Origin of the sequence: Streptomyces sp. NPDC059003 (assembly GCF_042740445.1) — a bacterium.
GTDB lineage: Bacteria > Actinomycetota > Actinomycetes > Streptomycetales > Streptomycetaceae > Streptomyces.
Window position 1 is genome coordinate 1 of sequence record NZ_JBHYJH010000085.1, and the last position, 42,261, is coordinate 42,261.

Here is a 42,261-nt window from a genome sequence, read left to right on the forward strand (position 1 = left end):
TCAGGTCTTCGCTTTCGCGCTTCCCTTTCCGGCGGTTCCGACTTTATCAGAAGTTCTGAGTCGGAATTTCCGCCCCGCTCGGATCGACCCCGGCACGTTGCCGTGCGCGGCGCTTCCCCGTCTGGCGGAGCCGTAAACGTACTGGAGCGGGGCGCCCCGATGCAAATCGAGGCGCCCCGCTCCAGGGCTGCCGCCGTCAGGGCGGTCGGGACGTGTCAGACCTCGACCACGACGGGCAGGATCATCGGGCGCCGGCGGTAGTTGTCCGAGACCCACTTGCCCAGCGTGCGGCGGATGAGCTGCTGCAGCTGGTGCGGTTCCACGACGCCGTCCTGGGCCGACTTCTCCAGGACTTCCTGGATCCTCGGGATGACGTCGCCGAAGGCCGCGTCCTCGATGCCCGAGCCGCGCGCCTGGACGTGCGGGCCGCCGGTGATCTTGCCGGTGGTCGAGTCGACCACGACGAACACCGAGATGATGCCCTCGTCGCCGAGGATCCGGCGGTCCTTGAGCGACGACTCCGTGACATCGCCGACCGAGAGGCCGTCGACGTACACGTAACCCGCCTGGACCTTGCCGACGATCTTCGCCTTGCCCTCGACGAGGTCGACGACGACGCCGTCCTCGGCGATGACGATGCGGTCGTGCGGGACGCCGGTGAGGGCGCCGAGCTCGGCGTTGGCGCGCAGGTGGCGCCATTCGCCGTGGACCGGCATGAGGTTCTTGGGCTTGCAGATGTTGTAGAAGTACAGGAGCTCGCCCGCGGACGCGTGGCCCGAGACGTGCACCTTGGCGTTGCCCTTGTGGACGACGTTCGCGCCCCAGCGGGTCAGGCCGTTGATCACGCGGTAGACCGCGTTCTCGTTGCCCGGGATCAGGGACGAGGCCAGGATGACCGTGTCGCCCTGGACGATGCGGATCTGGTGGTCCCGGTTGGCCATGCGCGACAGGGCCGCCATCGGCTCGCCCTGCGAACCCGTGCAGACCAGGACGACCTCGTGGTCCGGCAGGTCGTCGAGCGTCTTGACGTCCACGACCAGGCCCGGCGGCACCCGCAGATAGCCGAGGTCACGGGCGATGCCCATGTTGCGGACCATCGAACGGCCGACGAAGGCGACCCGGCGGCCGTACTCGTGCGCCGCGTCCAGGATCTGCTGGATGCGGTGCACATGGCTGGCGAAGCTCGCCACGATGATGCGCTTGCGGGCGCCCGCGAAGACCTGCCGCAGGACGTTGGAGATGTCGCGCTCCGGCGGGACGAAGCCCGGGACCTCGGCGTTCGTGGAGTCGGAGAGAAGAAGGTCGATGCCCTCCTCGCTCAGACGCGCGAACGCGTGCAGGTCGGTCAGGCGCCGGTCCAGCGGGAGCTGGTCCATCTTGAAGTCGCCCGTGTGCACGGCCATGCCCGCGGGGGTGCGGATGGCGACCGCGAGGGCGTCCGGGATGGAGTGGTTGACGGCGACGAACTCGCAGTCGAAGGGGCCGAGGCGCTCGCGGTCGCCCTCGGCGACCTCGAGCGTGTACGGCCGGATGCGGTGCTCCTGGAGCTTCGCCTCGATGAGCGCGAGCGTCAGCTTGGAGCCGATCAGCGGGATGTCCGGCTTCTCGCGCAGGAGGTAGGGGACACCGCCGATGTGGTCCTCGTGGCCGTGCGTGAGCACGATGCCGTCGATGTCGTCGAGGCGGTCCCTGATGGACGTGAAGTCCGGCAGGATCAGGTCGATTCCGGGCTGCTCCTCCTCGGGGAAGAGCACTCCGCAGTCGACGATCAACAGACGCCCGTCGTACTCGAAGACCGTCATGTTCCGGCCGATCTCGCCGAGGCCGCCGAGCGGGGTGACCCGCAGGCCGCCCTTCGGGAGCTTCGGCGGAGCGCCGAGTTCAGGATGCGGATGACTCAAAAGACTCTCCTCACCACACGCGCCACGTACCTCCGGGGCACGTGGCGCGCGTGACGTTCGTGCAGTAGCAGTTGTGTGGGTGCAGGCAGAGGGCCTGCGGCATTACGTATGTAGTTGTGAAGTCTGTGGTTAGAGCTGTACCCCGCCGGCGGCAAGATCGATCTTGAGCTGGGCCGTCTCCTCGGGCGAGAGCTCGACCAGGGGCAGGCGCAGCGGTCCGGCGGGGCGGCCCTGGAGGGCGAGCGCCGCCTTGGTGGTGATGACGCCCTGCGTACGGAACATGCCCGTGAAGACCGGAAGCAGCTTCTGGTGGATCTCCGTCGCCTTCTGCACGTCGCCGTTCAGATGCGCCTCGAGCATCGCGCGCAGCTCGGGCGTGACGACATGGCCGACCACGGACACGAAGCCGCACGCGCCGACCGAGAGCAGCGGCAGGTTGAGCATGTCGTCACCGGAGTACCAGGCGAGGCCGGAGCGGGCGATGGCCCAGCTGGCGCGGCCGAGGTCGCCCTTGGCGTCCTTGTTGGCGACGATACGCGGGTGCTCGGCGAGACGCACGATCGTTTCGGTGTTGATCGGTACGCCGCTGCGGCCCGGGATGTCGTACAGCATCACCGGCAGGTCCGTGGCGTCGGCGATCGCGGTGAAGTGCCGGAGCAGGCCCTCCTGCGGGGGCTTGTTGTAGTACGGCGTGACGGTCAGCAGGCCGTGCGCGCCGGCGTCCTGGGCGGCGCGGGCGAGCTCGATGCTGTGGCGGGTGTCGTTGGTGCCGACGCCCGCGACAACGTGGGCGCGGTCGCCGACCGCGTCGAGGACCGCCCGTACGAGCTCGTTTTTCTCCGCGTCGCTGGTGGTCGGGGACTCGCCGGTGGTGCCGTTGACGATCAGGCCGTCGTTGCCTGCGTCCACCAGGTGGGCGGCGAGCTGCTGCGCGCCGTCGAGGTCGAGTGCGCCGTCCGCCGTGAACGGCGTGACCATGGCGGTGAGGACCCGCCCGAAGGGGGTCTGCGGAGTGGAGGTCGGAGCCATGGGTAACACGCTACTCGCTGCTCAGCGCGGGGTCGCCCCTCGGGTGACGTGGGGCACCTGACACAGAGGGAGCCCGGCACTGCCTGCTCGGGGGTTCAAGCAGTGCCGGGTCCGTTTGATCAGGCTAGATGAACTTCTTGAAGTGCCGCAATACGGACACTTCACTCGGTTCGTCCGCGCGCTCGGTCAGGAGCGCGTCGGCCGGTGGGTCAGGGGGCCACGCGGCCGTTGGCGTTGAACGCCGCGTGCGTCAGCGGCATGAGGCCCGCCCAGTGCTGCTCCATCTTCTCGCCGACCATCTCGATCTCCCGCTGCGGGAAGGACGGCACCTTGGCGAGCTCGTGCTGCGTGCGCAGGCCGAGGAAGTGCATGAGGGAGCGGGCGTTGCACGTCGCGTACATCGAGGAGAAGAGGCCTACCGGAAGGACCGCGCGGGCCACTTCGCGGGCGACGCCGGCGGCGAGCATCTCCTGGTACGACTCGTACGCCTGGCGGTAGGAGTCCTCCATGACACGGCCCGTGAGCTCCTGCTGGGCCTGGGTGCCCTCCACGAAGACGTACTTGCCCGGGCGGCCCTCCTGGACCAGCTTGCGGGACTCGTCCGGGACGTAGAAGACGGGCTGGAGCTCCCTGTACCGGCCCGACTCCTCGTTGTACGACCAGCCCACGCGGTGGCGCATGAACTCGCGGAAGACGAAGATCGGGGCGCTGATGAAGAACGTCATCGAGTTGTGCTCGAAGGGGCTGCCGTGGCGGTCCCGCATCAGGTAGTTGATCAGGCCCTTGGAGCGCTCCGGGTCCTTCTTCAGCTCGTCCAGGGACTGCTCGCCCGCGGTCGAGACCCGCGCCGCCCACAGGACGTCCTGGTCGGTCGCGGCGTGCTTCACCAGCTCGACCGTGACATCGCTGCGGAAGCTGGGCTTGAGGTCTTCGGCTGGGGTCTCGCTCACTGGCGGGGTCCTTCCATGTGCATCTTCGGGCGCCGCCCACTCTAGGCCCCGCCACTGACAGCCACCGTCCTGCGGCCGTCCGACGCCCCGGCGCCCCTCTCATGACAATCTTCGGCGAATTTGCCGAAACTGGGCACCTTTTGGCCGTTTCGAGCGTCTGTCCTGTTGACAGCGTTCCGTTCGATAACCGTGAGGAGAAGCGCGCCCCATGTTCCGTCGGCGAGAGCCCGTTCCGTTCGCCTTCATCGCCGAAGCCGACAAGTTCCGCAGCAATGTCACTCCCCCGCCCCGTGAGCGCGCCACGGCCAGTCAGATCGTGGGCCGTACGCTCATCGGGCTCACCGTGGTGGCCGGTCTCGTGGGATCCCTGCTCTTCGGGATGCCCGCGATGTCGGCCGATCAGTCACCGGCCAAGACCCAGCAGTCCGAGGCGTCCGACGGCCGCTGACGGCCGCGCGCGACACGGACGGGCGCCGAGGTACCCCCTTGGCCCCCCAACGCTGGTAGCAGGGGACACGGCTCGATAGCCTCACCGGGCACAACCCGTGCGTGGAGTGAGTGAGGACCAGCCGTGCCCCTGCCCTTCTTGACCGCGGACCGCGCCTTCGACGACGCGGCGGCCGACGCCGCGCTCCCGTTCGACGACCGCGACCGCTGGCGGCGGCCCTACCGCCCCGGGCCCTGGCGCGTGGCGGCCGCCGCCGTGCTGCTGCTCCTCGCCTCGTACGTCCTCGTGGCCGCCGTGATCATCGCCTTCGCGGGCGCCCTGGCGGGTGCGGGGGTCTGCGCGGGGCTCGCCGTGCTCATCATCTGCGCCGCGATCCGGCTCCTCCGCGTGGGCACGTGGGTGAGCGCCCACGGACTGCGCCGCGTCGCCTTCTTCCGCACCCAGACCGTGCCGTGGGCCCGGGTCGCCTCGGTGCGCACGACCCAGCAGCCGGTGCGGTGGCTCGGCCTGCCGCGCACGGTCCAGGGGCAGGCCCTCGTTCTCGTACGGCACGACCGTCCCGCGGCGGAGCGGGCGGCGCTGCTCACGGACCGCGGGGCGGACTTCCTCGCCCGGCGCACCGCCTTCGACCGGGCCGCCGACTCCATCGAGGTATGGGCCGAGGAGTACGGCCGTACGGCCTAGGGCCTGCCCTCGTGCAGGGCGATGGCCCGCTGCATGGCCTTCCGCGCGCGGGGGGTGTCCCGGGCGTCGTGGTAGGCGACGGCGAGGCGGAACCAGCAGCGCCAGTCGTCCGGGGTGTCCTCCGTCTCGGCCTTGCGCCGGGCGAAGACCTCGTCGGCCGAGTCCCGGTCGATGCGGCCGCTGGGCGTGCGCTTCAACTCGTCGACGGGCAGGCCGCCTTCGGCTTCGAGGTCGGCGGCGAGCCGGTTGGCGCGCTGGACGAAGCGGGTGTTCTGCCACAGGAACCACAGGCCGATGACCGGCAGGATGAGCACCGCGACGCCGAAGGCGACGGTGAGCACGGTGCCGTGCTTTATCAGGAGCACGCCGCGGCTGCCGACCAGGACGAAATAGACGACCAGGACGGCAGCCGTGACGGCGTAGGTGATCTTTGCGCGCATGGGGTCAGCTCTCGGGTCAGCCGAGGTCGAGGAAGTTTTCCAGGCCGAAGGTGAGGCCCGGGGTCGTCACGACGCGGCGGGCGCCGAGGAGGATGCCCGGCATGAAGCTGCTGTGGTGCAGCGAGTCGTGCCGGACCGTGAGGGTCTCGCCCTCGCCGCCGAGCAGGACCTCCTGGTGGGCAAGGAGGCCGCGCAGCCGCACCGCGTGCACGGGCACGCCGTCGACGTTCGCGCCGCGGGCGCCGTCCAGGGCCGTCTCCGTGGCGTCCGGCTGCGGGGCGCTGCCGGCCTGCTCGCGGGCGGCGGCGATGAGCTGGGCGGTGCGCGTGGCGGTGCCGCTCGGGGCGTCCGCCTTGTTCGGGTGGTGCAGCTCGACGACCTCGACCGACTCGAAGTACGGCGCGGCGATCTGCGCGAACTTCATGGTGAGGACCGCGCCGATGGAGAAGTTCGGCGCGATGAGCACACCGGTCTCCGGGGACGCGTCGAGCCAGGTCCGCAGCTGGGCGAGGCGGTCATCGGTCCAGCCCGTCGTGCCGACGACGGCGTGGATGCCGTGCCGTACGCAGAAGTCGAGGTTGCCCATCACCGAGCCGGGGGTGGTCAGCTCGACCGCGACCTGGGCGCCGGTCTCCACCAGCGTCTCCAGCTTGTCGCCCCGGCTCAGCGCGGCGACCAGTTCCATGTCGTCGGCGGCTTCGACGGCCCGGACGGCCTCGGAGCCGATGCGGCCCTTGGCGCCGATGACCGCCACGCGCAGCTTGCTCATGTCCTTCATTCCTTACGGGAGTTGGGTCCCAGGGGGATCTACGCGACCGCTTCGTGCAGGCGCGCGGCCTGCTTGTCCTTCAGTGGGCCGATGGCCGAGAGCGACGGGCGGCGGCCCAGGACGTCGCGGGCGACCGCGCGCACCTCGTCGGGCGTGACCGCCGTTATCTTCGTGAGCAGGTCGTCGACCGACATCTGCTCGCCCCAGCACAGCTCGCTCTTGCCGATGCGGTTCATCAGCGCGCCGGTGTCCTCCAGGCCGAGGACGGTGGAGCCCGCGAGCTGGCCGATGGCGCGGCCGATCTCGTCGTCCGTGAGGCCGTGCTGCGCGACGTGGTCCAGTTCGTCGCGGCAGATCTTCAGGACGTCGTGCACCTGGCTCGGGCGGCAGCCCGCGTACACCCCGAAGAGGCCGGTGTCGGCGAAGCCCGACGTGTACGAGTACACGCTGTACGCCAGGCCGCGCTTCTCCCTGACCTCCTGGAAGAGGCGGGAGGACATGCCGCCGCCGAGGGCGGTGTTCAGGACGCCGAGGGCCCAGCGGCGCTCGTCGGTCCTGGCCAGGCCGGGCATGCCGAGGACGATGTGGGCCTGCTCCGTCTTGCGGTCGATGACCTCGACGCGGCCCGCGGTGGTGAGGCGGCGCGCACCGGCGCGCGGCGCGATGGGGGTCGCGTCGGTGCGCGTGAGGGCGCCCGCCTTCTCGAAGGCCGCGCGGACCTGGCGGACGACCTTCTGGTGGTCCACGTTGCCCGCGGCCGCGACCACCAGGTGGGTGGGGTCGTAGTGCTTCTTGTAGAAGCGGCGGATGCGGTCGGCCGTGAGGGCGTTGATCGTGTCGACGGTGCCGAGGACCGGGCGGCCGAGCGGGGTGTCGCCGAGCATCGTGTGCGCGAACAGGTCGTGCACGCAGTCGCCCGGGTCGTCCTCCGTCATCGCGATCTCTTCGAGGATGACGCCGCGCTCGGCGTCCACGTCCTGCTGCTCGATGAGCGAGCCGGTCAGCATGTCGCAGACGACGTCGATGGCGAGCGGCAGGTCCGTGTCGAGCACGCGCGCGTAGTAGCACGTGTACTCCTTGGCCGTGAACGCGTTCATCTCGCCGCCGACCGCGTCGATCGCGGAGGAGATGTCCAGGGCGCTGCGCTTCCTGGTGCCCTTGAAGAGCAGGTGCTCCAGGTAGTGGGTCGCGCCGTTCAGGGACGGCGTCTCGTCGCGGGAGCCGACGTGGGCCCAGATGCCGAAGGTGGCCGAGCGGACGGACGGCAGGGTCTCCGTGACGACGCGCAGGCCCCCGGGGAGGGTGGTCTTGCGGACCGTGCCGATGCCGTTCCGGCCCTTGATCAAGGTTTGGGTACGGGCGACGGCCCGCGCCTCCGAAGAGGTGCGGGCCGTCGCCTTGGAGCTACGGGACGTCACTTGGCGGCGTCGTCCTTCGCCTCGTCGGCCTTCTCGGCGCCGTCCTCGTCCTCGATCACGGGGATCAGGGAGAGCTTGCCGCGGGAGTCGATCTCGGCGATCTCGACCTGGACCTTCTGGCCCACGCCGAGGACGTCCTCGACGTTCTCCACGCGCTTGCCGCCGGCGAGCTTGCGGATCTGCGAGATGTGCAGCAGACCGTCCTTGCCCGGGAGCAGCGAGACGAACGCGCCGAAGGTGGTCGTCTTCACGACCGTGCCCAGGTAGCGCTCGCCGACCTCCGGCATGGTCGGGTTGGCGATGCCGTTGATCGTGGCGCGGGCGGCCTCGGCGGCCGGGCCGTCGGCGGCACCGATGTAGATGGTGCCGTCGTCCTCGATCGTGATGTCGGCGCCGGTGTCCTCCTGGATCTGGTTGATCATCTTGCCCTTCGGGCCGATGACCTCACCGATCTTGTCCACCGGGATCTTGACGGTGATGATCCGCGGGGCGTTCGGGGACATCTCGTCCGGAACGTCGATCGCTTCCATCATCACGTCGAGGATGTGCAGGCGGGCGTCGCGGGCCTGCTTGAGGGCCGCGGCCAGGACGGAGGCGGGGATGCCGTCCAGCTTGGTGTCGAGCTGGAGGGCGGTCACGAACTCCTTGGTGCCGGCGACCTTGAAGTCCATGTCGCCGAAGGCGTCCTCCGCACCGAGGATGTCGGTGAGGGTGACGTAGTGCGTCTCGCCGTCGATCTCCTGGGAGATCAGGCCCATGGCGATGCCGGCGACCGGGGCCTTCAGGGGCACACCGGCGTTCAGCAGCGACATGGTGGAGGCGCAGACGGAGCCCATGGACGTCGAGCCGTTGGAGCCGAGGGCCTCGGACACCTGACGGATCGCGTACGGGAACTCCTCGCGCGTCGGCAGGACCGGGACGAGGGCGCGCTCGGCGAGGGCGCCGTGGCCGATCTCGCGGCGCTTCGGGGAGCCGACGCGGCCGGTCTCGCCGGTGGAGTACGGCGGGAAGTTGTAGTTGTGCATGTAGCGCTTGCGCGTCACCGGGGACAGCGTGTCGAGCTGCTGCTCCATGCGGAGCATGTTCAGCGTGGTGACGCCCAGGATCTGGGTCTCGCCGCGCTCGAACAGGGCGGAGCCGTGCACGCGCGGGATGGCCTCGACCTCGGCGGCGAGCGTACGGATGTCCGTGACGCCGCGGCCGTCGATGCGCTTCTTCTCCTTGATGACGCGCTCACGGACCAGAGCCTTGGTCAGCGAGCGGTACGCGGCGGAGATCTCCTTCTCGCGGCCCTCGAACTCCGGGAGGAGCTTCTCGCCGGCCAGGACCTTGACGCGGTCCAGCTCGGTCTCGCGCTCCTGCTTGCCCGCGATGGTCAGCGCCTGGGCCAGCTCCGGCTTGACGGCGGCCGTGAGGGCCTCCAGGACGTCGTCCTCGTAGTCGAGGAAGATCGGGAACTCGCCGACCGGCTTGGCGGCCTTGGCGGCGAGGTCGGCCTGGGCCTTGCACAGGACCTTGATGAAGGGCTTCGCGGCCTCAAGACCGGCGGCGACGACCTCCTCGGTCGGCGCCTCGGCGCCGCCCTTGACGAGCTCGATGGTCTTCTCGGTGGCCTCGGCCTCGACCATCATGATCGCGACGTCGCCGTCCTCCAGGACGCGACCGGCGACGACCATGTCGAAGACGGCGTCCTCGAGCTCGGTGTGCGTCGGGAAGGCGACCCACTGGCCCTTGATGAGGGCCACGCGGGTGCCGCCGATCGGGCCCGAGAAGGGCAGGCCGGCCAGCTGCGTGGAGCAGGAGGCGGCGTTGATCGCGACCACGTCGTACAGGTGGTCGGGGTTGAGCGCCATGATCGTCTCGACGACCTGGATCTCGTTGCGCAGGCCCTTCTTGAAGGACGGGCGCAGCGGGCGGTCGATCAGGCGGCAGGTGAGGATGGCGTCCTCGGAGGGGCGGCCCTCACGGCGGAAGAAGGAGCCGGGGATCTTGCCGGCCGCGTACATCCGCTCCTCGACGTCGACCGTCAGGGGGAAGAAGTCGAGCTGGTCCTTGGGCTTCTTGGACGCGGTGGTGGCCGAGAGGACCATCGTGTCGTCGTCCAGGTACGCCACGGCGGAGCCGGCGGCCTGCTTGGCCAGGCGGCCCGTCTCGAAGCGGATGGTGCGGGTGCCGAACGTGCCGTTGTCGATCACGGCCTCGGCGTAGTGGGTCTCGTTCTCCACTAGCGGTTTCTCCGTTACATGTCGTCTTTTCACCCCTGGGCCCGTGTGGCCCGGGGTCCGCCCCTGCCCGTGTGGCGTCGGAGCGGTGCGGAGAAGCGCGCCTTGGGTGCGGGCCGGTCTTCGATCGAAGCCCCCGGGACTCGTACTCGCGTATCCCGGAGACCACTACCGAGGACCGGCGGCGGCTGGGTGCGCCTCTCCGTTATGCGGTTGTGCCGCTTTGTGCGGTTGTGCCGCTCATTGCTGCGGCTGTGCCGCTCACGCGGCTGTGTCGGACGTCACCAGACTACAAAGCACCGGTGACACCGCGCACGTACAGCAAAGGGAGCGGCCCCCTTCGAGTGCTTCGAGTGGGAACCGCTCCCTTCACGGCGTCTTACTTGGCGCCCGCCGCACCGCGGCGGATGCCGAGGCGGTCGACCAGGGCGCGGAAGCGCTGGATGTCCTTCTTGGCCAGGTACTGCAGCAGGCGGCGGCGCTGGCCGACGAGGATCAGCAGACCACGGCGGGAGTGGTGGTCGTGCTTGTGCGTCTTCAGGTGCTCGGTCAGGTCCGAGATGCGGCGCGACAGGAGCGCCACCTGGACCTCGGGGGAGCCGGTGTCGCCCTCCTTCTGGCCGAACTCGGACATGATCTGCTTCTTCGTGGCGGCGTCGAGCGACACGCGTACTCCTTGTGATGTCTTCGGTGCCTTCGAGTGCCCCTGGTCTTCTTCTCAGGGGGGCTTACGGGACTCGACAGGCCGGGTCCACCCTGATGGGTGGTGGGGTCACCTCTGACGAGGTGCGTCCGCAGGGGCGCGGTCCTCGGGCCGGGGGCCTGGGGGTGCGCAGACAAGCGGGCAGTACACACAGTACCAGGGTGGGTGCGCGCGGATTGCGGGCCGGGCCAGGTGGGCGTCACTCACGGTCGGCCCGTCGTCGCCCGCGGTCAGCTCGTCATCGCTCGTGCTGACGCGTACACATCGAAGACCGCGAGGGCGAGCGGCACCAGGGTGAGCAGGACGAAGACCTCCGCGATCTCCAGGAAGCGGCCCCAGAAGGGGGTCACGGCGCTGCGCGCGGTGATCAGGCCGATGGCCGTGGTCAGCGCCGCGGCGGCCGCGATGGCGGCGACGAGCCAGATGGTGCGCAGGTCGAGCGCCGCGGTGTCGCCGTGCAGGGCGTCCCGCATCAGGGCGTCCGGAGGGTTCAGGCACAGCCCCGCGCCGAGCAGGACCAGGCACGCGAGGCCCGCCGCCAGGGCGGCCGCGACCTGGGCGGTGTAGCGGAAGAGCTGGGCCCGCATCAGCATCGCGACGCCGGTGGCGAGGGCGAGGAGCTGGCCCCACACGTCGCCGGAGAAGCCGAGGACCGCCGCGGCGCCGACGGAGAGGAGGGCGCAGCCGCCGACGAGGCCGATGAGCAGCTCGTGGCCGCGCCGGGCCTGGGCCGCGACGCGTTCGGCGTCGACCGGGTCCTGGGGTGCCGGGTCGGGGTCGGGGTCGTAGGTGCGGCGCGAGGCGTGCGGCGGTTCGTAGCCGATGGGCAGCCGGGCGAAGCGCATCGAGAGGCCCGGCAGGAAGGCGAGCGCGCCGACGGCGAGCGGGGCGCAGAGCGCGGCCGTCTCGGCGGGCGTCAGGTCGCTGACGCTCGCCGCGAAGGTGGCGAGGAGGCCGACGGCGGCGGCGAAGGCGCACGCCACGAAGGGGCCGTCCGCGCGCGGCGACACCAGGACGAGGACCACCGAAGCGATCAGTACGGCCGCGCAGGCGAGCAGGAACTGGAGCTTGCCGATCCCCTGCCCGTCGGTCAGCGGCAGCAGCCCCGAGCCCGCCACCGCCACGTTCGGCAGCGCGCCGATGCCGAGCCCGACAGCGGCGGCCCGGTCGTCGTAGATCCGCGCCCGCACGGCGGCGAAGGTGAGCAGGAGCAGGCCCGCGACGGCGGCGAGGATGCCGGGGAGGCTGTGCATGTCGTGCCGGGGCCCCGCGGTCCAGGTCACGAAGGCGAGGAGGAACGGCAGGACCGCGCCGCCGGTCAGGCCCGCGAGCCGCGTCAGCTCGCCGCTCCACAGCGCCCGGTCGCGGGTCACCGCGGAGGCGATGGCGTCGGACACGTCGTCGAAGACGGCGGGCGGCAGCGACGCGGAGAAGGGGCGCAGGGTGAGGAGCTCGCCGTCGAGGATGTTCTGGGCGGCGAAGGAGCGGGCGCTGTCGAGGACCGCGCCGTCGCGGCGTACGAGGTGGTAGCCGACCGGGGCGCCTTCGGCGGGGCGCTGCCGTGACAGGCGCAGGATCTCCGGGTAGAGGTCGGCGACGGGGACGTCGTCGGGCAGCGCCACGTCGATCCGGCTGTCGGGGGCGACGATGGTGACGCGGCAGAAGCCGAGCCCCTCCCCCGGCCTGACCGTCGTCGTGGCAGGGCCGCCGGCCGCCGGGTCCGGCCTGCCGGACGCCCGCCCCGCTGAGCCGGACGCCCGCCCCGGCCCGCCGGCCCCGGCGGCAGCCGCAGATGCTGTCACGCTCACCCGCTGTTCCCCCTTGCCATCGGCCCGCGCCCGCCGGCCGTCCACCCAGCGGCTCTCCGTGGCCGAAACCCGAACATGACCGTTCCCGAGGCCGCCGGAACGGCCTGATTTCTTCGCTGAGTTCGCAAGTGCTCACGCGAACCAGTGGAACACTATCGCTCCACGGCCTGACCGGGCTCAGTAGGATCACGACTCGGCCGACATTCGCCCGCGCAAGGGCGCAAGGGACACTTCCGCACTCCGGCAAGGGAATTGGTGGGCAGTGAGCCACATCATCGTCAAGCGACAGGCACGGGCGCTGCCGTCCGCGGTGCCCACCGACGAGGTGGTGCTGCAACCCCCTCCTGAGCTGCCGCGCGGGGAACAGGAGGGCGCGCTCCTGCAGTTGCTGCCGATGCTGGGCATGGGCGGCTCCGTGGTGTTCTTCTTCATGCCGACGGCGCATCCGTTCATGCGGATCATGGGCATGGTGATGATCGCGTCGACCGTGGCGATGGCGGTGGCGATGCTCATCCGTCACCGGCGCGGGACCCAGGGTCAGTTGGCCGATATGCGCCGGGACTATCTTCGATATCTGTCGCAAACACGACGTACCGTCATCGCGGCGGCGCGGGCGCAGCGGGACGCCCAGTACTACCTCCACCCTTCGCCCGAGCAGCTGTGGGCGCTGGTGGCCGAGGGCAGCCGGGTGTGGGAACGGCGGGCGGGCGACGAGGACTTCGGGCAGGTGCGGGTGGGGCTCGGGCCGCAGGCGCTCGCGACCCCGCTGCGCGCGCCGGAGACCGCTCCGGTCGACGACCTGGAGCCGCTGACGGCCGGGGCGATGCAACGCTTCCTCGCCGCGCACGCCACGGTCGACGACCTGCCGATGGCGGTGTCGCTGCGGGCCTTCTACCACCTGACGCTCAGCGGCGAGCCGGAGTCGGTCCGCGCCACGGCCCGCGCCCTCACGGCCTCGCTCGCCTCCCTGCACTCCCCGCAGGACCTGGTCGTCGCCGTCGCGGCGGGACGGGACGCGGCCGACCAGTGGGAGTGGGCGAAGTGGCTGCCGCACTGCCAGGCGGCGGGCGCCGCGGACGGCGCGGGCTCACGACGGCTGATCAGCACCGATCCGCAGGAGCTCGAGGAGCTGCTCGCCGCCCGGCTCTCCGGCCGCCCGCGCTTCCACCCCTCCGGCACGCCGGTGCCCGACGAGCCGCACATCGTGGTCGTCCTCGACGGCGTCTCGCTCTCGCCGGACTCCGCGCTCGCCACGGCGGAGGGGCTGCAGGGCGTCACGGTCGTCGAGGTCGTGCCGGGCGAGCCGACCGGCGCGCGCGGTGACCTGTCCGTCGTCGTACAGCCGAAGTCCCTGCGCATGGAGTCCGGGCACGGCCTGGTGTACGAGGGCACTCCCGACCCGCTGTCGTACGAGGCCGCCGAGGCCCTCGCCCGGCAGCTGGCCCCGCTGCGCGTCGCGTCGGGCGGTGACGACGACCAGCCGCTGCTCGCCAACCTGGACTTCACCGACCTGCTGGGCCTCGGCGACGCGGCGTCGGTGGACACCGACCGGACCTGGCGGCCCCGCTCCCTGGCCGAGCGCCTGCGCGTCCCGATCGGCCTCGGCGAGGACGGCCGCCCCGTGATGCTCGACCTGAAGGAGGCGGCCCAGGAAGGCATGGGGCCGCACGGCCTGTGCGTGGGCGCGACCGGCTCCGGCAAGTCGGAGCTGCTGCGCACCCTGGTGCTCGGCCTGGCCGTGACCCACTCGTCGGAGACCCTGAACTTCGTCCTCGCCGACTTCAAGGGCGGCGCGACCTTCGCGGGGATGGCGCAGATGCCGCACGTCGCCGCCATGATCACCAACCTCGCGGACGACCTGGCCCTGGTGGACCGCATGGGCGACTCCATCCGCAGCGAGCTGAACCGGCGCCAGGAGCTGCTGCGGGACGCCGGCAACTACGCGAACATCCACGACTACGAGAAGGCGCGGGCCGCGGGCGCGCCCCTGCAGCCGATCCCGTCGCTCGTCCTCGTCATCGACGAGTTCAGCGAACTGCTGACCGCCAAGCCGGACTTCATCGAGATGTTCGTGCAGATCGGCCGCATCGGCCGCTCGCTCGGCGTGCATCTGCTGCTCGCGTCGCAGCGCCTGGAGGAGGGGCGCCTGCGCGGCCTGGAGACGTATCTCTCGTACCGCGTGGGCCTGCGCACGTTCTCCGCGGCGGAGTCCCGCGCGGCGCTCGGCGTGCCCGACGCCTACCACCTGCCGAACGTCCCCGGCTCCGGCTACCTCAAGTTCGGCACGGACGAGATGGTGCGCTTCAAGGCCGCGTACGTGTCCGGTGCCTACCGCTCCGGTGCGGCGCGCAGTGCCGCGCTCGGCGGGCCGCTGCCGGTGGACCGGCGTCCGGTGCTCTTCACGGCGGCGGAGGTGCCGGTGCGCTACGCGCCGCCCACGGTTCCGGAGCCGCGGGCCGCCGCGGATCCCGACGAGGTGGACGACGCCCTGGCCGACACCGTGCTCGATGTGATCGTGCGCCGCATCGAGGCCCGCGGGCCCGCGGCGCACCAGGTGTGGCTGCCCCCGCTGGACAGCCCGCCGTCGCTGGACGCCCTGCTTCCGGGGCTCGCGCCGGTGCCGGACCGCGGTCTGACGCAGCCGGGCTACGAGGGCGCGGGCCGCCTCGTCGTGCCGCTCGGCCTGGTCGACAAGCCCTACGAGCAGCGCCGTGACCCGCTCCGGTGCGACTTCGCGGGCGCGGCGGGCCACATGCAGGTCCTGGGCGGACCGCAGTCCGGCAAGTCGACGCTGCTCCGCTCCCTCATCGCGTCGTTCGCGCTCACCCACACGCCCCACGAAGTGCAGTTCTACGGACTGGACTTCGGCGGTGGCGGCATGTCGGCCGTGGCCGGGCTCCCCCACGTCGGCGGCGTCGCGTCCCGCCTGGATCCGGAGCGGGTGCGGCGCACGGTCGCCGAGGTGTACGGGGTCATGGCGCGGCGCGAGGAGTACTTCCGTACGGCGGGCGTCGCGTCGATCGCCGACTTCCGGGCGCGGCGGGCGCGCGGCGAGATCGCGGTGGCGGACCAGCCGTGGGGGGACGTCTTCCTCGTCATCGACGGGTGGGGCAACTTCAAGTCCGAGTACGAGGCCTTGGAGGAGTACGTCCTCGACATCGCGGCCCGTGGCCTCGGCTACGGCATCCATCTGGTCCTCAGCGCGTCGCGGTCGATGGAGGTCCGCGCCAACCTCAAGGACCACCTGGGCAACCGTCTGGAGCTGCGGCTCGGCGACACGATGGACTCCGAGTTCGACCGCAAGGTGGCCGCCAACGTGCCCGCGGGCGTGCCCGGCCGCGGCCAGTCCCCGCAGAAGCAGCACTTCATGGCGGCCGTGCCGCGCCTCGACGGCGTCCCGTCGGACACGGACCTCGCGGGCGCGACGGCCGCGCTCGCCGCCGAGGTCTCCCGCCACTGGACGCTGCCGGGCGCGCCGCAGGTCCGGCTGCTCCCCCGCGAGCTCCCCGCCGGACAGCTGCCCCCGGGCCGGGCCTTCCCCGAGCGCGGGGTGGCCTTCGCCCTCGACGAGAACAATCTGGAACCCGTCTTCGTCGACTTCGAACAGGACCCGTTCTTCCTGGTCTTCGGCGAGAGCGAGGCGGGCAAGTCCAATCTGCTGCGGCTCCTGATCCACCGCCTGGCGGAGCGCTACAGCGGCGAAAGCTGCAAGCTCTTCGTGGTGGACAACCGCCGCTCGCTCCTGGACGTCACCCCGGCCTCGCACCTGGCGGAGTACGTGCCGATGTCCAACGCCATGGACCACCACGTCGACGCCCTGGCCGACCTGATGCGGCGCCGCACGCCCACGGCCGACGTCACCGCGCAGCAGCTGCGGGACCGCACCTGGTGGTCGGGCCCGACGGTGTACGTGATCGTGGACGACTACGACCTCGTGTCCACGTCGAGCGGCAACCCGCTCGGCAAGCTCGCCGAACTGCTTCCCTTCGCCCGGGACGTGGGCGTCCGCTTCATCATCGCGCGCTCGACCGCGGGGGCGGGGCGGGCGGCGTACGAGCCCTTCATGCAGCGCATGCTGGAGCTCGGCGCGCAGGGCATCGTCATGGCGGGCGACCCGAACGAGGGCGAGGTCCTCGGCGGGGTGCGGCCGCGGCCGATGCCGCCCGGGCGGGGCGTCTTCGTCTCGCGCAAGCGCGGGAAGCCGTTGGTGCAGACGGGGTTGGTGGTGGAGCGGCACTGAGTCACAGCGTGCGAAGTAGGGTGTGCGCACAGTTCATCCGTAGGTTGGGAAGGGGCCGCTTCACCATGGCCGAGGCACAGGAAAACGAGCAGGGCCAGGAGTCGGAGCAGGACGTCAAGGCGCGCAAGGAGCGGGAGAAGAACGAGCTGTACGCGCTCGACATCTCGGGCGTCGAGTGGCACAGCGCGCCGGGCACCGAGGCGCACGAGGAGCGCGTCGAGATCGCGTACCTGCCGGAGGGCGCCGTGGCCATGCGGTCGTCCCTCGAACCCGACACCGTGCTGCGCTACACCGCGGCGGAGTGGCGGGCGTTCGTGCTCGGCGCGCGGGACGGGGAGTTCGACCTGGAGCCTTCGCCGCGCAATGGCGGGGCGCCGACGGAGTAGGCCCGGCACAGGCCGGTCCGGGAGGGGGAATCCGCGCATGGGTGGTGACGGGCATGGGTGGTGACGAGGAGGACATACCGAGGGGGCCGGTGCGGCGGTCGCGGCTCGCGGATCTGGCGGACCTGACGGTTCCGTCGGTGCCGCGGTCCGCGCCGCCGCTTTCTCGTTCTCCGCTGACGCCGTCCGCGCCAACACCGGCCGCCCCCGAGCCCTCCGGTGTCGATGTCGCCCGCCGACGCCGGGAGTTCGCCGCGCTGCTCGGTGAGTTCCGGCGTACGGCGGTGCTGCTTCCGCTGGGTGCCGACGCGTGCCCGCTGGTGTCGGACTTCAACGGCGTGCGGTGGCTGTACGCGTTCTCCGACGAGGCGGCTCTGGCCCGCTTCGCGCGTGCTCGGGGCGCGGCGGATCGCGCCTGGGACTACCAACGCGTCCTGGGCGCACGGCTGTTGGACGCGGTGGTGCCGGCCGCGGGCGTGCCGTGCGGGGTGGCGCTCGACGTGGGCAGCGAGGGGCACGAGGTGCTGTTCCCGCCGGTCCTGGGGATCGTCCCGGAGGCGGTGGCGGTGGACGCGAACGGGGAGGAACCGCGGTGACCGAGGGACTGCCGGACTTACAGACGGGTGGCCTCGACCAGATCGCCCGGGGCATCACGCTGGCCCTGGACGAGCTCGGCGAACTCGGCATGGTGGGCGTGGCCGGCGCCGGGCGCGGCTTCGGGGACATCGAGCTGACGGGCCTGGAGCTGGGGCACGGCGGCCTGACGTCCGTGTTCAAGACGTTCTGCGAGCGCTGGGAGTGGGGGGTGCGGTCCCTCGTCAACGAGGGGAACGCCTTCGCCAAAGGAGTGGGGCTCTCCGCGGGGACGTTCTACGAGACGGACAAGTACGTCGAGGGCTCCCTGAAGATCTTTGTGAACGCGGCGAACAGCGGGGGCAACCCCTACGCCAGTGAGGACGAGATCACGCGCAAGAGCTGGGGCGAGCTGATCGGGCAGAGACCGTTCACCGACTCCGACTACAGCCCCGAGTCCTTCGAGAAGGCCAAGGACAACATCGCCAAGGCCTGGAAGGACGTGGACTGATGGGCATCGGCGACAGCATCGGCGACGCCTTCGGCAAGGGCGTCGACATCGCCAAGGACGGCCTGGGCGACGCGAAGGACGCCGTGGGCGACGTCGTCAACGAGGGCCTGGGAGAGGTGGAGGACGGCTGGGACGTCGCCAAGAAGTACGCGGGCGAGGGCATCGAGTGGGGCGGACACCGGCTCGGGGACGGCCTCGACCACGTCGGCGCGGACGGCGCCGCGGACGCGGTCGAGGACTACACGGACGGCCTCGCCTCCAAGCTCGGCGCGGACGTCGACGAACAGCAGCTCGGCGAGACCGAGGAAGCCAATGAGCTGGTGCACGGCAACCCGGGCGCGATCCGCGCGAGCGCCGGGCACCTCAAGGACTTCGCCAAGGCCTTCGACAAGGTCGGCGGCGGCATGCGCAGCCTGGACTCGTCGCACTGGCGGGGCGAGGCGGCGCGCACCTTCCGGGAGAAGTTCGCCGTGCACCCCGCCAAGTGGCTGCACGCGGCGGACGCCTGCGAAGAGGCGGGGCAGGCCCTTTCGACGTACGCGGACACGGTCAAGTGGGCCCAGGGGCAGGCGAAGGACGCCGTCGACCTCTACAAGAAGGGCAAGCAGAGCTCCGACAGGGCGGTGGAGGCGTACAACAAGCGCGTCCACGCGTACAACGCGGCGATCATGCTGGACAAGGACCCCGGCCCGCGCCCGGAGGCCTTCGAGGACCCGGGCACGGCCGACATGGAGCGCGCCCAGGAGATCCTCGCCGAGGCGCGTCGCCAGCGCGACGAGGCGGGCCGGGTCGCCGCGGCCGTCGTCAGGGCGGCGCTCACGCACGCACCGGCCGAGCCGCCGCCCCTGGCGCGCATCAAGTCCCATGTGGTCGACGGCATCAAAGTGGCGGACACCGAGCTCACCCACGTCGGCGGCGGCATCGTGAAGGGCACGGCAGGGCTGGTCAACTTCGCGCGCGGCCTGAACCCGATGGACCCGTACAACATCACGCACCCCGCCGAGTACGCGCAGAACGTGCACATGACCCTTGCGGGCCTCGCCTCCACGATCGCGCACCGGACCAGGCCGCGAAGAACGCCTACGACAGCTTCAAGAAGGACCCGTCCGAGTTCGTGGGCCGGATGGTGCCGGAGCTGATCGGGACCAAGGGGTCGGGCCTCGCGCGGGGCGGCGTCCGGGCGGGTGCGGGCCGCGGGCTGCGGGAGGCGGCGGAGTCGGGCGGGCGGCGCGGTGCGCGGGATCACGTCGGCGGCGGCTCCGATCGGCACGGGCGGCCCGACGAGTCCCGCGTGAGCACGGGCACGGACCCGATCGACCTCGCGACCGGCCGGATGTATCTGCCGCAGACCGATGTCACGCTGCCGGGCGCGCTCCCCCTGGTCTTCAAGCGGCGGGTCGAATCGGGCTACGCGCTGGGCCGCTGGTTCGGCCCGTCCTGGTCGTCCACGGTCGACCAGCGCCTGGAGATCGACTCCGAGGGCGTCGTCTTCGTCACCGAGGACGGCCTGCTGCTCGCCTACCCGCACCCGGCGCCGGGCCTGCCGACGCTGCCGGGCCACGGTCCGCGCTGGCCGCTCGACCGCGAGGACGGCGGCTACACGATCACCGATCCGGCGACGTCACGCGTGTGGCACTTCGCCGATCGCGGGGACGGGCTTGCCGTCCTCGAACAGATCGACGACCGCAACGGCAACTGGATCACTTTCGCGTACGACGCCGAGGGCGCGCCGCTGTCCGTCGAGCACAGCGGCGGCTACCAGGTCCGGCTCACCACCGACGGCGGCCGTGTCACCGCCCTGCACCTGGCCGGCGCGGCCCCGGACGGCACGGATCAGGAGCTGCTGCGCTACGGCTACACCGACGGGCATCTGACGGAGGTCACCAACTCCTCGGGCCTGCCGCTCCGCTTCACGTACGACGAGGCGGGCCGGGTCACGTCCTGGACGGACACCAACGGGCGCGGGTACACGTACGCGTACGACGACCAGGACCGGTGCGTGGCCGAGGGCGGCTCCGAGGGCCACCTGGCGCTGCGCCTCACGTACGAGGCGACGGATCCGGCCACGGGCCTGCGCGCGACGACGACGGTGACCGGCGCGGGCCACACCCGTCGCTTCCTGGTCAACGAGGCCTTGCAGGTCGTCGCCGACGTCGACCCGCTCGGCGCGGTCACCCGCTACGAACGCGACCGCCACCACCGCCTCCTGTCCCGCACGGATCCACTGGGCCGCACGACGTCGTACCGCTACGACGCGGCGGGCAACCTCCTGGCTGTCGTGCGGCCCGACGGCCGCGAGGCGACGGCGGAGTACGACGATCTCGGCCTGCCGACCCGGGTGGTGACCCCGGACGGCCAGGTCTGGCGGCAGACGTACGACGCGCGCGGCAACCGCACGTCGACGACCACCCCGGCGGGCCGGACTACCTCGTACACGTACGACGACGCGGGCCGCCCCACGTCCGTGACCGATCCCCTGGGGCACACGACGACGGTCCGGTGCGACCGGGCCGGGCTCCCGGTGGAGACCGTCGACCCGCTCGGCGCGGTGACCCGCTACGCGCGGGACGCCTTCGGCAGGCCGGTGGCGATCACGGACGCGCTCGGCGCCACGACGCGCCTGGAGTGGACGGTGGAGGGGCGGCTCGCCCGCCGCGTGGCCCCGGACGGGACGGCCGAGTCCTGGACGTACGACGGCGAGGGCAACTGCACGGCGTACGCGGACGCGACGGGGGCCGTGTCCACGTACGAGTACACCCACTTCGACCTCCTGTCGGCCCGCACGGGCCCGGACGGTGTGCGCTACTCCTTCACGCACGACAGCGAACTCCGGCTCACCGAGGTCACCAACCCGCAGGGCCTGACGTGGTCGTACGCGTACGACCCCGCGGGCCGCCTGGTGTCGGAGACGGACTTCGACGACCGGACGCTGACGTACGCCCACGACGCGGCGGGCCGCCTGCGCTCGCGCACGAACGCGCTCGGCCAGTCCGTGACCTTCGAGCGCAACGCCCTCGGCCAGGTCACGCGCAAGGAGGTGGACGGCCGGGTCACGACCTTCGCGTACGACCTGACGGACCAGCTGGCCCAGGCCACGGGCCCCGACGGCACGACGCTCGTCCTGCTCCGCGACCGCTGGGGCAGGCTCCGGTCGGAGTCGGTCGACGGCCGTGCGGTCACGTACGCGTACGACGAGCTGGGGCGCCGGGTCGGCCGTACGACCCCCTCCGGGGCGGCGAGCACGTGGACGTACGACGCGGCGGGCCGGCGCACGCAGCTGATCACGTCGGGCCGCACCGTGGACTTCACGTACGACGCGGCAGGGCACGAGCTGACCCGCTCCCTGGGCCCCCTCACCTTCGCGCACACCTTCGACGAGCTCGGCCGCCTCACCACCCAGTCGATCACGGCGGCCGACGGGTGGCCGCCGGTCCAGCACCGCGCCTACTCCTACCGCGCGGACGGCCACCTGGTCGGCGTCGACGACCGGCTGAACGGCGCCCGGCGCTTCGACCTGGACGCGGCGGGGCGCGTCACGGCGGTGCACGCCGCGCACTGGACGGAGACCTACGCGTACGACGAGGCGGGCAACCAGACGGAGGCGTCCTGGCCCGCGTCGCACCCCGGTCGGGAGGCGACCGGCGCCCGCGCCTACACCGGCACGACGATCACCCGCGCCGGAACCGTCCGCTACGAGCACGACGCGCTCGGCCGGATCACCCTCCGCCAGAAGCCCCGCCTGTCCCGGAAGCCGGACACCTGGCGGTACACGTGGGACGCGGAGGACCGCCTGACGTCGACGACCACCCCTGACGGGACGGTCTGGCGCTACACGTACGACCCTCTGGGCCGCCGCACGTCCAAGTCACGGATGTCGGCGGACGGTTCTGCCGTCGTCGAGCGGGTCGACTTCGCGTGGGACGGGACGACGCTGTGCGAACAGACCACGGTGAGCGTGGACTTGCCGAAGGCGGTCACGCTGACATGGGACCACGAGGGGCTGCGCCCCCTCGCCCAGACAGAACGCATCGCCCCGCCCGACCCCGCCTCCGCTCCCGAGGAGGAGATCGACACCCGCTTCTTCGCCATCGTCACGGACCTGGTGGGCACACCGAGCGAACTCGTCGACGAGCGCGGCGAGATCGCCTGGCGCATGCGGAGCACGGCGTGGGGGACGACGGCTTGGGAGACGGGCAGCACGACGTATACGCCGCTGCGTTTTCCGGGACAGTATTTCGACCCGGAGACGGGGCTGCATTACAACTACTTTCGGCATTACGATCCTGAGACGGCGCGCTACCTCGCCGTGGACCCGCTGGGACTTGCCCCAGCCCCCAACCCCGCCACTTACGTCCACAATCCGCACACGGGGACCGATGCGCTCGGCCTGGCACCTGACTACCCGAAGGGAGAGCATGGGAATCCCTTCGAGCATCGGAAGGAAGCAGAGCAGTCGGCATTTGACCTGGCTGGCGTACCGTACGGCGCCAAACCTGATGCGGAGTGGATTGTCACCGACGTGAAGCACCTCGCCCACACACCCGGTTACTTCTACTCCGACAACCCGGCACACCTTGGACGCTTCCGGCAGTTCGAGACCCCGGACGGCTCACGCGTTATCGTCGAGCACACCTTCGACAAAGCAGGCCCACACTTCCACGCCGGGAAACCAAAATTTGACGATTCCAGGGCAGGTGTCAACTTCGGCTGGGATAATTCCCCTGGCGATTTCTACCGCTACACCGACTCCTGGGAGCGCTACGCCAAGATGAATAAGCCAGGCGGAGATCACCATTTCTTCTACAAGCACGGCTGGGGATCATGAACGAAGCACACAACGGCGATTCCGGTAAACCAGACCGGAAATCCATCATTTCCTCTTGCGGCCTGGAGGTGCGCGGAAAGGAGGAAAGTGCCTCACTACCTCCGCCGAACAAGGCCGTGCTCGCCGCCACAGGAGGAAATGTCCGCCCAGCGGCCACCATTGCAATGAACGACAGCCGCGCCCTGGACCGACTCGACGATGCGTGGCAACGCTATGCCCCGGAACTCATTCACTGGCCAGAGCGAGATTTCCTGCTCATACTCGCGGGCCCGGGGAGTCTCAGCGAGGGGTGGTTCCGGGTCCATGATCCGGTAGGCGCCAAGCTCCCCTCACGAATTTCCGCCGCCACTGGGCATCCCGATGCCCTGATGCTGTCCCTCGACGGCAGGCAGTTCTGCGCCATCACCACTGAGGACGACGAATACTGGCTGATCACTCACACTTTCTCAAGATGAGGTCAACCGCCACAGCGTCGCCACAGGGTCCGCCGGATTGAGCGAAAGAGACTACGACTTGCGCGCCAACGGGTTCGGATCACTGATACACGGTGCGCCGCTCTCGCCAGGTACCGGGCCCTGATACCGCCCCGAGGAACTCTCGGCTCAACGGCGTTCTCCCCAGCACATCGGGGTGGGCATCTCCCGCGCATGCCCACCCCGACGCTTCGTTCCGGTCCAGCCTCACTGGAAGTAGCTGGCCCCCTTCAGGTCGCCACCCCGGTAGTCACCGCCCGCCTGGCCGACCTTCTGGCCGATCTGCATGAGGGCCGTGTGGATGGCCTTGGCGTGGTTGTCCCATTCCTTCTGCTTCAGGGTGTAGGCCTGGTACGCGTCGCCCTCCCACCCTTCGGCGACCTTGGCCACGGCCCGCTTGATGTCGGCGAGGTCGGACTCCAATTGCTTCGCCTGAATGCCGAGTTCGGTGGTGATGGCGTCAAGGCCACCGTATTTGACCGCGAGTTCGTCGAAGTTCACACGTGCCATGTCTGCTCCTAGTGGTTTCGGCCGGGCCGCGACGGCCCGAGAACAGCTCGCCTCAGTAACTGCCGCAGTACCCGCCTCAGTAGCTGCTGATGGCCGAGTGCTGTCCGCCGTACTGCACGTCAATGCTGTTCATGGTCGCGCGGACCTCGTCCTCGAGCCTGTCCTTGTCCTTGCGGTTGGCGTTGATGCCTTCCAGGAAGTCCACGAGGATGCGGCCGATCGCCTGCATGCGCTGGTTGATCTCCGTCTGCTTCGCGTCGAAGGCGTGCGCACCGATGCCACGCCAGTTGGCCTCCATCGTGTCGAGCGTGCCCTGCAGGCGCCTGAGCTGCCTCTGCACCGAGTCGTACTTGTCGACGATCTCCTTCTCGAGGAGCGCGACTTCCTGATCGTTTAGCTTCCGGCCATCGGCCATGAGCGGGCTCTCCTTACGTGATCTTTCGGGTTGTCATTGGGATGCGCCGTGTCATGCGTGACGCCGACTCCGCACGAGGGCGAAGGCTCCGCCCCCGATGACGACGACGGCGGCGACAGCGCCGGCGACGATCCACAACTGGTTGCTTTCGTCATCGGACTTCGAGCTCGCCACGGATGCCGCCGGCTTGCTGTCGGCCGCGTCCTTCGGAGGATTCGACGCGGGCGCCGAAGACTCCTTGGACGGCGCGGAGGACGAACCTCCCACGCCGGGCGTCTTCTTGTTGGTGATGGGGTCGACGTCCGGGGGCCCAGGATTCCCCCTGTTCTTCAGGAGATTCGGAGCCGGCCGGACCAATCCGTAGCCGAGATAGTCACTGGGCTTGTCCTTCGGCCAACTGCGTCCCGCAGTGTCGATGAGGACGCGGAGGACCTGGTTGGCGGTCCAGTGGGGGTGTTTGGACCAGATGAGGGCGGCGGAGGCGGAGGCGAGGGCGGCGGCCGCGCTCGTACCGCCTCCGCCGTTGCAGTACGAACGGAACGTCGCGTCACACCACTTGGGCAGGTTCAGGCCCGGCGCCGCCAGGTCCACGTACTCACCGAACTCCGAGTACTTGGCGACCTTGCCGGACTTGTCGGCGGCGGAAACCCCGGTGACATTGGGATAGGCCGCCGGATACCCGATGAAGTTCTTCTTCTGGGCGTTGTTTCCGACACTGGCGAACATCAGCTTGCCCTTTGAGGCGGCGTACTTCACTGCCGCTTCCTGGGCCGGGTACATGACGTCAGACCCGAAAGACATGCTGATGATCTGTGCGTCGCTGTCCGCCGCCGCCCGAATGGCTTCGGCGCTGTCACTCTCGTCCTTGCCCTCAGCGCTGTCCAAGCTGACCCGGACAGAGATGACCTTCGCACCAGGGGCCAAGCCCTTGAGGCCTCCTCCGCGACCGGAACCCGCAATCAGCTCTGCCATCGTGGTTCCGTGGCCGTCATAGTCATCCAGAGCCCCGCCCCTCAGGCCCGTCACGTCCTTGCCAGCGAGCACACGGCCTTTGAGAGAAGGCGTCGGGGAAACACCACTGTCGACGACGGCCACCTTGATGCCCTTGCCGGTGCTGACCCCCCAGAGTTCCTCGGCACCCATGGCGTCCAAGTACCACTGCTTCGACTGAACGTCGTCAGCGACCGCGCTCGGCGCCAGCCCCACGGACAGCAGGGTGAGGGCGCCGACTGCCGAGCCCACGGAGACGAGCCCTCGCCACGCACGCCCTTCGAACAGCGCGGCCCTGCTGCCGCCATTCCGACCAGACCCTGAGTCCACGCCCTGCACGTCCTCACTCACCATTAATCGATCACTGGCGGTACGTGCCGCCGTCCGCCGGGCAGATGTGTCTCTTCGTCCTCGACCACGTAGTCGGGCCGCTGCGCGGCCTCGTCTTCTTCGCGGTCCTGGCGTCGGCGATTGCTCGCAGGACCACGTACCAGGCCAGTACCGCCAGCGGTGAATCCGTTCCTGCGGCCTCCGCCCGGAGACGTCCGCTCCTTGGGCGTGCCGAGAACCCCATCAGGATTGCCGACGGGTCGACGCGACATCCTGGAACCGGCCGGACCCGCCACTGGCCCAGAAGCGGGCCGACCACCCACGACGCCGTCGGCACGCGGCGCACCAGTGATGCCCGGAACGCCGGGGCGCGAGCCCGGCAGACTGCGTGGCTGCGGAGTGCCTCCTGTTATGCCGCGCCCCACCGGCTGCTGCTGCTCGGGAGCCGTCGGACCGCTGATAACTCTGCCTTGAGCCACCGGTCCAACACGTCCTGGCGGGCCCGTGGGAGGAGTACGCCCAGGACCACCAGTCGGCTCCCTGGGGCCCCCAACACTCGTTCGCCCCTGGTCCGGCAACGGCACTCTCCCGCCTCCGGCGCGACGGGGCGGGCGTGCGGCAGGGTCGGGGCGCGGAGGCTGCACGGGACCGCGCCCAGGCAGGGGAGGAGGTCCCCCGTCGATAGCTGTTGGACCAGGGGTAGGGGGCGGCGCAGCAGGCACCGGACCGGTGGTCTGCGGAGGCAGCTTGCCGACGGTGTCAATCTCCGTGCCGACAGGCTCGACGCCGGCAGGCCGGTCCGGGGAGGGAGTCGGGCCGCGTACTTCGTCGCGGGACGGCAAGGGATCGTTCGTTCCCGGGGGGACCGGTGTCACGGACTCGCCTGAGCGCGAAGGCGCCGACGGAGTATCAGCAGAGGGGGTGCCCGAGGGCACCGCCTGCCTCGACTCGCCGCCAGGGCTGTCCCTGCCTTCCATCCGCGGCCTCGGCACCCCCACATCCGGCATAGCCGAAAACGTGGGCGGCTCCTGCCCCGCCATCTCGTGCTGCGAGACCCGGTAGAACGACGCCAACCGGTTCATCTGGTTGATCGCCTCTTGGCGGTGCTTCTCGGCCTTGACCGCGGCCTCGTAGTCCGCGTTGCCATCCGTCCTCTTCGGCGTGGGGATGTCCGCCACCGCCTTGGGATCCGTACGCGTGTCCCGCGGGGGCATGGAGCTGCGTACGGAAGCCAGCCCTGCCCCGGCCGAGGCGATCTGGACACTGGCCGTGTCGGCGAAGTCGGAGAGCTGGTGGGTTTCCTTGACGAGCTTCTTGCCCCACTTGCGGAACGCCTGCCCGGCCTCGCCCTCCCAGTCGACGCGGTCGATGTGGTCGCCGAGCTCGCCGGCCGCCGTCGCGATCGCGTCGCGCGCCTTCTGCAGCGCCTCGCCCGCGCTCTCCAGATCGGCTGGATTTGCATGCTCGACGAGATCGATCATGTCGTTCAGGCGGTGTCCTTCGAAGCTCACAACTTCCACCCGGAGTCGGTCTCACTACTGCCGTGGCCGCGCTGCGCGCCGGAGGTGCCGCCCGGCTCGCGCCCGGTCGGCTCCTGGCCGCGCCGCACCGAGGTCTGGATCGCCCAGAACCGCTGCCGCAGCTCATCCTCGAGGTTGTCGAAGCCGACGTCCGCGCCGTGCACGGCGATCCCCATGGCTTCGATCTGGTCACCGAGCATCTTCGACAGCGAGGTGAGCCGCTCGTGCACCCGGTCGTACTGGGAGTAGAGGCCGTCCGCCTCGGGGAAGGGGGCGCCCTCGCCGCTGAAGGATGCGCGGGCGATCTTCTGGTGCCCGACCTTGGACGAGCCGCCGTCCGACCCCTCGAACTCGGTGAGCAGCGTGTCGATGCGCCGCCGGAACTTCTTCAACGCTTCTAAGCCGCGCTTGAGATCAGCGCCCGCAGGCGGCGCGGACCCCCTGTACCCGTCCTCAAGCACGCTGCCCCCACCCGTTCCCCGTAGGCCCCAACACGCGATCGCGTCACCCTCGGCGGTAAGCCGGTCGCGCGCCACGCCCTCGTCACTCTAGTCACACCGAGAGTGACATCCAACTGAGCTTTGCGCCACAGCAGTTGCAAACGAGCCATCGAGTGGTCTGAGTAGATCCACCCCTCAAGGGCGATCGCCGACGCCACAGCTCGAACACCCGGAACCCGCACTGATCAAGCATCAGGAATCAGCCACTTCTGCGCCGCCCCGGTGGGCGACGACCTGCGAACTGGCGTCCGGGTGACCGGATCAACGCTGCCTGAGTCACTCTTCGGTGTGTCGTATGCTGCCGCGCACGTCGAGACGAGACAGCGTGTCCGCTACTCAATCGCCTAAGTACGCATACTCAGTCACTCACACGGCAACTTCCACTACTCTCACCCCAGTTCAGGCGGTGGCCCCACCCGTGGCAAGGGCAAAGCCCAACTTGCCGTGACGCTCAAGGAAGAGAGACTCAGATGGCGTGGGACGAGTGGGAACAGCTCAAGGCCGAAGCAGTGGCGCGGCAGTCGACGCAGATGCAGCTCAACGAGGCGCCCGATGGCGGCGGATCGACGGACAAGGGCGGCAGCGGAACTGGTTCTCTCAAACACACCCGCAAACCATGGACGCACGCCGCCAACGTGGCAGACGAACTCGGCACCGGAACGCGAAGAGCCAGAGCAGCCCTGCACTCCGCCCATGGCGGCGTCGAGAGCGGCGCGGAAGGACTCGCCAGCCTGGGCGCGCTGAAGGCTGTTCTCACCTCCTGGGAACGACGGATGAGTGCGGTCCGCAACGAGTGTGAGTCCCTTGAGCCCAAACTGCGCCGCACGGCAAGGGAGTTGGGCGAGGTCGACGTCAAGGTGGGAGCAGAGACCGACGCAGTGCAGGTGCCCGGCACCAGGAGAGGTGAGTAGACAAGCCGTGACCGCAACCTCTCCGCTCACTTGGCAACTGCTCCGGGACCTCGAGCTGTCCGAACTGACTGAAGCTTGCGACGGCTGGGCCGCCGTGTCCCGTTATGCCGACTCTGCGCGTGAGCGTGTCGACGCCGGCATGAGCGGCAAGCTCTCCGGCACACAAGAGAGCGAGTCCGCAAATGCGGCGGTGAAGCGGCTCAAGCGACTCAGTGAGAACTACCACTACATTCACACTGAGACCGGCCTGATCCGCGGAACCATTGATGGCCTCGCAACTGAACTCGCAGCGCCCAGACGGAGGCTGCACAGCGCATTGGATGAGGCCGCATCCCACGGGTACGCCGTGAATGCCGATGGAACCGTCGACTACCCGGCCGGGGGCGAGGACACCATGAATGGTGGGAAGTTCCCTGGCGGCACCGTCGTGGGAAACAACGGTTTTTACGGCTCTGGCAATCCCGGCCTCTATCTCGATGGAACTGGGAAATACAACCCCAGCGTGGGTCCGGGAACACCCCGTTTGAAGAACCCTAACCCTCATCATGCCAAGGCCCAGGAAATCGCCGATCGCATCGCCCATGCCCTGCGAGAGGCCCGCGAGATCGACGAGCGCTACAGCACAGCGCTCCATAAGCTCAAGGCAGCGCCCGGGCTCGCCGTCGACACTAAGATCTGGGCCGACGTAGCAGCAGACGTCAGTACGGTGGACAACGCCGCGAGAAACTATCTGGCAAGCCAGGTTCTGGACAAGTCGCCGGAAGGACGTAAGGAGTGGTGGGAGAACCTCAGCAAGAAGGAACGTGAAGAGTACATCACCTCCTTCCCTGATGTGATCGGAAACCTGGACGGCATTCCGGCAGAGACTCGCGATGAGGCAAATCGTGAAAACCTCAGACTGACCATCGCCAGCCTTGAAGGGCAGAAGGGGGAGGATGCCCAGGAGAAGCTTCAAGGGCTGAAGGGAATCCAGGAAAAGCTCAAGCAAGCCACATACCCGCCCATGTACCTATTGGGGGTCGGGATCGAGGGGAACGGGCGAGCCATCGTCAGCTACGGAAACCCGGATACTGCCAAGAACGTATCTGCGTACGTGCCCGGCCTCGGCACCAAACTCAACGCCGACTTCGCAGATGACACGGTACGCAGGGCCTTTCAGACCGCAAAAGGAGCACAGGCGTATAACCCGTCCAGCGCATCGATCGTATGGCTGGGGTACGACGCACCGGACTTGTTGGGCGTCGGGTCGACGACCGACGCCAAGAAGGGTGCGCCTGACTACAGCACCTTCATGGACGGGGTCCGGACGACCAACGAGCACAAGAATCCACACATCACTGCAATCGGCCATTCTTACGGTTCACTCGCTGTGGGGACAGCGGCCAGGCAACACGGGGGGATCCCTGGTGTCGATGACATCATTCTGCTGGGTAGCCCAGGTACTGGAGCTCAGCACGCGTCGGAACTGAACGTCGGCAAGGAACATGTCTTCGTCGGATCGGCCGACAACGACCCGGTCACACACCTGCCGCCCTGGAAGGAAGTCCTCCTCGGCTTCAAGAAATACGGAGACGACCAACTCTACTTCGGCAGGGATCCGGCGAGCGATAAATTCGGCGCCACAAGGATGGAGAGCGGTGACGGCCCTCTCCCTTTGTGGCTCTCAGGGAAAGGTGTCACCCCGGCCCATTCTGGATATTTCGACGCAGAGAGAAACCCTTCGGCCGCCGACAACATCGCCAGAATCGTGGCCGGAAGGTCCGACTCAATTACCACGGAGGCACCTCGATGAAGTACCTCCTCCCCAGGTCCATTATTCTTGCAGTTGTCGTTGCTTTCGTGGCGGGATGCGGCGGGGACGGCAACGATTCGAAAGATGCCCGAAGGAGCGCCGACGTGAACATGCGGGAGGCAGCTGAGAAGGCTGATGCCTTGATCTACAGGACGCTGTCATCAGTCGAACCTCCGCTCCACTGGACCCATGACGTCTCCGATGACGGTCCTTGCACCGACTCGCCAGGGCTTGGCGATGTCACACGCCGTGCAGTCGTCATGACTCAGGTCTCCCCACAGCGGAGGGCGGCACTCCTCGGGGTGATCGAGCGATTCTGGAAGAAATCGGGATATAAAATTTCCAAGGTCAACCCCAGCAAGGAGTTTCCTGCGATTTACGCTGACGCCGATGACGGAGTGCTGAAGATGAGCCTCATCGTCGGATACAAGGGGCAGTTCTCCCTTAACGTTCAAACAGCCTGCGTGGAGAGGTCCGAGGTGCCGCACCCCACTACTCGGGCCAAGGGGACCGACTACCGCGGGAAGAAGATTCCCAGCCCGAACGTAGAATCCAGCTTCTGGTCAGCCGACAGCCCTGCTCCTTCAGCTGCATCTACGCAAAGGTGACCACCTCGCTCCATGCCCGCCACGACCGGGCTCGGTGAGCCGAGGCGTCCACCTCACCATGACGTGTGGCCTAGTTGCTCCTCCCTGTCAGTTCCCGATTCCCCTCCGTCGCCGCGCATCCCGCACAGCCACCCCCACCCCGCCCAGGCCCACCACCACGACCACAGCGCCCACCGCCACGTACGTGGCCATGCGGGCCGTGCGTTGTTCGGCTGTTTCTCCTAGGTGGAGTTTGGCGGGGCTCGGGGCCTTGCCTCGTTGGATGCCTTCTTGGGCTACGGGGTGGTCGATCGGGTGGTCGTCCTCGGTGAGGGCGCGGACCGGGTCGACCACGCCCCAGCCGACCAGGCGGTCGTGGCCCGCGATGGAGCGTTCCGCTGTCTGCTGGATCTGGGCGGTGATCTGGCGGGGCGTCCAGGAGGGGTGCTTGGCCTTGATGAGGGCCGCGAGGCCGGCGACGTAGGGGGCGGCGAAGCTGGTGCCGTTGTCGGAGCAGTGGCCGCCGAGGGGAACCGTGGAGATCATGTCCACGCCCGGCGCCGCCACGTCGACGAACTCGCCGGACTGGGAGAAGGCGGCGCGTTCGTTGTTGCGGTCCGACGCCGCCACCGCGAGGACGCCCTCGTAGGAGGCGGGGTAGGTCCGTTTGACGTTGCCGCCCAGGCCGTCGTTGCCCGCGGAGGCGACGACCACGCGGTCCGCCGCGAGCGCCCTGCCGACCGCCCGGGCGAGCTGCGGCGCGGGCTTCACCGCGTCGGCCGTGTCCTGGGAGATGTTGATGACGTCGGCGCCCGCCCTGACCGCGTAGTCGATGGCCTGCGCGAGGGTCACCGTCGTCCCATGGCCCTCCGCGTCGTTCTGCTTGATGGGGATGATCGTCGCGTCGGGAGCGAGGCCGACGAAGCCCGTGCCCTTGGCCGGGCGGGCCGCGATGATGCCCGCGACACGCGTGCCGTGCCCGACGGTGTCGGTGGTGCCGTTCGGCTTGCCCCGGTCCAGCTTGTTGCCGTTGTCGTCCTTGAGGTTCTTGTCGAGGTAGTTCCGGCCACGGGACGCGTCCACCGCTGGCTTGAGCTGGGGGTTCTTGATGTCCACGCCGGTGTCGATCACCGCCACCTTCACCCCCTTGCCCGTGGACTGGCGCCAGAGTTCGTCGAGGAGGACGCGCTGCAGCGACCAGGGGCGGCCCGCGTACTTCTTGGACCCGAACTCGCACTGGTCCGAGGGCGGTGGCGGCTCCGCGGCGGCGGGAGTGACCGCGGTCGCGGCCGACAGGGTCAGGGCCGCGGCCGCCGCCGCGGTCATCCGCGCCCAGGAGCGAGGCCGGGCCAGGGCTGCGTACGCCATCACGGCACCCCTCACGAGCCCTGCGGCTGGCGTGCCGCCGCCGTCGACAGGCGCGGGCCCGTGGGCAGGAACTTGGCCCAGTCCGCGGGCACCCGCCCCACCTCCGCGTCGGCGTAACCCAGGCGGGTCTGGGCCTGCTGCGCCTCCTGTTCCTGCTGTTCCAGCTGCTTCCGTTGCTTACGCTGCTTCCGCTGCTTCTCGGAAGTGCCGATGCCCGCGTCGTCCGTCGCGCTGTCGCTGTTGGACTGCATCGCGTAGCGCAGGCCCGTGTCGGTGACCAGGAAGACGCCGCCCGTCTTCGTGTCCCTGCCGGTGAACTGCCGGTAGAGCTGGCCCGATCCCGGAGTGACGTACGCGCTCGACGAGCCGGCGGGGAGCGTCGCGGGGAAGTCCCGGCCGATCCAGGTGCTCAGCGTGGTGCTGCCGTCGTCGGCGTCGACGTGCCGCAGCACGTTGCAGACCGTGTCGCGGCCGGAGGGCCCGGCGGAGCCCGTACCGGCCGGCCGCGGCGTCCGGCTCGGCCAGGTGTACGCGGCGGCGAACCCCTCGGATGAGGGGTGGAGGAGCGCTCCGGCGCTCATGTCCCGGGCCTGGCCCCCCTGCCCCAGGCCGACCAGGTCACGGCTGTTGAGGAGCAGCTCGGCGACGAAGTCGGAGACCGGCGCGACCCGGCCGGGCAGCACCACGTAGCTCTGCGTCCTGCCGCCGTTGCGGGCCTTGAGGACCATGCCGACCCTGTTCGCCGCCGGGTCGTCGAGGCCTTCGACCTTGGCGTCCGTCGCCGGAACGCCGTTCACCTTCGGGAAGGTGATCCGGTCGCCCCGGTGCAGCGTGGCGAGCCACTGCGCGGACACCCGCTGCGGCTCCCGGTCGGAGCCCACGAGCGTGCGCAGGAGCGAATTGTTCCTGGCGGAGAACGGGTACGCGTAGCCGCGCGCGTCGACCACATAGCGGGCCTTGTCGGGCCCGACCACGTACAACAGCTCGCCGCCGCGCAGCCGTTCGGGGCCCTCGGTCCTGCCCTGCTCGCGCTCCGCGAGGACGAACGCGGCCTTCTGGATCGCCCTGCCGCCCTGGACCGGGCGCTCGCACACGGCCCAGCGCTTGGCGGCCCCCGCCTCGGCCGCGGAGGGCAGCCGGTCGGGGGCGTACGGGATGCCGACCGTGGCGCCGTGCGGGATCTTGCCGTTGTCGAGGACGGACTCGTCGACCTTGATCACGTCGCCCTTGCCGGCGTCGAGGAGGAGCTTCGCCGACGCCATGTTGAGGACGGGGTGCAGCTGGCGCTTTCCGTCGGTCCTGAGGACGACGTACCGGGTGGTGGACTTGCTCGCGATGATCACGTGTTCCTTCGGCTTGTCCCAGCCCGGCTTGGCCGCCGGTCTGAACATCCCCCACGCACCGAAGACCGCGAGGACGACCACCCCGACGATCAGGCCGGGCACCACCGCGCGTAACGGGCGCGGAGCGCCTTCCTCCGAGCCCGAGGGAGACGGCTGGAGGAAGGCCGCGAGCGTACGGCGCTTCGCGAAGGTGTAGGCGTTGAGTTCGTCGCGCCGTGATGCCATGAGCGTCCGGTTCCCCCTGTCAGCGCTGGGGGCACGCGACCCCCGACCTCCGTTGTCAGACCGAGCCCCTACTATGCCTGTTATGTGATCGCGCGTGTGAGGTGGGTTAGGTTCCGGGTCTCAAGAGCCTTACCTGACGGGACAATTCGGGAGACTTACGGGGGGTTGGGCTGATGGCTTCCGTGACACGGACGCGGGTGCGGGGCGGGTCGGGACCTGGAACGCAGGGGCCCGCTGGGGGCGTTGTGCCGGACTCCGCGCGGCCCGGACGGGCGATAGCGCCTCATCTCCGCTCGCGCTCGCGGCGGTTGGGGCCGTTCCGTCTGCAACGGCTCGTTCTGCTGGAGGCCGCCGCCGCTCTGCTCCTTGCCGCCTGGGCCGTGGACACGCTGGTCCTCGTCCCCGCGTCCGTCGTCGCGGCGGTGCTCGTGCTGCTCGCCGTCACGCGTCGGCGCGGACGCCCTCTGCCCGAACTGTGGGGCGCGGTCCGGGGGTTACGCAAGCGCAGTCGCCACGCGGCCGGGACGCCGGTCCCGGCGGGGACGGACCCCGCGTTCGCCCCGGCGCTCGAGTGCGACCCCGCCCTGCGTACGTACACGCATCGCGGCCGCGACCGGCGGGAGGTCGGGATGGTGGGGGACGGGACGTTCGTGACCGTCGTCCTCCAGGTCGAGTCGGACGGCACGGCGCTGCGGGTAGCGCACAAGAGACAGCCCCTGCCGCTCGGCCTGGTGCGGGACGCGCTCGACGTGGACGGGATCCGGCTCGAATCCGCGCAGATCGTGCTGCACACCCAGCCCGCGCCCGCGCTGCACCTCCCCCAGCAGTCCGTGGCCGTCAGCAACTACGCGCCGCTCCAGGCAGAGACCGGATCGCCGTCCGTGCGGATCACCTGGATCGCCCTGAAGCTCGATCCGGAGCTGTGCCCCGAGGCCGTGGCGGCCCGCGGGGGCGGTCTCACGGGCGCCCAGAAGTGCGTGGTGCGCGCCGCCGACCAGCTGGCGAGCCGACTGACGGGCAAGGGGTTCCGGGCGACCGTGCTGACGGAGGAGGAGCTGACGGCCGCCATCGCCACATCCGCGTGCGCCAACCCGCTGGTCACGGCCCAGTCCGGGCGCGCCGACGCCCCGGAGCGGCGGACCGAGGAGACCCCGCGCTCCTGGCGCTGCGACAACCGGCGGCACACGACGTACTGGATAAGACGCTGGCCTCAGCTGGGCCGCACCGGCGACGCCAGCAGCACCGGCGGGTCCGGTGGCGCAAGCAGTGCTGGCGGGTCCGGCGGCGCAAGCAGCGCTGGCGGGTCCGGCGGCGCAAGCAGCGCTGGCGGCTCTGGTGGGTCCGGCGGGTCCGGCGGGTCCGGCGGGTCCGCGCTTGCCCAGCTCATCACCCTGCTCACGGCGGTTCCGACGCTCGCCACCACCTTCAGTCTGACGCTGCGGCCCGGCCGGGGGCACGACGTGCTGATGTGCGGCCACGTGCGAGTGACCGGGCGCGGCGACACGGAACTCGTCGCGGCCCGGCGCGCGTTGGAGCAGGGCGCCCGCCAGGTCGGGGTCGGCCTGGCCCGCCTCGACCGCGAGCAGCTTCCGGGAATGCTCGCCACCCTGCCGCTCGGAGGTGCCCGCTGATGGTCTCCCTTTCGCCCGGGTTCGGGCTGCTCGGGCCGCGCCACGGACGGCATGCGCTCGCCACCGAGGACATCGACGAGCTCGCGCTCCCCATAGGCGACGACGGGGTCGTCATCGGCGTGGACGCGCAGCGGCAGCCCGCCGTCCTGGGGGTCAACCGGCCCACGCCGTACGACATCCTGCTGATCGGCGGGCTCTGGACCGCGCAGGTGATCGCCCTGCGGGCCGCCGCCACGGGGGCGCGGGTGGCGGTCGAGACCGGGCGGGCGCAGTCCTGGGCGCAGTTGGTCCAGGCCCTCGGGGTCGGGCCGAGCGGGATGGCCGTGCACGACGTCGGGCGGGTGCCGCCGCAGGGGGCGTCGGCCGGGAGTCCGGTGCTCGTGGTGCGGGACTGCGGGATGCGGCCGCCTCGGGGGCGGGTGGTGTCCGGTCCCTGGCAGTCGGTGCTCACCTTGCTTCCGTACGTGAGTCCTGTGGCGCCCCGGCTCATCCGGCAGGCGCGGCTCGTCGGGGTGCAGCGGATCTCGCCGGACGAGGCCGCGCAGGTGGGGCGGGCCCTCGGGCTTTCGCGGGGAGAGGTCGAGTCGTTGCCGACGCTCGCGGACGGGGTGACGCTGTGGTGCGCCGAGCGCGATCGGCAGTACGTGGTGACGCAGGGAACCGACGCCGAGACCGGACTGCTGGGGGCCGCGCGACGGATGGACTGAGGACGGGTGGACTGAGGACGGGGGGCTGGGGACGGGTGGACTGATTTCGGGGGTTCCCGAGTAATTGCCGGGCGATTGCTGGCCACTTGCTGAGGCAATTGCCAGGTATTTACGGTGTTCTGCGGGTGTTGACCGCTTTGTTCGCCGTGGTGATGCGTGGATGACCGGTCTTGAGTGAGGCGTGACGTAACGGTCGTCGACCGGCGGGTGGACTGGCCTGCCGTGCTTGTGCTGTTGGTGATTAGGCTGGGACAGGGCGCGACTCCAGAACCCACGAGCGGAGTGTGCGCGTCCCGCACACGGGGAGAGCCAGGCGGATCGGACGACAGGAACGGTCGCCCCCCACCACGGCACGAGCGTGCTCGACCACATCAGGAGGCATTGTGAACAGCGATCGGGACAAGATCCGCGGCGGCTGGGACACACCCGTCGACGATCAGTCCGACGCGGAGTCCGCTGCCGAGACGACGGGCGAGTTCACCATCGACTACGCCCCGCCTGCCTGGTACACGCAGAACGCCTCCGGGAGCGGCGGGGAGGCGTCGGCTTCCGTCTCTCCCTCCTCCTCGCCCTCTCCCGCGCCCACTTCGTCGTCTCCTGCTGCCTCTGCTGCCTCTGCCGTGTCCGTGCCGCCGCCTCCTGCGTCTGCCCCCTTGGTCGGGGGTGGGGTGTCCGGCACGGGTGAGACGACTCCGCCGCCCTCGGGGCAGCCGCTCAGCCCGTCGGCCCCTCCGGTTGCACCCGACGAGGGGGGCAGGAGCGAGGCTTCCGAGCCCGTCGCCGAGAGCCTTGGGGGTGGCGATCTGGAGAGCGGTGCCACCATGCGGTTCTCGCCTGCGGCACTCCGGCGGGAGATGGCTGGGCGGGCGGCCGAGGCCGGGCCTGAGGGCGAGGGAGGAACCGAAGCCGAGGCCGAAGCTGAGGCCGGGCCTGGCATCGAGGTCCAGGCCGACGCCTCGGGCGACGGTCGGAGTGAGGGGGTGCCCGCCGACTCCCAGTCCGGTGGTGAGGGTGACGATGAGGGTGCGGCAGGCCAGGGCGGTGGCGACGAGGCGGTGAGCGGGGCGGACGGCTCCGGTGCCGTTGTCGCCGAGGGCGCTGTGGTCGAGGGCGCTGTGGCCGAGGGCGACGCCGACGGAGAGGTGGGCTCCGGCTCCGTGTCGGAGTCCGGCTCTGGCGGTGCCGGGGGCTCGGTGCCGTCGGTGGGTGACGGGCCCGTGGCGCCGCCGGTGCCTCAGTCCGAGCCCGTGGTCGCCGTGGGCGAGGGTGACGTGCAGGGTTCCGTGCCGCCTGCCTGGACTCCGCCGCCCGCGCCGCAGGGTGGGTTGCCGCCGCTGCCGCCCGCGTTCCAGCCCGCCGCGCCCGCGGCCGCGCCGCAGTGGCCGGTTCCGACGCAGGCCGCGCAGGAGGGTGCGGCCGGTACGGCGCAGCCGCCCGCGCCGACGCCGGCCCCGCCGTCCGTCCAGCCGCAGGCCCCGGCACCGACGCCGCAGCCCTGGTCCACGCCCACCGGTCCGGTCGCGCCCACAGCGCAGCCGCCCGCGCCCGTGGCCGAGACACCGGGGGTGCCGCAGGGCGGGTACGGGTTCCCCGCGCCGGGCGCCCCTGCGCCCGCCCCTCAGGACAGCGGTTACGGGTTCCCGCAAGCCCCGCAGCCGCAGGCCGCCCCGCAGAGCACTCCCCCGGCCCCGGCCGCTCCTCACGCGCCCATCCCCCAGCAGGCGCCCCAGGCCCAGGTCCAGGCCCCGGCTCCCGTACAGCCACAGCCGCAGCCGCAACCGGTCGCACAGCAGCCGCAGGTTCCCCAACAAGTCCAGGGGCAGCCGCAGTTGCCGGGACAGGGGCACCCGCAGGGCCAGCTGCCGCTTCCCGCCGGGTACCAGCAGCCGGGGCAGCCGCAGGCCCCGCAGCCGCTGCCTCCCGTCCAGGCCGCCCCGCAGGCGGGGCACCCCATGCCGGAGGGCGGCCAGCCGCTGCCTCAGACCGGTCACCCCCAGGCCGGGTACCCCCAGGCCGGACCGCCCCACGCGGGACCGCCCCAGGCCGGGCTGCCGCAGGCCGGGCCCGCGCAGCCGATGCCGCCCGCCCAAGACGCCCAGGCCGCCCCTCAGGGACCGCACGGACAGCCGGGACAGCCGGGACTGCCCGCACAGCCGGGCCCGTACGCGCAGCCGGGCCCGCAGGGCGGTCCCGTCGACCCCCGTGCCGGTGCCGCCTGGCCGCAGCCCGTGCAGCACGACCAGCGCGAGCGCACCAACCCGGGCGCGCCGCTCGGGTACACGGCGGCCGTCGAGCTCTCCTCCGACCGGCTGCTCAACAACAAGAAGCAGAAGACGAAGAGCAGCAGGCCCGCGGGCGGCGGGTCGCGGTTCAAGTTCGGCGGCAAGAAGGAGGAGGCCGAGCGGCAGCGCAAGCTGGAGCTGATCCGTACGCCGGTCCTGTCCTGCTACCGGATCGCCGTCATCAGCCTCAAGGGCGGCGTCGGCAAGACGACCACGACGACCGCCCTGGGCTCGACGCTCGCCAGTGAGCGCCAGGACAAGATCCTCGCGATCGACGCCAACCCGGACGCGGGCACGCTCGGGCGGCGCGTGCGGCGCGAGACCGGGGCCACCATTCGCGACCTCGTCCAGGCGATCCCGTACCTCAACTCGTACATGGACATCCGGCGCTTCACCTCGCAGGCGTCGTCCGGGCTCGAGATCATCGCCAACGACGTCGACCCGGCGGTGTCCACGACCTTCAACGACGAGGACTACCGGCGCGCGATCGACGTGCTCGGCAAGCAGTACCCGATCATCCTGACCGACTCCGGTACCGGGCTGCTCTACAGCGCCATGCGCGGGGTGCTCGACCTCGCCGACCAGCTGATCATCATCTCGACTCCGTCCGTGGACGGGGCGAGCAGCGCGTCCACGACGCTGGACTGGCTGTCCGCGCACGGGTACGCGGATCTGGTGCAGCGGTCGCTCACGGTCATCTCCGGAGTGCGGGAGACCGGCAAGATGATCAAGGTCGAGGACATCGTGTCGCACTTCGAGACGCGGTGCCGGGGGGTTGTCGTCGTGCCGTTCGACGAGCATCTCGCCGCGGGGGCCGAGGTCGATCTCGACATGATGCGACCCAAGGTGCGGGAGGCGTACTTCACGCTTGCGGCGATGGTGGCCGAGGACTTTACGCGGGCGCAGCAGGCGCAGGGGCTGTGGACGTCGGATGGTAATCCGCCGCCTACGGTGGCGCCGCCGTTGCCGGGGTATGGCGGGACGCCTCAGGGGGGTCAGCCGTACCCCCAGGCGGGGGTGCCGCAAGGGTGGCCGGGGCAGGCTCCCGGGTCTGCCCCGGCCCAGCCCGGCGGGGTTCCTGGGGTGCCGCCCCAGACGCCGGACACGCCGCCGCAGTCGTAGCCTCCGTCTCACCCGGTTGGGCCCGTGCCTTCGCTGGCGCGGGCCCTTCGCGTTCCCTCGACGTAAAGGGCACCCGGCGCGTGGGCTGTGCCCACCCGTTCCGCCCTCTGGGCGGACCAGCTGCCCACAGCAGGAGCGGCACGGTTGCCGCCTCCCCTCACCGCCCCACCAGCCGCCTCGCGGCGAACAGGGCGGGCGGGTGGGGAACCAACCCCACCCTCCTACCCTGCACCTCCCCCCACCGTCACCCCCTGGCCAGCGCGGCATCAGTGGTCTTGACCAATGCGGATGAAATCCCGGTCAACTCGTTATTTCCGCAGGCCACATGGGGTTCACCGGCCGTTGACGCGTGCAGACTGGCGCTGGTAGACACACACATCAACCAGCTGGCATCCCTTGATCCACTAGCCGTAACCAGCCATCCCTGCGCGAGCGATGACGCGAGGTCACCGAGCCATGGACACACGAGATCAGCACGGCAGAACCAGCTCCACCCCCCGCTCCACCTCCAGCTCCACCTCCACCCCCTGGCCCACTTCCTCCCCCGCCTCCCCCGCCTCCCCCTCCTCCCTCACCACCCCGGCCGCCGCCGGACCGCGGCGGTCCCGTCGTCGCCTGGTGATCGCGGGCGGTGGCGCGGCCGCCGCCCTCGTGCTCACCGCCGGGCTGGCGACGCCGCTCAACCCGGCGCCCCAGCAGGCGCGGGCCGGGGACGACGGGAAGAAGACGCTCACGGTCGCCGTGGCGCAGAGTGTGGACTCGCTCAGCCCGTTCGTTGCGCAGCGGCTGCTCAGCACCAGCATCCACCGGCTGACCTACGAGTTCCTCACCAACTACGACCCGAAGGACAACCACGCGGTCCCGGGCTTCGCCACCAAGTGGGAGCCGTCGGCGGACAAGCTCACCTGGACGTACACCATCCGCTCCGACTCCACGTGGTCGGACGGGAAGAAGGCCACGGCCGAGGACGCCGCCTGGACCTTCAACAAGATCATGTCCAAGGAGGGCACGGCCACCGCGAACTCGAACTTCGTCACGAACTTCAAGAAGGTGACGGCCCCCTCGCCGACGAAGCTCGTGATCGAGCTGAAGAAGCCGCAGTCGACGATGGCGGCCCTCGACGTCCCGATCGTCCCCAAGCACGTCTGGGAGAAGGTCGACGACATCTCCAAGTTCAACAACGACAAGGACTTCCCCGTCGTCGGGAACGGGCCCTTCGTCCTCAGTGACTTCAAGGTCGACCAGTACGTGAAGCTGAAGGCCAACAAGAAGTTCTGGCGCGGGGCGCCGAAGTTCGACGAGCTGGTCTTCAAGACGTACAAGGACCAGGACGCTGCCGTCGCCGCGCTCAAGAAGGGCGAGGTCTCGTTCGTCGCGGGCCAGCCCGCGCTCACCCCGGCCCAGGCCAACGGGCTCAAGGGCGAGAGCGACATCAAGGTCAACAACGGGCCCGGGCGCCGCTTCTTCGCCATCGCCACCAACCCCGGGGCGCGCACGCTCGACGGCAAGAAGTTCGGCAACGGAAATCCGGCGCTGCTCGACAAGCGCGTCCGGCAGGCGCTCTTCCTGTCCGTGGACCGCAAGACCATCGTCGACAAGGTGTTCCAGGGGAATGCCGTCGAAGGCGCGGGATACATTCCGCCGCGGTTCTCCGACTATGCCTGGAAGCCGTCTCCGGACCAGGAGCTGAAGTACGACCCGAAGAAGGCCGCGGACCTGCTCGACGAGGCCGGGTACAAGAAGAACGGGGACGGAAAGCGGGTCGGCAAGAACGGGAAGCCGCTCAACTTCCGCATTCTCTGTCACGCCACCGACCCGAACGACAAGGCCGTCGGGAAGTACCTCAAGGAGTGGTGGGGCGACCTCGGCATCGGGCTCAAGGTGAACTGCCTCGACGACGTGTCGGTGCCCTGGTACGCGGGCGAGTACGACCTCGCTTTCGACGGCTGGTCCGTGAATCCCGACCCGGACTTCGTCCTCGGCATCCACACCTGCCCCGCGCTCCCCGAGAAGGCCAAGGAGAGCGCCGCGACCGACAACTTCATCTGCGACAAGAAGTTCGACGACCTGTACGACAAGCAGCTCGCCGAGTACGACCCGGCCAAGCGGACCGCCCTCGTCAAGCAGATGCAGTCCTGGCTTTACGACTCGGGCTACATGAACGTCATGGCGTATCCGAACGCCGTCGAGGCCTATCGCACCGACCAGATCAAGTCCATCAAGACCATGCCGGAAGCCGCGGGCAACATCTACGGCCAGGACGGCTATTGGAGTTGGTGGTCGGCAGTACCGGCGAGTGGGAACAGTAATTCCGATGGCGGCAGCTCGACCGGTGTCATCATCGGTATCGCCGTCGCCGCGGTGGTGCTCGCCGGCGGCGGAGTCCTGATCGCCCTGCGCCGCCGCTCGACCGCAGAGGACCGCGAGTAACGGATGACCCACAAGACCGCACACAGCGCCAGGACCACGCGTCGCACGACCGTGAGCAGCGCATGACCGCAGCAGACCGCAATCCGGCGGCGATCCTCGCCGCCGAAGCCGAGGGCGCGGAGCCCGGCGGACCGGCCGAAGGGGGCGGTGCGCCCGGGCCCCCCCCGGGGGCGCGCGCCACCGCCGCCGCACTCCACTACCCCGCCGGGAAGCACGCCCCC

31 protein-coding genes are annotated in these 42,261 nt (G+C 70.2%); 16 read left to right on the plus strand and 15 right to left on the minus strand.

Annotated features, from left to right (window positions below):
• Positions 1-215: 215 nt before the first annotated feature.
• The 3 genes from ACFWZ5_RS26775 to thyX form a co-directional block, all read right to left on the minus strand.
• Complete coding sequence (locus ACFWZ5_RS26775) at positions 216-1,901, minus strand: ribonuclease J (protein WP_384805196.1); 1,686 nt, start codon at positions 1,899-1,901, stop codon at positions 216-218.
• 129 nt (positions 1,902-2,030) lie between these two features.
• Positions 2,031-2,930 (minus strand): 4-hydroxy-tetrahydrodipicolinate synthase, encoded by a 900-nt coding sequence (gene dapA / locus ACFWZ5_RS26780; protein WP_384805194.1) that lies wholly within the window; start codon positions 2,928-2,930, stop codon positions 2,031-2,033.
• 209 nt (positions 2,931-3,139) lie between these two features.
• The gene (thyX, locus tag ACFWZ5_RS26785) at positions 3,140-3,880 is read right to left on the minus strand and encodes an FAD-dependent thymidylate synthase (RefSeq protein ID WP_384805192.1); all 741 of its coding nucleotides are present in this window, start codon (positions 3,878-3,880) and stop codon (positions 3,140-3,142) included.
• A 208-nt stretch (positions 3,881-4,088) separates the two neighbouring features.
• Between thyX and ACFWZ5_RS26790 the strand changes: the two genes are divergently transcribed.
• Both ACFWZ5_RS26790 and ACFWZ5_RS26795 read left to right on the plus strand, forming a co-directional pair.
• Positions 4,089-4,328, plus strand: a complete 240-nt coding sequence (locus ACFWZ5_RS26790; protein WP_384805190.1) for a hypothetical protein — start codon at positions 4,089-4,091, stop codon at positions 4,326-4,328.
• A 123-nt stretch (positions 4,329-4,451) separates the two neighbouring features.
• Positions 4,452-5,012, plus strand: a complete 561-nt coding sequence (locus ACFWZ5_RS26795; RefSeq protein WP_384805188.1) for a PH domain-containing protein — start codon at positions 4,452-4,454, stop codon at positions 5,010-5,012.
• On the opposite strand, the gene ACFWZ5_RS26800 is transcribed toward ACFWZ5_RS26795, so the two are convergent.
• The 6 genes from ACFWZ5_RS26800 to eccD all read right to left on the minus strand — a co-directional run bounded on the left by ACFWZ5_RS26800 (position 5,009) and on the right by eccD (position 12,372).
• On the minus strand, positions 5,009-5,452 hold the full coding sequence (locus tag ACFWZ5_RS26800) for a hypothetical protein (protein WP_384805186.1): 444 nt from the start codon (positions 5,450-5,452) through the stop codon (positions 5,009-5,011). The genes ACFWZ5_RS26795 and ACFWZ5_RS26800 overlap by 4 nt on opposite strands.
• A gap of 16 nt (positions 5,453-5,468) precedes the next feature.
• Positions 5,469-6,221, minus strand: coding sequence for a 4-hydroxy-tetrahydrodipicolinate reductase (dapB, locus tag ACFWZ5_RS26805; protein ID WP_384805184.1), 753 nt, complete (start codon positions 6,219-6,221; stop codon positions 5,469-5,471).
• A gap of 38 nt (positions 6,222-6,259) precedes the next feature.
• Positions 6,260-7,639 carry a M16 family metallopeptidase gene (locus ACFWZ5_RS26810; RefSeq protein WP_384891341.1) on the minus strand — a complete coding sequence of 460 codons (1,380 nt, stop codon included), beginning with the start codon at positions 7,637-7,639 and terminating at the stop codon, positions 6,260-6,262.
• The gene (locus ACFWZ5_RS26815; RefSeq protein ID WP_384795327.1) at positions 7,636-9,864 is read right to left on the minus strand and encodes a polyribonucleotide nucleotidyltransferase; all 2,229 of its coding nucleotides are present in this window, start codon (positions 9,862-9,864) and stop codon (positions 7,636-7,638) included. Before ACFWZ5_RS26815 ends, ACFWZ5_RS26810 begins: the two co-directional genes overlap by 4 nt.
• Positions 9,865-10,240: 376 nt before the next feature.
• The gene (gene rpsO / locus ACFWZ5_RS26820) at positions 10,241-10,528 is read right to left on the minus strand and encodes a 30S ribosomal protein S15 (RefSeq protein WP_030567128.1); all 288 of its coding nucleotides are present in this window, start codon (positions 10,526-10,528) and stop codon (positions 10,241-10,243) included.
• Positions 10,529-10,794: 266 nt separating this feature from the next.
• The gene (eccD, locus tag ACFWZ5_RS26825) at positions 10,795-12,372 is read right to left on the minus strand and encodes a type VII secretion integral membrane protein EccD (protein ID WP_384795325.1); all 1,578 of its coding nucleotides are present in this window, start codon (positions 12,370-12,372) and stop codon (positions 10,795-10,797) included.
• 262 nt (positions 12,373-12,634) lie between these two features.
• Between eccD and eccCa the strand changes: the two genes are divergently transcribed.
• The 7 genes from eccCa (at position 12,635) to ACFWZ5_RS26860 (ending at position 23,359) form a co-directional block, all read left to right on the plus strand.
• Positions 12,635-16,612 carry a type VII secretion protein EccCa gene (gene eccCa, locus ACFWZ5_RS26830; RefSeq protein ID WP_384795323.1) on the plus strand — a complete coding sequence of 1,326 codons (3,978 nt, stop codon included), beginning with the start codon at positions 12,635-12,637 and terminating at the stop codon, positions 16,610-16,612.
• 65 nt (positions 16,613-16,677) lie between these two features.
• Complete coding sequence (locus ACFWZ5_RS26835) at positions 16,678-16,998, plus strand: DUF397 domain-containing protein (protein ID WP_384795321.1); 321 nt, start codon at positions 16,678-16,680, stop codon at positions 16,996-16,998.
• 53 nt (positions 16,999-17,051) lie between these two features.
• A complete protein-coding gene (locus ACFWZ5_RS26840; protein ID WP_384795320.1) occupies positions 17,052-17,591 on the plus strand; it encodes a hypothetical protein in 540 nt (179 codons plus the stop codon).
• Positions 17,588-18,079 carry a hypothetical protein gene (locus ACFWZ5_RS26845; protein WP_384795318.1) on the plus strand — a complete coding sequence of 164 codons (492 nt, stop codon included), beginning with the start codon at positions 17,588-17,590 and terminating at the stop codon, positions 18,077-18,079. Before ACFWZ5_RS26840 ends, ACFWZ5_RS26845 begins: the two co-directional genes overlap by 4 nt.
• Complete coding sequence (locus ACFWZ5_RS26850; protein ID WP_384795316.1) at positions 18,079-19,218, plus strand: WXG100 family type VII secretion target; 1,140 nt, start codon at positions 18,079-18,081, stop codon at positions 19,216-19,218. The genes ACFWZ5_RS26845 and ACFWZ5_RS26850 overlap by 1 nt, the downstream gene beginning before the upstream one ends.
• Positions 19,203-22,904 (plus strand): DUF6531 domain-containing protein, encoded by a 3,702-nt coding sequence (locus tag ACFWZ5_RS26855; RefSeq protein WP_384795329.1) that lies wholly within the window; start codon positions 19,203-19,205, stop codon positions 22,902-22,904. The genes ACFWZ5_RS26850 and ACFWZ5_RS26855 overlap by 16 nt, the downstream gene beginning before the upstream one ends.
• Positions 22,901-23,359: a hypothetical protein gene (locus ACFWZ5_RS26860; RefSeq protein WP_384795314.1), complete on the plus strand. Its 459-nt coding sequence runs from the start codon at positions 22,901-22,903 to the stop codon at positions 23,357-23,359. Before ACFWZ5_RS26855 ends, ACFWZ5_RS26860 begins: the two co-directional genes overlap by 4 nt.
• Positions 23,360-23,584: 225 nt before the next feature.
• Here the strand turns inward: ACFWZ5_RS26860 and ACFWZ5_RS26865 are convergent, their stop codons facing one another.
• From ACFWZ5_RS26865 to ACFWZ5_RS26880, 4 genes are all read right to left on the minus strand, one after another.
• Complete coding sequence (locus ACFWZ5_RS26865; protein WP_384795312.1) at positions 23,585-23,887, minus strand: WXG100 family type VII secretion target; 303 nt, start codon at positions 23,885-23,887, stop codon at positions 23,585-23,587.
• Positions 23,888-23,963: 76 nt separating this feature from the next.
• Complete coding sequence (locus tag ACFWZ5_RS26870; protein ID WP_384795310.1) at positions 23,964-24,302, minus strand: WXG100 family type VII secretion target; 339 nt, start codon at positions 24,300-24,302, stop codon at positions 23,964-23,966.
• Positions 24,303-24,353: 51 nt separating this feature from the next.
• Positions 24,354-25,508, minus strand: a complete 1,155-nt coding sequence (locus tag ACFWZ5_RS26875; protein WP_384795308.1) for a S8 family serine peptidase — start codon at positions 25,506-25,508, stop codon at positions 24,354-24,356.
• Positions 25,509-27,129: 1,621 nt separating this feature from the next.
• Positions 27,130-27,534 (minus strand): hypothetical protein, encoded by a 405-nt coding sequence (locus ACFWZ5_RS26880; RefSeq protein WP_384795306.1) that lies wholly within the window; start codon positions 27,532-27,534, stop codon positions 27,130-27,132.
• Between the two features lie 578 nt (positions 27,535-28,112).
• On the opposite strand from ACFWZ5_RS26880, the gene ACFWZ5_RS26885 reads away from it, so the two are divergent.
• Genes ACFWZ5_RS26885 through ACFWZ5_RS26895 form a run of 3 tightly spaced genes read left to right on the plus strand, consistent with a single transcriptional unit; the run spans position 28,113 to position 30,953 of the window.
• Positions 28,113-28,553 (plus strand): amino acid ABC transporter permease, encoded by a 441-nt coding sequence (locus ACFWZ5_RS26885; protein WP_384795305.1) that lies wholly within the window; start codon positions 28,113-28,115, stop codon positions 28,551-28,553.
• A 7-nt stretch (positions 28,554-28,560) separates the two neighbouring features.
• Positions 28,561-30,345, plus strand: a complete 1,785-nt coding sequence (locus ACFWZ5_RS26890) for an alpha/beta hydrolase (protein WP_384795303.1) — start codon at positions 28,561-28,563, stop codon at positions 30,343-30,345.
• The gene (locus ACFWZ5_RS26895; RefSeq protein WP_384795301.1) at positions 30,342-30,953 is read left to right on the plus strand and encodes a hypothetical protein; all 612 of its coding nucleotides are present in this window, start codon (positions 30,342-30,344) and stop codon (positions 30,951-30,953) included. The genes ACFWZ5_RS26890 and ACFWZ5_RS26895 overlap by 4 nt, the downstream gene beginning before the upstream one ends.
• Before the next feature lie 87 nt (positions 30,954-31,040).
• Here ACFWZ5_RS26895 and mycP read toward each other — a convergent pair whose 3' ends face one another.
• Both mycP and eccB read right to left on the minus strand, forming a co-directional pair.
• Positions 31,041-32,300 (minus strand): type VII secretion-associated serine protease mycosin, encoded by a 1,260-nt coding sequence (gene mycP / locus ACFWZ5_RS26900; protein ID WP_384795299.1) that lies wholly within the window; start codon positions 32,298-32,300, stop codon positions 31,041-31,043.
• Positions 32,301-32,311: 11 nt separating this feature from the next.
• On the minus strand, positions 32,312-33,868 hold the full coding sequence (gene eccB / locus ACFWZ5_RS26905; RefSeq protein ID WP_384795297.1) for a type VII secretion protein EccB: 1,557 nt from the start codon (positions 33,866-33,868) through the stop codon (positions 32,312-32,314).
• Between the two features lie 173 nt (positions 33,869-34,041).
• Here eccB and eccE point away from each other — a divergent pair, with 173 nt between their 5' ends.
• The 4 genes from eccE (at position 34,042) to ACFWZ5_RS26925 (ending at position 42,040) form a co-directional block, all read left to right on the plus strand.
• Positions 34,042-35,499, plus strand: a complete 1,458-nt coding sequence (gene eccE, locus ACFWZ5_RS26910) for a type VII secretion protein EccE (RefSeq protein ID WP_384795295.1) — start codon at positions 34,042-34,044, stop codon at positions 35,497-35,499.
• A complete protein-coding gene (locus tag ACFWZ5_RS26915) occupies positions 35,499-36,206 on the plus strand; it encodes a hypothetical protein (protein WP_384795293.1) in 708 nt (235 codons plus the stop codon). Before eccE ends, ACFWZ5_RS26915 begins: the two co-directional genes overlap by 1 nt.
• A gap of 383 nt (positions 36,207-36,589) precedes the next feature.
• A complete protein-coding gene (locus ACFWZ5_RS26920; RefSeq protein WP_384795291.1) occupies positions 36,590-39,610 on the plus strand; it encodes an SCO5717 family growth-regulating ATPase in 3,021 nt (1,006 codons plus the stop codon).
• A 456-nt stretch (positions 39,611-40,066) separates the two neighbouring features.
• Positions 40,067-42,040, plus strand: a complete 1,974-nt coding sequence (locus ACFWZ5_RS26925; protein WP_384795289.1) for an ABC transporter substrate-binding protein — start codon at positions 40,067-40,069, stop codon at positions 42,038-42,040.
• The last annotated feature ends 221 nt before the right edge of the window (positions 42,041-42,261 follow it).

Coding starts and splice junctions, on each gene's coding strand:
- ACFWZ5_RS26895 (WP_384795301.1), top strand. CDS start 30,342: ATGAAGTACCTCCTCCCCAGGTCCATTATTCTTGCAGTTGTCGTTGCT.
- ACFWZ5_RS26790 (WP_384805190.1), top strand. CDS start 4,089: ATGTTCCGTCGGCGAGAGCCCGTTCCGTTCGCCTTCATCGCCGAAGCC.
- ACFWZ5_RS26860 (WP_384795314.1), top strand. CDS start 22,901: ATGAACGAAGCACACAACGGCGATTCCGGTAAACCAGACCGGAAATCC.
- ACFWZ5_RS26840 (WP_384795320.1), top strand. CDS start 17,052: ATGGGTGGTGACGAGGAGGACATACCGAGGGGGCCGGTGCGGCGGTCG.
- dapA (WP_384805194.1), bottom strand. CDS start 2,930: ATGGCTCCGACCTCCACTCCGCAGACCCCCTTCGGGCGGGTCCTCACC.
- eccB (WP_384795297.1), bottom strand. CDS start 33,868: ATGGCATCACGGCGCGACGAACTCAACGCCTACACCTTCGCGAAGCGC.
- eccE (WP_384795295.1), top strand. CDS start 34,042: ATGGCTTCCGTGACACGGACGCGGGTGCGGGGCGGGTCGGGACCTGGA.
- ACFWZ5_RS26885 (WP_384795305.1), top strand. CDS start 28,113: ATGGCGTGGGACGAGTGGGAACAGCTCAAGGCCGAAGCAGTGGCGCGG.
- ACFWZ5_RS26835 (WP_384795321.1), top strand. CDS start 16,678: ATGGCCGAGGCACAGGAAAACGAGCAGGGCCAGGAGTCGGAGCAGGAC.
- ACFWZ5_RS26915 (WP_384795293.1), top strand. CDS start 35,499: ATGGTCTCCCTTTCGCCCGGGTTCGGGCTGCTCGGGCCGCGCCACGGA.
- ACFWZ5_RS26800 (WP_384805186.1), bottom strand. CDS start 5,452: ATGCGCGCAAAGATCACCTACGCCGTCACGGCTGCCGTCCTGGTCGTC.
- dapB (WP_384805184.1), bottom strand. CDS start 6,221: ATGAGCAAGCTGCGCGTGGCGGTCATCGGCGCCAAGGGCCGCATCGGC.
- ACFWZ5_RS26870 (WP_384795310.1), bottom strand. CDS start 24,302: ATGGCCGATGGCCGGAAGCTAAACGATCAGGAAGTCGCGCTCCTCGAG.
- ACFWZ5_RS26855 (WP_384795329.1), top strand. CDS start 19,203: ATGGTGCCGGAGCTGATCGGGACCAAGGGGTCGGGCCTCGCGCGGGGC.
- ACFWZ5_RS26865 (WP_384795312.1), bottom strand. CDS start 23,887: ATGGCACGTGTGAACTTCGACGAACTCGCGGTCAAATACGGTGGCCTT.
- mycP (WP_384795299.1), bottom strand. CDS start 32,300: ATGGCGTACGCAGCCCTGGCCCGGCCTCGCTCCTGGGCGCGGATGACC.
- ACFWZ5_RS26850 (WP_384795316.1), top strand. CDS start 18,079: ATGGGCATCGGCGACAGCATCGGCGACGCCTTCGGCAAGGGCGTCGAC.
- ACFWZ5_RS26925 (WP_384795289.1), top strand. CDS start 40,067: ATGGACACACGAGATCAGCACGGCAGAACCAGCTCCACCCCCCGCTCC.